The sequence below is a fragment of the Actinomadura sp. NPDC048021 genome (assembly GCF_040653135.1).
Lineage (GTDB): Bacteria > Actinomycetota > Actinomycetes > Streptosporangiales > Streptosporangiaceae > Spirillospora > Spirillospora verrucosospora.
Genome location: NZ_JBEZJQ010000003.1, coordinates 200,437 through 255,080 on the forward strand (window position 1 = coordinate 200,437; position 54,644 = coordinate 255,080).

The 54,644-nt window shown below is 73.9% G+C and carries 57 protein-coding genes, 1 pseudogene and 1 riboswitch (2 of these 59 only partly in view); of the genes and pseudogenes, 27 read left to right on the plus strand and 31 right to left on the minus strand.

The features are described 5' to 3' along the window. Nucleotides 1-380: the final stretch of an enoyl-CoA hydratase-related protein gene (locus AB0C87_RS06780; protein WP_345180377.1), read on the plus strand. It extends 394 nt beyond the left edge of the window; 380 of the gene's 774 nt are visible here — the last part of the coding sequence; the start codon falls outside the window, past its left edge; its stop codon occupies nt 378-380. 17 nt (nt 381-397) lie between these two features. On the opposite strand, the gene AB0C87_RS06785 is transcribed toward AB0C87_RS06780, so the two are convergent. From AB0C87_RS06785 to AB0C87_RS06800, 4 genes are all read right to left on the minus strand, one after another. Then, nucleotides 398-1,180 carry a hypothetical protein gene (locus AB0C87_RS06785; RefSeq protein WP_360576762.1) on the minus strand — a complete coding sequence of 261 codons (783 nt, stop codon included), beginning with the start codon at nt 1,178-1,180 and terminating at the stop codon, nt 398-400. A 64-nt stretch (nt 1,181-1,244) separates the two neighbouring features. Beyond that, entirely contained in the window at nt 1,245-1,889 is a 645-nt protein-coding gene (locus AB0C87_RS06790) for a response regulator transcription factor (protein WP_345180374.1), read from the minus strand. Then, nucleotides 1,853-3,151, minus strand: coding sequence for a histidine kinase (locus AB0C87_RS06795; RefSeq protein ID WP_360576763.1), 1,299 nt, complete (start codon nt 3,149-3,151; stop codon nt 1,853-1,855). The genes AB0C87_RS06790 and AB0C87_RS06795 overlap by 37 nt, the downstream gene beginning before the upstream one ends. Nucleotides 3,152-3,283: 132 nt before the next feature. Beyond that, nucleotides 3,284-4,126, minus strand: a complete 843-nt coding sequence (locus AB0C87_RS06800; protein ID WP_353832537.1) for a polysaccharide deacetylase family protein — start codon at nt 4,124-4,126, stop codon at nt 3,284-3,286. A 441-nt stretch (nt 4,127-4,567) separates the two neighbouring features. Here AB0C87_RS06800 and AB0C87_RS06805 point away from each other — a divergent pair, with 441 nt between their 5' ends. After that, the gene (locus tag AB0C87_RS06805) at nt 4,568-6,034 is read left to right on the plus strand and encodes an MFS transporter (RefSeq protein WP_360576764.1); all 1,467 of its coding nucleotides are present in this window, start codon (nt 4,568-4,570) and stop codon (nt 6,032-6,034) included. On the opposite strand, the gene AB0C87_RS06810 is transcribed toward AB0C87_RS06805, so the two are convergent. From AB0C87_RS06810 to AB0C87_RS06825, 4 genes are all read right to left on the minus strand, one after another. Continuing rightward, on the minus strand, nt 5,980-6,801 hold the full coding sequence (locus AB0C87_RS06810) for a LuxR C-terminal-related transcriptional regulator (protein WP_360576765.1): 822 nt from the start codon (nt 6,799-6,801) through the stop codon (nt 5,980-5,982). The two genes, AB0C87_RS06805 and AB0C87_RS06810, sit on opposite strands and share 55 nt — an antisense overlap. 79 nt (nt 6,802-6,880) lie before the next feature. Then, nucleotides 6,881-8,521, minus strand: coding sequence for an AMP-binding protein (locus AB0C87_RS06815; RefSeq protein ID WP_345180361.1), 1,641 nt, complete (start codon nt 8,519-8,521; stop codon nt 6,881-6,883). Next, on the minus strand, nt 8,518-10,200 hold the full coding sequence (locus AB0C87_RS06820) for an AMP-binding protein (protein WP_360576766.1): 1,683 nt from the start codon (nt 10,198-10,200) through the stop codon (nt 8,518-8,520). Before AB0C87_RS06820 ends, AB0C87_RS06815 begins: the two co-directional genes overlap by 4 nt. A gap of 98 nt (nt 10,201-10,298) precedes the next feature. Continuing rightward, nucleotides 10,299-10,913 (minus strand): TetR family transcriptional regulator, encoded by a 615-nt coding sequence (locus AB0C87_RS06825; RefSeq protein WP_353832533.1) that lies wholly within the window; start codon nt 10,911-10,913, stop codon nt 10,299-10,301. Between the two features lie 138 nt (nt 10,914-11,051). On the opposite strand from AB0C87_RS06825, the gene AB0C87_RS06830 reads away from it, so the two are divergent. Beyond that, nucleotides 11,052-11,522: a carboxymuconolactone decarboxylase family protein gene (locus tag AB0C87_RS06830; protein ID WP_345180354.1), complete on the plus strand. Its 471-nt coding sequence runs from the start codon at nt 11,052-11,054 to the stop codon at nt 11,520-11,522. 62 nt (nt 11,523-11,584) lie between these two features. On the opposite strand, the gene AB0C87_RS06835 is transcribed toward AB0C87_RS06830, so the two are convergent. From AB0C87_RS06835 to AB0C87_RS06860, 6 genes are all read right to left on the minus strand, one after another. Continuing rightward, on the minus strand, nt 11,585-12,121 hold the full coding sequence (locus tag AB0C87_RS06835) for a GNAT family N-acetyltransferase (protein WP_360576767.1): 537 nt from the start codon (nt 12,119-12,121) through the stop codon (nt 11,585-11,587). Nucleotides 12,122-12,266: 145 nt separating this feature from the next. Continuing rightward, entirely contained in the window at nt 12,267-12,965 is a 699-nt protein-coding gene (locus AB0C87_RS06840) for a GNAT family N-acetyltransferase (protein ID WP_360576768.1), read from the minus strand. Nucleotides 12,966-13,012: 47 nt separating this feature from the next. Further along, nucleotides 13,013-13,780, minus strand: a complete 768-nt coding sequence (locus AB0C87_RS06845) for an antibiotic biosynthesis monooxygenase (RefSeq protein WP_360576769.1) — start codon at nt 13,778-13,780, stop codon at nt 13,013-13,015. 70 nt (nt 13,781-13,850) lie between these two features. Then, complete coding sequence (locus AB0C87_RS06850; RefSeq protein WP_360576770.1) at nt 13,851-14,402, minus strand: copper resistance CopC family protein; 552 nt, start codon at nt 14,400-14,402, stop codon at nt 13,851-13,853. After that, a complete protein-coding gene (locus AB0C87_RS06855; protein WP_353835983.1) occupies nt 14,399-15,106 on the minus strand; it encodes a DUF1775 domain-containing protein in 708 nt (235 codons plus the stop codon). Before AB0C87_RS06855 ends, AB0C87_RS06850 begins: the two co-directional genes overlap by 4 nt. A gap of 76 nt (nt 15,107-15,182) precedes the next feature. Then, nucleotides 15,183-15,812: an MFS transporter gene (locus AB0C87_RS06860; protein ID WP_360576771.1), complete on the minus strand. Its 630-nt coding sequence runs from the start codon at nt 15,810-15,812 to the stop codon at nt 15,183-15,185. A 159-nt stretch (nt 15,813-15,971) separates the two neighbouring features. Then, nucleotides 15,972-16,115: riboswitch (cobalamin riboswitch) on the plus strand. Nucleotides 16,116-16,274: 159 nt separating this feature from the next. Between AB0C87_RS06860 and AB0C87_RS06865 the strand changes: the two genes are divergently transcribed. From AB0C87_RS06865 to AB0C87_RS06890, 6 genes are all read left to right on the plus strand, one after another. Further along, on the plus strand, nt 16,275-18,599 hold the full coding sequence (locus AB0C87_RS06865) for a ribonucleoside-diphosphate reductase subunit alpha (protein WP_360576772.1): 2,325 nt from the start codon (nt 16,275-16,277) through the stop codon (nt 18,597-18,599). Between the two features lie 41 nt (nt 18,600-18,640). Next, complete coding sequence (locus AB0C87_RS06870; RefSeq protein WP_345180326.1) at nt 18,641-19,636, plus strand: ribonucleotide-diphosphate reductase subunit beta; 996 nt, start codon at nt 18,641-18,643, stop codon at nt 19,634-19,636. A 55-nt stretch (nt 19,637-19,691) separates the two neighbouring features. Further along, a complete protein-coding gene (locus AB0C87_RS06875) occupies nt 19,692-19,850 on the plus strand; it encodes a hypothetical protein (protein WP_345180322.1) in 159 nt (52 codons plus the stop codon). Nucleotides 19,851-19,982: 132 nt separating this feature from the next. Next, nucleotides 19,983-20,609, plus strand: a complete 627-nt coding sequence (locus tag AB0C87_RS06880; RefSeq protein ID WP_345180319.1) for a superoxide dismutase — start codon at nt 19,983-19,985, stop codon at nt 20,607-20,609. A 221-nt stretch (nt 20,610-20,830) separates the two neighbouring features. Next, a complete protein-coding gene (locus AB0C87_RS06885; RefSeq protein ID WP_345180317.1) occupies nt 20,831-21,247 on the plus strand; it encodes a thioesterase family protein in 417 nt (138 codons plus the stop codon). After that, entirely contained in the window at nt 21,244-22,368 is a 1,125-nt protein-coding gene (locus AB0C87_RS06890; protein ID WP_360576773.1) for a zinc-dependent alcohol dehydrogenase family protein, read from the plus strand. Before AB0C87_RS06885 ends, AB0C87_RS06890 begins: the two co-directional genes overlap by 4 nt. Before the next feature lie 10 nt (nt 22,369-22,378). Here the strand turns inward: AB0C87_RS06890 and AB0C87_RS06895 are convergent, their stop codons facing one another. Next, nucleotides 22,379-23,110 carry a PaaX family transcriptional regulator C-terminal domain-containing protein gene (locus AB0C87_RS06895; protein ID WP_345180311.1) on the minus strand — a complete coding sequence of 244 codons (732 nt, stop codon included), beginning with the start codon at nt 23,108-23,110 and terminating at the stop codon, nt 22,379-22,381. A 92-nt stretch (nt 23,111-23,202) separates the two neighbouring features. Between AB0C87_RS06895 and AB0C87_RS06900 the strand changes: the two genes are divergently transcribed. The 4 genes from AB0C87_RS06900 (at nt 23,203) to AB0C87_RS06915 (ending at nt 28,223) form a co-directional block, all read left to right on the plus strand. Next, complete coding sequence (locus tag AB0C87_RS06900) at nt 23,203-24,963, plus strand: acyl-CoA dehydrogenase family protein (protein ID WP_360576774.1); 1,761 nt, start codon at nt 23,203-23,205, stop codon at nt 24,961-24,963. 10 nt (nt 24,964-24,973) lie between these two features. Further along, nucleotides 24,974-25,741 carry a crotonase/enoyl-CoA hydratase family protein gene (locus tag AB0C87_RS06905; protein ID WP_360576775.1) on the plus strand — a complete coding sequence of 256 codons (768 nt, stop codon included), beginning with the start codon at nt 24,974-24,976 and terminating at the stop codon, nt 25,739-25,741. 129 nt (nt 25,742-25,870) lie between these two features. After that, complete coding sequence (locus AB0C87_RS06910; RefSeq protein ID WP_345180303.1) at nt 25,871-27,118, plus strand: cytochrome P450; 1,248 nt, start codon at nt 25,871-25,873, stop codon at nt 27,116-27,118. A 10-nt stretch (nt 27,119-27,128) separates the two neighbouring features. Further along, a complete protein-coding gene (locus AB0C87_RS06915) occupies nt 27,129-28,223 on the plus strand; it encodes an NAD(P)-dependent alcohol dehydrogenase (RefSeq protein ID WP_360576776.1) in 1,095 nt (364 codons plus the stop codon). Here the strand turns inward: AB0C87_RS06915 and AB0C87_RS06920 are convergent. Then, nucleotides 28,201-28,986, minus strand: a complete 786-nt coding sequence (locus AB0C87_RS06920; protein WP_360576777.1) for a helix-turn-helix transcriptional regulator — start codon at nt 28,984-28,986, stop codon at nt 28,201-28,203. The genes AB0C87_RS06915 and AB0C87_RS06920 overlap by 23 nt on opposite strands. 87 nt (nt 28,987-29,073) lie before the next feature. Here AB0C87_RS06920 and AB0C87_RS06925 point away from each other — a divergent pair, with 87 nt between their 5' ends. Further along, entirely contained in the window at nt 29,074-29,451 is a 378-nt protein-coding gene (locus AB0C87_RS06925; protein WP_345180294.1) for a nuclear transport factor 2 family protein, read from the plus strand. Nucleotides 29,452-29,893: 442 nt separating this feature from the next. Here AB0C87_RS06925 and AB0C87_RS06930 read toward each other — a convergent pair whose 3' ends face one another. Further along, nucleotides 29,894-30,802, minus strand: coding sequence for an NAD(P)-dependent oxidoreductase (locus tag AB0C87_RS06930; protein WP_360576778.1), 909 nt, complete (start codon nt 30,800-30,802; stop codon nt 29,894-29,896). A 66-nt stretch (nt 30,803-30,868) separates the two neighbouring features. Between AB0C87_RS06930 and AB0C87_RS06935 the strand changes: the two genes are divergently transcribed. Beyond that, a complete protein-coding gene (locus tag AB0C87_RS06935) occupies nt 30,869-31,897 on the plus strand; it encodes a nitronate monooxygenase (protein WP_345180287.1) in 1,029 nt (342 codons plus the stop codon). 81 nt (nt 31,898-31,978) lie between these two features. On the opposite strand, the gene AB0C87_RS06940 is transcribed toward AB0C87_RS06935, so the two are convergent. Then, the gene (locus tag AB0C87_RS06940) at nt 31,979-32,338 is read right to left on the minus strand and encodes a helix-turn-helix domain-containing protein (protein WP_360576779.1); all 360 of its coding nucleotides are present in this window, start codon (nt 32,336-32,338) and stop codon (nt 31,979-31,981) included. 54 nt (nt 32,339-32,392) lie between these two features. On the opposite strand from AB0C87_RS06940, the gene AB0C87_RS06945 reads away from it, so the two are divergent. From AB0C87_RS06945 to AB0C87_RS06960, 4 genes are all read left to right on the plus strand, one after another. Further along, nucleotides 32,393-32,779, plus strand: coding sequence for a DUF4440 domain-containing protein (locus AB0C87_RS06945; protein WP_345180281.1), 387 nt, complete (start codon nt 32,393-32,395; stop codon nt 32,777-32,779). A gap of 84 nt (nt 32,780-32,863) precedes the next feature. Next, a complete protein-coding gene (locus AB0C87_RS06950) occupies nt 32,864-33,352 on the plus strand; it encodes a GNAT family N-acetyltransferase (protein ID WP_360576780.1) in 489 nt (162 codons plus the stop codon). A 143-nt stretch (nt 33,353-33,495) separates the two neighbouring features. Next, nucleotides 33,496-33,912 (plus strand): YciI family protein, encoded by a 417-nt coding sequence (locus AB0C87_RS06955; protein ID WP_360576781.1) that lies wholly within the window; start codon nt 33,496-33,498, stop codon nt 33,910-33,912. After that, nucleotides 33,909-35,186 (plus strand): RNA polymerase sigma factor, encoded by a 1,278-nt coding sequence (locus tag AB0C87_RS06960; protein ID WP_360576782.1) that lies wholly within the window; start codon nt 33,909-33,911, stop codon nt 35,184-35,186. The genes AB0C87_RS06955 and AB0C87_RS06960 overlap by 4 nt, the downstream gene beginning before the upstream one ends. Nucleotides 35,187-35,197: 11 nt before the next feature. Here the strand turns inward: AB0C87_RS06960 and AB0C87_RS06965 are convergent, their stop codons facing one another. From AB0C87_RS06965 to AB0C87_RS06985, 5 genes are all read right to left on the minus strand, one after another. Further along, on the minus strand, nt 35,198-35,962 hold the full coding sequence (locus AB0C87_RS06965) for a tetratricopeptide repeat protein (RefSeq protein WP_345180271.1): 765 nt from the start codon (nt 35,960-35,962) through the stop codon (nt 35,198-35,200). A gap of 127 nt (nt 35,963-36,089) precedes the next feature. After that, nucleotides 36,090-37,052: a CU044_5270 family protein gene (locus AB0C87_RS06970; RefSeq protein WP_345180269.1), complete on the minus strand. Its 963-nt coding sequence runs from the start codon at nt 37,050-37,052 to the stop codon at nt 36,090-36,092. After that, the gene (locus AB0C87_RS06975; RefSeq protein WP_345180267.1) at nt 37,049-37,594 is read right to left on the minus strand and encodes a sigma-70 family RNA polymerase sigma factor; all 546 of its coding nucleotides are present in this window, start codon (nt 37,592-37,594) and stop codon (nt 37,049-37,051) included. The genes AB0C87_RS06970 and AB0C87_RS06975 overlap by 4 nt, the downstream gene beginning before the upstream one ends. Nucleotides 37,595-37,652: 58 nt before the next feature. Continuing rightward, nucleotides 37,653-38,654, minus strand: a complete 1,002-nt coding sequence (locus AB0C87_RS06980; protein ID WP_360576783.1) for a HEAT repeat domain-containing protein — start codon at nt 38,652-38,654, stop codon at nt 37,653-37,655. A 6-nt stretch (nt 38,655-38,660) separates the two neighbouring features. Continuing rightward, nucleotides 38,661-39,317: a HEAT repeat domain-containing protein gene (locus AB0C87_RS06985; RefSeq protein ID WP_360576784.1), complete on the minus strand. Its 657-nt coding sequence runs from the start codon at nt 39,315-39,317 to the stop codon at nt 38,661-38,663. A gap of 162 nt (nt 39,318-39,479) precedes the next feature. On the opposite strand from AB0C87_RS06985, the gene AB0C87_RS06990 reads away from it, so the two are divergent. The 3 genes from AB0C87_RS06990 to AB0C87_RS07000 all read left to right on the plus strand — a co-directional run bounded on the left by AB0C87_RS06990 (nt 39,480) and on the right by AB0C87_RS07000 (nt 41,928). Beyond that, the gene (locus tag AB0C87_RS06990; protein ID WP_345180262.1) at nt 39,480-39,869 is read left to right on the plus strand and encodes a YccF domain-containing protein; all 390 of its coding nucleotides are present in this window, start codon (nt 39,480-39,482) and stop codon (nt 39,867-39,869) included. A gap of 164 nt (nt 39,870-40,033) precedes the next feature. Beyond that, nucleotides 40,034-41,383 carry a glycosyl hydrolase family 18 protein gene (locus AB0C87_RS06995; protein WP_360576785.1) on the plus strand — a complete coding sequence of 450 codons (1,350 nt, stop codon included), beginning with the start codon at nt 40,034-40,036 and terminating at the stop codon, nt 41,381-41,383. Nucleotides 41,384-41,502: 119 nt separating this feature from the next. Next, nucleotides 41,503-41,928 (plus strand): MerR family transcriptional regulator, encoded by a 426-nt coding sequence (locus AB0C87_RS07000; RefSeq protein ID WP_345180259.1) that lies wholly within the window; start codon nt 41,503-41,505, stop codon nt 41,926-41,928. Here the strand turns inward: AB0C87_RS07000 and AB0C87_RS07005 are convergent. The 3 genes and pseudogenes from AB0C87_RS07005 to AB0C87_RS07015 form a co-directional block, all read right to left on the minus strand. Beyond that, entirely contained in the window at nt 41,892-42,725 is an 834-nt protein-coding gene (locus AB0C87_RS07005; RefSeq protein ID WP_345180257.1) for a phosphoribosylaminoimidazolesuccinocarboxamide synthase, read from the minus strand. The two genes, AB0C87_RS07000 and AB0C87_RS07005, sit on opposite strands and share 37 nt — an antisense overlap. 91 nt (nt 42,726-42,816) lie before the next feature. Further along, complete coding sequence (locus tag AB0C87_RS07010; RefSeq protein ID WP_360576898.1) at nt 42,817-43,056, minus strand: hypothetical protein; 240 nt, start codon at nt 43,054-43,056, stop codon at nt 42,817-42,819. A 376-nt stretch (nt 43,057-43,432) separates the two neighbouring features. Then, a pseudogene (locus AB0C87_RS07015) lies at nt 43,433-44,284 on the minus strand (ornithine decarboxylase); the annotation flags it as partial. Nucleotides 44,285-44,433: 149 nt separating this feature from the next. On the opposite strand from AB0C87_RS07015, the gene AB0C87_RS07020 reads away from it, so the two are divergent. From AB0C87_RS07020 to AB0C87_RS07030, 3 genes are all read left to right on the plus strand, one after another. Beyond that, a complete protein-coding gene (locus AB0C87_RS07020; protein ID WP_345180254.1) occupies nt 44,434-44,793 on the plus strand; it encodes a DUF3140 domain-containing protein in 360 nt (119 codons plus the stop codon). An 11-nt stretch (nt 44,794-44,804) separates the two neighbouring features. Further along, nucleotides 44,805-44,996 (plus strand): hypothetical protein, encoded by a 192-nt coding sequence (locus tag AB0C87_RS07025; RefSeq protein WP_345180253.1) that lies wholly within the window; start codon nt 44,805-44,807, stop codon nt 44,994-44,996. A 127-nt stretch (nt 44,997-45,123) separates the two neighbouring features. Further along, complete coding sequence (locus tag AB0C87_RS07030; RefSeq protein WP_345180251.1) at nt 45,124-45,897, plus strand: MgtC/SapB family protein; 774 nt, start codon at nt 45,124-45,126, stop codon at nt 45,895-45,897. A 22-nt stretch (nt 45,898-45,919) separates the two neighbouring features. Here AB0C87_RS07030 and AB0C87_RS07035 read toward each other — a convergent pair whose 3' ends face one another. Both AB0C87_RS07035 and AB0C87_RS07040 read right to left on the minus strand, forming a co-directional pair. Beyond that, a complete protein-coding gene (locus tag AB0C87_RS07035) occupies nt 45,920-46,108 on the minus strand; it encodes a hypothetical protein (protein ID WP_345180249.1) in 189 nt (62 codons plus the stop codon). A gap of 49 nt (nt 46,109-46,157) precedes the next feature. Continuing rightward, nucleotides 46,158-46,709, minus strand: a complete 552-nt coding sequence (locus AB0C87_RS07040; RefSeq protein ID WP_360576786.1) for a hemerythrin domain-containing protein — start codon at nt 46,707-46,709, stop codon at nt 46,158-46,160. Between the two features lie 108 nt (nt 46,710-46,817). On the opposite strand from AB0C87_RS07040, the gene AB0C87_RS07045 reads away from it, so the two are divergent. Next, nucleotides 46,818-49,529, plus strand: a complete 2,712-nt coding sequence (locus AB0C87_RS07045) for an AAA family ATPase (protein ID WP_360576787.1) — start codon at nt 46,818-46,820, stop codon at nt 49,527-49,529. On the opposite strand, the gene AB0C87_RS07050 is transcribed toward AB0C87_RS07045, so the two are convergent. Further along, nucleotides 49,526-50,401, minus strand: a complete 876-nt coding sequence (locus tag AB0C87_RS07050; protein ID WP_360576788.1) for an arylamine N-acetyltransferase — start codon at nt 50,399-50,401, stop codon at nt 49,526-49,528. The two genes, AB0C87_RS07045 and AB0C87_RS07050, sit on opposite strands and share 4 nt — an antisense overlap. A 28-nt stretch (nt 50,402-50,429) precedes the next feature. Continuing rightward, nucleotides 50,430-53,492: a BTAD domain-containing putative transcriptional regulator gene (locus AB0C87_RS07055; RefSeq protein ID WP_360576789.1), complete on the minus strand. Its 3,063-nt coding sequence runs from the start codon at nt 53,490-53,492 to the stop codon at nt 50,430-50,432. Between the two features lie 91 nt (nt 53,493-53,583). Between AB0C87_RS07055 and AB0C87_RS07060 the strand changes: the two genes are divergently transcribed. Next, the gene (locus AB0C87_RS07060; protein WP_360361068.1) at nt 53,584-54,456 is read left to right on the plus strand and encodes an NAD(P)-binding domain-containing protein; all 873 of its coding nucleotides are present in this window, start codon (nt 53,584-53,586) and stop codon (nt 54,454-54,456) included. Here AB0C87_RS07060 and AB0C87_RS07065 read toward each other — a convergent pair. Beyond that, nucleotides 54,431-54,644: the final stretch of a HAMP domain-containing sensor histidine kinase gene (locus AB0C87_RS07065; protein ID WP_360576790.1), read on the minus strand. The gene runs 1,181 nt beyond the window's last position; only the last 214 of its 1,395 coding nucleotides appear in the window; its start codon lies off the right edge, out of view — the gene reads right to left on this strand; its stop codon occupies nt 54,431-54,433. The genes AB0C87_RS07060 and AB0C87_RS07065 overlap by 26 nt on opposite strands.

The following is a 54,644-nucleotide window of genomic DNA, read 5'->3' on the forward strand; positions in this document are numbered from 1 at the left end:
TCGGCATCGTCTACCCGGCCGCCGCGACGGCGCGGCTGGTCGGGCTGGTGGGGCCGTCGGCGGCGAAGTACCTGCTCTTCTCCGCCGACCTGGTCGGCGCCGCGCACGCGCTGCGCATCGGGCTGCTGGACGAGGTGGTCCCCGCGGGCGGCCTGCACGACCGCGTCGCCGCGTTCACCGAGACGCTCGCGTCCCGTTCCCTGCTCACGCAGCGGGCGACCAAGGACATCGTGGACGCCATCGTCGCCGCGGGCCCGGTCGAGGAGAAGGCGCGGCGGTGGCTCGCCGAGGTCGCCGCGAGCGGGGAGGTCGAGGAGGGCATCGCCGCGTTCCTCGAACGCCGGGCGCCCGAATTCCCCTGGAAGGCTCCCCTGCGGTAGCGGCCGCGCGGCGGCGGTCAGGCGTTGAGCGCGGGCCAGGCGGACACGTCGCAGAACCGGCCTTCGGGGAGGCGGTGGAGGCGCCGGGCGGCGGCGTCCGGGTCGTCGAGCAGGTCGGCGGCGTCGGGGCGGCGCAGCTCGGCGAGCGGCAGCACCCCGCACACCAGCGACTCCGGCGTCCGGGCCATGAGGAGCGGCCCGATCCGCGCGCCGCCCCGGTCGGCGTCGCGCAGCGCGCCCAGCAGGGCCCGAGCCGGGTCGGCGGAGTCCACGCGGTGCTCGCGCAGCGCCGCCACGAGATCGATGAAGTCGCGTTCCAGGCCGCGCGGGCTGCGTCCGGACAGGTAGTAGCGGTCCCCGTCGGTCAGCTCGACGCGCAGCCCGTGGTGCTCGGCGAACCGCTCGAAGGGACCGGACGACGCCGGGCGCGCCTCGGCCGGCGCGACGGCGAGGGACCCGGTGACCAGGTCGGCGGGGTCGGCGCCGAGGGACGCGGCGGCGGCCTGGTCGAGGCGCCGGGCGAGGTGCCCGCGCAGCTCGGCCATCTCGGCGGCCAGCCGCTCCACGGCCGCGCGCTGCTCCTCGGCGGCCTCCCGCTGCTCCTTCAGCCGGCCGCTCACGTCCGGCACCAGCCGGTCGTTGATCTGGGCGACCAGCGACCTGATCCGGGCGTCGGCGTCGCGCAGCTGCGTGCGGATGTCGGCGATCTCGGGCGCGCCCGGCGTCCGCCCGCGCTCGAACGCCAGCCACAGCTCCCGCCCGGCGATCGCCAGGCACAGCAGAACGAGAATCACGGTCATCGCGCCCTCCCCGGGCCTGCTCGCGGGGCAGACTACGCCACCGCCGCGCCCGGCGGCGGGCGGCTCAGCGGTTGAGGTAGGCCAGGACGGCGAGCACGCGGCGGTTGTCGTCGCCGGTCACGGGCAGGTCGAGCTTGGCGAAGATGTTCGCGGTGTGCTTGGTCACCGCGCGCTCGGTGACGACGAGCCGCTCCGCGATCGCCGCGTTGGAGCGTCCCTGCGCCATCAGCTCCAGGACCTCGGTCTCGCGCGGGGTGAGGCGGCCGAGCGGGGTGTCGCGGGTCCCCCGGGCCACGAGCCGGGAGATGACCTCGGGGTCCATGGCGGTGCCGCCCGCGGCGACCCGGCGGACCGCGTCGACGAACTGCGCCGCGTCGAACACCCGGTCCTTGAGCAGGTAGCCGATCGCGCCGGTGCCGTCGGCGAGCAGCTCGCGGGCGTAGAGCTGCTCGACGTACTGCGACAGCACGAGGACGGGCAGCCCCGGGATCTGCCGCCGCGCCTCCAGCGCCGCCTGGAGGCCCTCGTCGGTGAAGGACGGGGGCAGGCGCACGTCGACCACCGCCACGTCCGGGCGGTGGTCGAGCAGTGCCTTCAGCAGGGACGGGCCGTTGTCGACGGCCGCCGCGATCTCGAAGTCGTGCGACTCCAGGAGGCTGACGAGGCCCTCCCTCAGGAGGGCGAGATCTTCGGCGAGGACAACGCGCACGGCAGCTCCATGGTCACGATCGTCGGGCCGCCCACGGGCGAGCTGAGGGCGAGGACGCCGTCGAATGTACCGATCCGCCGCTCGATCCCGCGCAGCCCGGAGCCGCCCTCCAGGGTCGCGCCGCCGCGGCCGTCGTCGGTGACGGTGATCCGCAGCATGCCGTTCTCGTGCCGCATGTCGATCCAGACGCGGGAGGCGCCGGAGTGCTTGGCCGCGTTGGTGAGGATCTCCGACACCGCGAAGTAGGCGGCGGACTCGACCGGCGGCTCGGGCCGCGCCGGCAGGTCGGCGGACACCTCGACGTCCAGCGGGTGGTCGAGCGCGAGGGCCCGTACCGCGTCGGCGACGCCGCGGTCGGCGAGCACCGGCGGGTGGATGCCGCGGACGAGGTCGCGCAGCTCGTGCAGCGCCTTGGCCGAGGACGCGCGGGTCTCGGCGAGCAGGATGCGGGCCTTCTCCGGGTCCCGGTCGAGCAGGTGCTCGATCGCGCCGAGGCTCATCCCCATCGCCACGAGCCGGGCCTGCGCGCCGTCGTGCAGGTCGCGCTCGATGCGGCGCAGCTCGGCGGCGGAGGCGTCCACGGCCTCCGACCGGGTCTCGGTGAGGTGCTGGACGCGCAGCGCCAGCTCCGACTTGCGCGTCGGGCCGAGGATGGCGCGGCCCCAGTGCCCGTAGGCGGTCAGCATCTTCGGGCCGATGGCGTAGCCGAGGGCGATGCACGCGGTGGCGACGGCCACCGTGGACAGGACCCGGCCGGTGTCGCGGCCGTACCCCTCGGTGACGTGGACGTAGGCGTACCAGTCGCTGCCGCCGTAGTGCCCGATCATCTCGCCGGCGAAGGCGGCGAGCACGTACCCCCACACCCCGTACAGGATCAGCAGGCCGGGCAGCGCCGCGGTGAACACCGAGACGATCGGGTCGGTGAGGGTCCACAGGTAGTCGCGCCAGGTGGCCGGGTCGCTGACCAGCGCGACGAACCGCTTGAACATGCCGTGGACTCCGGGCTCGCGCTCCGGCTCGGGCAGGTACGGCCGCGCGATCCGGACCTCGGTCCACCGGTTGACGCGGACCCGGTAGGCGTCGAGCCGCTCGCGGAGCAGCATCGTCGAGGACGGGAAGAGCAGCACCCCGACGAAACTCGTGATCATCGAGACCACCGTGATGAACCACAGGCCGGCGAGCGTCGCGGGGATGCCGAGCAGCCAGAGGGCCAGCCCCCGCCAGGGCGCCCTCACATGCCGTTGCAGCCGTGTCTCTTCCACCAGTCCACCGTTCACCGGATCCTCCGCAGGTCGCTTGCCGTCTGGAGTCCAGTCTTCTGGCGGCGCCCTCGCAGCACAGTGTGCCCGCACCCCGAGCGTGGGGTGTACCTGAGTACACCCGGAGACCGAAGGTCAGAGCGCCACGAAGGTCAGGCCGCGCTTCTTCATCTTCGGGATGACGGTCTCCAGGGCCTTGAGGGTCTGGGAGCGGTCGCCGCCCCCGTCATGGCACAGCATGATGTTGCCGGCCTTGCCCTTCATGAGGGTGCGGCGGATGTGGCCCACTCCGGGACGGGCCCAGTCGCGCGGGTCGACGGCCCAGTCGATCGGCAGCATGTCGTGCTCGGCGACCGTCTCCAGGATCGTCTTCGTCCACGCGCCGCCGGGGGAGCGGAAGAACTGGGGCACGACGCCGGTCACGTCGGCGATCCGGTCGTGCGCCTCGACGATCTCCTTGCGGACCCGCTTCTTCGACATGTTCGCGATGTAGATCGGGTGCGTCTCGGTGTGGTTGCAGATCTGGTGGCCGGCGTCGGCGATGCGGCGGGTGAGCTTGGCGAACTCCTTCACCTGCTCGCCGATGACGAAGAACGTCGCGTGGATCCGGTGCTCGGCCAGCAGGTCGAGCACGCGGGGCGTCCACAGGGGGCTCGGGCCGTCGTCGATGGTGAGGGCGATCGACTGGGCGGGCGGCGGTGGCGACAGCTGTGACAGCTCGCGGACGGGGGTCTCCAGCGCGGTGAGCTTCGCGGGCGTCCACGGTGCGGGCCGGGGGGTCGGGGTCGGCGTCGGGGTGGGCGTCGGGGTCGGATGGATGACTGGTCTCGCGCGGGGGGCGGGCACGGCCCATCCGGGCTCCCCCGACCCGTGCGGAGGACCCGCGCCGTCCGCGCCGAGCGCGGCGAGACCCGCGGCCGCCCCCATCAGCCAGAGTGCTTTGCGGCGGGATGTCCAACCTGAGTCCTCAACCTCCACAAGTCCCACGCTATCGGGGTTTTGGGCGGGTAGGAGGCCGCTATGGGATCACAATCGACTCACCTGAGTGGTCCGATTTCGGGCGTGAGCGCTGCGCCGCAGGTCGGGCCACTGACGGCCGCCCGGCGGCCGGCGGCGACGATCGTGTCGGCGGAGGTGTTACGGTCGTCAGTGCGAATCGGGGGCCGGACGTCCCCGCCCGGAAACGAGGCGGGACGGCCGAGCGATCACGGCCCGGCGCAGCCGGCGTGCGGTGACCGTTTTACCAGGCAGTGCGCCGCGGGGGCCGATCTGTACTGGACGACGCCCACGCCGCTGACCCCGTCGCCGGGCCCGATCCGACGAAGACCGCGCGGCCCCGCGGTGTTCACCGGACCCCCGTGAAGGCCCCGCCGGCCCGCCGCACCGCAACCCGGTGGCGGCGGCCGGGGTTGTGCTCGCATGCCCTCGACACCCCTGTCCTCGACATCCCCGCCCACGACGGGCGAGACCTCCCGCACCGGTCCCCGGCGGCCCGCGCTCATGCTCGCGGTGCTGCTCGCCGGGCAGTTCATGGTCAACGTCGACACCGCGGTCGTGAACGTCGCGGGCCCGTCCATCAGGGCGGATCTGCGGCCCTCCGGCGGCGCCCTCGGACTGGTCGTCTCCGGCTACACGCTCGCCTACGCCGTCCTGCTGGTGACCGGCGCGCGGCTCGGGCAGGCGCGCGGCCACCGGCGGATGTTCCTGCTCGGGCTCGGCGCGTTCACGGCGGCCTCGCTCGCGTGCGGGCTGGCCCCCTCCACCGGCGTGCTGGTCGCGGCGCGGCTGGCGCAGGGGGCGGCCGGGGCGCTGATGGTCCCGCAGGTCCTCTCGGGGATCCAGCTCCACTTCACCGGCCCGGCGCGGGCGCGGGCGCAGGGGCTGCTCGCGGTGGCGCTGTCCGGCGGCGCGGTCGCGGGCCAGGTGCTCGGCGGCGTGCTGGTCTCGGCCGACGTGGGCGGGCTCGGCTGGCGCCCGGTCTTCCTGGTCAACGTGCCGGCCGGGGTCGTGCTGCTCGCGGTCGGCGCGCGGCTGCTGCCGGCGGACGCGGGCGGACGCGGCGCGCGCCTCGACCTGGCCGGGGCCGCCCTGCTGTCCGCGGCGGCCCTGCTGGCGGTCGTCCCGCTGCTGTTCGGGCGCGAGGCGGGCTGGCCGCCGTGGACGTGGGCGTCGCTCGCGGCCTGCGTGCCGGTGGCCGCCCTGTTCGTCAGGCGGCAGCGGCGCGCCGCGTCCCCGCTGCTCGCCCTCGGCGTGCTCGGCCGCCCGGTGGTGGCGTGGACGCTCGGCGCCCTCGGCCTGGCCACCGGCACCTTCTACGCGATGATGTTCGTCCTCGCCCTGTACCTGCAGGACGGTCTGGGCCGCAGCGCCCTGTTCTCCGGCCTGGCGCTCGTGCCCTGGGTCGCCGCGTTCGGGATCGCCGGGGCGCTCGTGCCGCGCCTCCCCGCCCGCGTGGCCGCCCGCGCGCCAGTCGCCGGGTACCTGCTGCTCGCGTCGGCGTACGCGGTGGCGGGGCTGACCCGCCCGGACGGGGCGGCGCTGGCCGTTCTTCTCGGGTTCGGTGGGCTCGGCCTCGGCCTCGGGTTCGCGCCGCAGCTCGGGCGGCTGACGGCGCACGTCCCGGACCGGTACGCGGCCGACCTCAGCGGCCTGGCCAACATGAACTTCCAGCTCGCGGGCGTCGCGGGCGTCGCCGTCTTCGGGACCCTGTACCTCGGCTTGCCCGGCGGCCACGGCCCGGCGTTCACCGCCGTGATGCTCGGCTTCGGCGGGACGGCGCTCGCCGCGGCCGCCGCCTCGTTCGCGGGGCGCCGGGCGGCGAGGCGCGAGGATCAGGGGAGCAGCCCGGCGCGGCGGGCGGCGGTCACGGCCTCCAGCCGGGTGTGACTGTCGAGCTTGCGCATCGCCGACCGCAGGTAGCTCTTCACCGTCTCCGGCAGCAGCCCGAGGCGCTCGGCGGCCTCGGCGTTGGTGCAGCCGATCGCGACGTACGACAGGACGTCCAGCTCGCGGGGGGACAGGATGGGGCGCGCCGGGCCGGCCGGCTCGTCCAGCCCGGCCGCCGCCAGGCGCAGCGACGCCTCCCGCAGCCGGTCGCGGGTGGGCAGGTCGCGGACCTGCTCGGCCAGGGCGCGCAGCTCCGCGTGCACGGCCCGGACCTCCTCCCAGCGCGCCGCCGACGTGCCGGGCGGCGTGCGCGCCAGCGCCTCGTCCGCGCGGTCCTGGACGGCGAGGTCCTGTTCGAGGTCGCGGGCCGCCTCCACGGCCGCGCCCACGACGCGGTCGGCCAGCGAGAGCGGCTCCCTCAGCGCGCCGTAGAGGACGCCGCGGACGCGCCGCCGCACGACGATCGGGACCGCGACGATCGACAGCAGCCCCTCGCGCCCGACGGGCCTGTCGTAGTCGTGGCTGATCGACGCCGAGCACGGGTAGTTGCTGACCCACGCGGGACGTCCCATGGCCATCGCCTTGCCGCCGAGCCCGTTGCCCTGCCGCACGACGAGGCCGTTCAGCGACTCGGTCCTGTTGCCGACCAGCTCGGTGATCACCAGCCGGTCCTGGCCGCCGAGTGCGCCCCCGAACACCATGGGCAGGCCGGTCGTGCGCTGCAGCGTCAGCACCGCCGACCGGACGGCCCCCACGTCATCGCCCATGCCTTGAGAATGCCCTGCGCGACCCCCGCGACGAAAGTGGCGGAACGGGCGAACCTGGTCGTGCGGCGAGGCGAGACGCCTAGGCGTGCCGGGAGGCGGTGTCCTCAAGGCCGAGGATGTCCACGGCTTCCGCGCGCATCTGCACCTTGCGGATCTTGCCGGTGACCGTCATCGGGAACTCCTCCACCACGTGCACGTAGCGGGGGATCTTGTAGTGGGCGAGCCTGCCCTCGCAGAACGCGCGCAGCTCCCCGGCGGTCAGGCCCGGCACGCCCTCGCGCAGCCGCACCCAGGCCATCAGCTCCTCGCCGTACTTCTCGTCCGGGACGCCGATGACCTGCGCGTCGACGATGTCGGGGTGGGTGTAGAGGAACTCCTCGATCTCGCGCGGGTAGATGTTCTCCCCGCCCCGGATCACCATGTCCTTGATCCGGCCGGTGATGGTGACGTAGCCCTCCTCGTCCATCACCGCGAGGTCGCCGGTGTGCATCCAGCGGGCCGTGTCGACGGCCTCGGCCGTCTTGTCCGGCTCGTCCCAGTAGCCGAGCATCACCGAGTAGCCGCGCGTGCAGAACTCGCCGGGGACGCCGCGCGGGACGGTCACACCCGTCTCCGGGTCGACCACCTTGATCTCCAGGTGCGGCAGGACGGTGCCGACCGTGGACACGCGGCGCTCCAGCGAGTCGCCCGCGCGGGTCTGCGTGGACACCGGCGACGTCTCGGTCATGCCGTAGCAGATCGCGACCTCGCTCATCCCGAGCCGCTCGATGACCTGCTTCATCACCTCGACCGGGCACGGCGACCCGGCCATGATCCCGGTGCGCAGGCCGGACAGGTCGAGCCCGGCGAGCGACGGTTCGTTCAGGACGGCGATGAACATCGTCGGCACCCCGTACAGCGACGTGCAGCGCTCCGCCGCGACCGCCTCCAGCGTCGCCTTCGGGTCGAACGCCGGCGCGGGGATCACGACGCACGCGCCGTGGCTCGTCGCCGCCAGGTTCCCCATGACCATGCCGAAGCAGTGGTAGAAGGGCACCGGCACGCAGACGCGGTCCTCCTCGTCGTAGCCGCACAGCTCGCCGACGAAGTAGCCGTTGTTCAGGATGTTGTGGTGCGACAGCGTCGCGCCCTTGGGGAACCCCGTCGTCCCGGACGTGTACTGGATGTTGATCGGGTCGTCGGCGGTGAGCATCCGCCCGATCTCGTCGAGGACGCCCGGTTCGCCGGTGCGGCCGGCCTCCATCAGCGCGTCCCACCCGGGCGTGCCGATGAGCACGACGTCGCGCAGGGCCGCGCACCCGGGCCTGACCTGTTCGATCATCGCCGCGTAGTCGGACGTCCTGAACACCGGCACCGCGATCAGCGTCCGGACGCCGGCCTGGTTGAGGACGAACTCCAGCTCGTGCACCCGGTAGGCGGGGTTGATGTTGACGAGGATGGCGCCGAGCTTGGCCGTCGCGTACTGGACGAGCATCCACTCGGCGCAGTTCGGCGCCCAGATGCCGACCCGGTCGCCCTTGACGACGCCGAGGTCGCGGAGGCCGAGCGCGACCGCCTCCACGTCGTCGGAGAACTGCTCGTAGGTCCATCGGCGGCCGGACGCCCGCTCGACGAGCGCGTCGCGCTCCGCGTGCGCCGCGACCGTCCTGTCCAGGTTCGCGCCGATCGTGTCGCCGAGCAGCGGCGTGGCCGAGACGCCCGACGCGTAGGAGAGGCTCATCGCAGGTCCTCCTCCCTGAACTCGCCCGCCGGCCGGTCGTCCCGGCCGGGATGCTTGTCGATCTCGCTGGCCCGCAGCTCGACCCGGCGGATCTTCCCGGAGATCGTCTTCGGCAGCTCGGCGAACTCCAGCAGCCGGATCCGCTTGTAGGGCGACAGCTGCTCCCGGCAGTGCGCGAAGATCGCCTTGGCGGTCTCAGCGTCCGGCGCCCAGCCGCTCACGAGCGTGACGTAGGCCTTCGGGACGGCCAGCCGCACCGGGTCGGGCGACGGCACGACCGCGGCCTCCGCCACCGCCTCGTGCTCGATCAGCACGCTCTCCAGCTCGAACGGCGAGATCTTGTAGTCGGACGCCTTGAACACGTCGTCGGCGCGCCCGACGTAGGTGATGTACCCGTCCTCGTCGCGGGAGCCGATGTCGCCGGTGTGGTAGTAGCCGCCGGCCATCGCCTCCTCGGTGCGCTCCTCGTCGCCGTGGTAGCCGGTCATCAGCCCGAGCGGGCGGTCCTCCAGGTCGAGGCAGATCTCGCCCTCGTCGCCCGGCTCCCCGGTCAGCGGGTCGATCAGCACCACCTCGTAGCCGGGCACGGGACGCCCCATCGAGCCGGGCTTGACCGGCTGGCCGGGCGTGTTGGCGATCTGGACGGTCGTCTCGGTCTGCCCGAAGCCGTCCCGGATCGTCCGGCCCCACGCCTGCTTCACCCGCTCGATGACCTCGGGGTTCAGCGGCTCCCCGGCCGCGACGACCTCGCGCGGCGGCCGGCCGAGCCGTCCAAGGTCGGACTGGATCAGCATCCGCCACACGGTCGGCGGCGCGCAGAAGCTCGTCACGCCGCAGCGTTCGAGGGTGTCGAGGAGCCGGTCGGGGTCGAACCGGGTGTAGTTGAAGATGAACACGCACGCCTCGGCGTTCCACGGCGCGAAGATGTTGCTCCACGCGTGCTTCGCCCACCCCGGCGACGAGATGTTCAGGTGGACGTCCCCCGGCCGCAGCCCGATCCAGTACATCGTCGACAGGTGCCCGGCCGGGTAGGACGCGTGGGTGTGCTCGACCAGCTTCGGCTTCGCCGTCGTCCCCGACGTGAAGTACAGCAGCAGCGTGTCCCGCGACATCGTCAGCCCGTAGGGGGTGAAGGACTCGCCCTCCTCGTAGGCGTCGGCGTACCGCAGCCAGCCCTCCACCGGCTCGCCCACGGCGATCCGCGTGTACTCGCCCTCGACGCCGTCGAACTTCCCGGTCTCGGACGAGGCGGTCACCACGTGCCGGGCCTTCCCGCGCGTCAGCCGGTCCTGGAGGTCGGCCGTGCCGAGCAGCGGCGTGCACGGGATCATGATCGCGCCGAGCTTCATCGCCGCGAGCACGGTCTCCCACAGCTCCACCTGGTTGCCGAGCATCAGGATGATCCGGTCGCCGCGCCGCACCCCCGCCCGCCGCAGCATGTTCGCGACCTGGTTCGACCGCCGCGCCATCTGCGAGAAGGAGTACCGGGCCTCGGCGCCGTCCTCCTCGACGATCCACAGCGCGGGCGAGTCGTTCCCTTCGGCGATCTTGTCGAACCAGTCCAGCGCCCAGTTGAAACCGGTCAGCACCGGCCAGCGGAACTTCTCGTACGCCGTCGCGTAGTCGTCGCGATGCGCGAGCAGGAAGTCGCGCGCCGCGCGGAACTCGACTGCGGGCATGGTCTTCTCCCTCGTAGCCGCACGGACACCCCGGTCAGAAGGATGGTTGGCCATCCGGGTGACCCACGCCACCCCCGAACGGGGGTAGTGGGGTGGTCTTACCCGCCCGTTACGAAGGTTGAGCGCAGCAACAGCGCCATGTGGTCGCCGATTTGGCCGGGGCTCCAGCCGCGGTCGTCGAGCAGCGTCCCGACCACCCCGTTGGCGATCAGCGCGAGGAGCATGTCGGTGGCGGTGTCCACCGTCCAGCCGGGGGCGAGCACGCCCTCCTCGTCGAGCCGCAGGATCAGCGCGCGGTTCCTGTCGTACCGCCGGCGCATGGCGGCCTCCCAGTGCCGGGCCGCGTCCGGGTCGCTGCCCGCCTCGCGCTCCACCGCCCGCGCCACGGCGAGGACGCGCGCCATGAACTCGGCGTGCCGGCGCGCGAACATCTCCAGCGCGGTCACCGCGTCGGGCGCCTCGCCGACGGCGGCGAACCGCCCCCGCAGGTCCTCGACCTCGTTGACGTGGTCGAACAGCTCGCTGATCAGGTCGGCGCGCGACGCGAAGTGCAGGTAGACGGCCCGCCGCGAGACACCGGCGCGCTCGGCGACGGCCGCCATCGTCGTGGCCGCCATCCCGTGGTCCTCGACGAGCTCGCGCGCCGCCCGCAGCAGCGCCGTCCGGGAACGCCGGCTGCGCGCGTTCCGCGGCTCCTCGATCGCCCTCGTCATGGCCCCCATGTTCCCAGCCGCGCGCCCGATTCCGGCCCGGACCGCCAAGGTGAGCGGAGTCACTCCCGGGAGGCCGTCACAACCCGGGGGACCGCCCCGTCAACCTGACGTCACCCTCCACACGGCAAGGAGATCACTATGAACCCTCGTTTCGACTACTACGGCACCGCCTCCGGCGGAAAGTTCATGAAGCACCTGCTGTCCGCGGCCAAGGTCGTCTCGGGCTCGACGGTGCCCTCCACGACGCTGCACCTGGTGGAGCTGCGCGCCAGTCAGATCAACGGCTGCGGGTTCTGCGTCGACATGCACAGCAAGGACCTCGTCCACGAGGGCGAGTCCTCGGTGCGCCTCAACCTGGTCGCGGCCTGGCGTGAGGCCACCGTCTTCACCGACGCAGAGCGCGCCGCCCTGGAGCTGGCCGAGCAGGGCACCCGCCTCGCGGACGGCGCCGGCGTCTCCGACGAGGTCTGGGAGAACGCGGCCAAGCATTACGACGAGGAGGAGCTCGCCACCCTGGTGTCGCTCATCGCCCTCATCAACACCTGGAACCGGTTGAACGTCATCACCCGGCAGCCCGCCGGCTCCTACGAGCCCGGCCAGTTCGGCTGACCGCCCCGGGCGCGGACGTGCCGCCCGTCCCGCGAGGGAGGGGCGGCACGCGCGGTCCGCCGTCAGGCGGTGCTGTAGGTGGCGAGGGTCTCGCCGGTGCCGGCAAGGCGGAGGCCCGCCTTCTCCAGGACGCGGACCGACGCCGGGTTGGACGGCTCCACGGTCGCGACGACCCTGTCCACGCCGGGCGCGGTCAGGGCGAACGCCACGATGGCGCGGGTGGCCTCGGTGGCGTACCCGCGGCCCCGCCGGGACGGGACGACGCCGTAACCGAACTCGACGGCCCCGTCCGCGGGCGGCCAGAACAGGCCGACGGCGCCGACCACCAGGCCGGTGGAGCGTTCGATGATCAGGCGCTGACCGTGCTCGCCCAGCGCGGACGGGTTTCCGGCGACGAAGCCGGCGATGGCCCGGTCGCCTTCGGCGGGGAAGTCGTCCGCCCAGTGGGCGAGCCTGTCGCCGGACAGGACGGCGGCGATCTCGCCGGACGTCCACGGCCGCAGGACGAGACGGCCGGTGGTGAGATCCGCGCCGGCCGGGCCCGGCCGGGCCGGGTCGGAGTCGGGCAGGCCTGAAGCGGTCAGGTCGGAAGAGGACACGTGTGGCTCCTGGTCGTTCTGGACGACCGGGCCGCGCTCAGTCGCGGGCGGCCCGGACAAGGGCATGCTGAAGAAGCGCCACGCGGGCCATATTCATCAACCTCCCCTGTCGCAGGAACGCCGCAAAGCGTACTACCCGCGGCGGTCAGGGGACCCGGAAGCCGCGGAAGGTCACGTGCCTCCGTGTCTCGAAGCCGAGTCGTTCGTACAGGGCGATCGCCCGGGTGTTCGCCTCGGCCACGTGCAGGAACGGGTGGTCGTTCCGGGCCATGACGCGCGTCGCGAGCGCGCGTATCAGGCGGGCGGCGTGGCCGCGCCCGCGCGCCTCGGGGGCGGTGCAGACGGTGCTGATCTCCGTCCATCCCCGGGGCCGGAGCCGTTCGCCCGCCATGGCCACCAGCACGCCGTCGTCGCGGACGCCGAGATAGGAGCCGAGTTCGCGGGTGCGCGGCCAGAACGGTCCGGGCCGGGTCCGCGCGACGAGGTCGAGCATCTCGGGCACGCTGTCCGCGCCGAGTTCGACGATGCCGGGGTCCGCCGCGCCGGGGCCTGTCTCACCGCTCCCGGACCAGACCATCTGGAGGCCTTCCAGGACGAAGACCGGCTCCCAGTCCGGCGGCGGGGTCGCGGGGCTGCTGAACATGTCGGCGAGTTCGCCCCGCCCGAGAAGCCGGGCGAGGTCGGCCCACTCCGCGGCGTCCGGGTCGGCGGACACCGTGGAGAAGGTCGAGACCTCCGGCGGGTAGGTGGCGGTCCGGCCGAGCCGGCGGGCGAGGTGCGCGTGGTGACCGCGGAGCGACTCGCGCACGGGATCGTCGAGCGCGGCGTCGTCGCGGTCCGCCATGGTGCAGCACCTCTCCAGGCCGTACGGGGGATTCGGCGCCCTGGATGCTAGTCGGCGGGGACGTAGGGCGGTGCGACGCCCCAGCCCCAGTGCGGCATGGGGGCTTCGAGGGGCGGCTTCGCGTCCGGCTGGGAGTTGGCGAGGGCGATGCGCGTGCCCCACTCGATGTAGGACGCGAACGCGGCGCGGAACTCCGGGTCGTCCGGGAGACCGACCTCGTCCGCCGCGTCCATGAGGAGCGAGACCCAGCGGCGCCGCTGCGCCTCGGTGATGGACTTGCCGAGGTGATGGCGCACCATGGCGGCGTAGCCGCCGCGCTCGCGGCTGTAGCGCTCCGGCCCGCGGAAGACCTCGCCGAGCCACGCCGCGACCCACTTCGGGTGGTCGGGCGCCATGTGCTCGAAGAGCGGGCGCAGCAGGTCGTCCTTGAGGACGTTCGTGTAGAAGTGCTCGGTGAGCCGCTCCAGCGCCGCGCTCCCGCCCGCCCAGTCGTACATGGTCGGGACGGACGAGCCGGCGCCGCGCACCGCCGTCCGCTCGTAGTGCCGCATCTCCTCGATCCGCTGGACGTACGGCTTGATCTCGGCGAAGAACGCGGGGAAGTGCTCGCCGCCCCGGAAGCCTCGCATGTGGCCGTCGGCCGACGTCCACCCGATGCGCAGGATGTAGGACGACGGCTCGTCGACGCACCTGGACAGCTCGTAGTCCACGCACTCGGGGGCTGCGGCGAGGGGGACGGAGGCCCGCGCGTAGGCGGCCTCGAAGTCCTCCGCGTCCTGCGGCTCGATGCGGTAGCGGATGTACTCGACGATCATGGTGCCCCCAGGCTGCTTCCGGTCGGATTATCACTGTAATCCTGTAATCATCCGACCGGAAGCTCAACGATCAATCCTGGCGGGGCGAGCGGCGGAACCAGGCGACGGCGCCCGCCGCCGCCACGAGGACCAGGGCGACCAGACCGATCCAGAGCCAGCCCGACGAGCCCCCCGAATCGTTCGTGGAGATGACGGTCGTCCGGGTCGGCGAGGGGGCGGGCTGGGCGGCCCCGGAGGAGCCCCGCACGGTGAACGTGTAGGCGCCCTCGACCGGATGGCCGTCCGAGGCGACGACGCGCCAGCCCACGGTGTACTTCCCGTCGGGCGGCGTGCCGCCGACGGCCTGGGTGACCTTGTTGTCGACCGCCCGCGCGGGCCCGGTCTGGTACTGCCTGCCCGACCCGTCGGTCACGACCACGCGCGGCAGCCGTACCGGGTCGCCGTACGTCAGGACGATCTGGGACGGGGCCGCGACCGTCGCGTCCTTCTCGGGACTCGCCGACGTCAGCGCGGTGTGCGCTGACGCCGGGACCGCGGTCGCCGCCAGGATCGCCGTGAGCGCCGTCAGGATCGCCGCGAGCGCCGCCGCCCCGGCGGCCCCGCGCAGCGCCGCCCGGGTCATGCCCGGCTCCGCGCCCGGGTCACGCCGTAGGCGCCGACCGCGACGCCGGCCACGCCGACGGCGATGCCGATGCCGCCGAGCAGCCGGGCCGTCCCGTCGCCGGACGACGCGGACGAGGCGGCGGCGGGCTTCACCTGCGCGGTCAGGCCGGCCGTGGCCGCCGAGCCCTTGGGGAGGAGCTTCAGCACCGGCGAGGGGTGCTCCGGCTCGTTCGCCCCCTCGGCGGGGGGCTCCTCCCACTTGACGACCTCGCCGCCGGAGTAGGTCTGGTCGGCCTTGAACACGAGCTGGTCGGTGTCGGTGGGCAGCGGCCCCATCGAGACGTCGAACTCCTCGAACCGGCCGGGCTCGATCCTGCCGCCGCTCCAGGTGATCTTCGTGACGGCCTCGGTCAGCTCGCCGCCCTCGGTCTTCACCGGCGCCGGCAGCTTGGACTTCTCGACCTTCACCGTCCAGCCGGGCAGCGGCCGGACCGACACCGACGACAGCGGGTGGTCGGCCGGCAGGCTCACCACGAGCTTGGTGGTCGAGGCGTCGTCGCGCTCGTTCGGCACCCGGAACGAGACCTTGGTGTACGAGCCCTGCTCGGCGGTCCTGGGGTTGACGCTGACGTGCGCGGACGCCGCCGCGGCCAGGCCGATCACGGACAGGGCGGCGAGGGACGCGACGGCGCCGGCGCGCCGGGCATGCGGAAGGAAGGGCATTGCGGAACTCCGTTCGAGACGTACGGGAATGTCCGGGCGCCGCGAGCCGGCGTCCGGTGACGTACGGCGCTCCGGCTCAGGAGTGAGCGAGCGCCCTCGAACGCGGAGGGGGACCCCGCCGGACGACCTGGTGCCGCAGGACGCGCCCGGTGGCCGTGACGGCGGCCGCCGCGGGCGCCGTCCGGAGGGGGCGGGCCGGGGGCTCGGCCGGCTCCACGGCGAGCAGGGCCAGCAGCAGCCGGATCGGGCGGTCGGCGAGGGCGGCGACCCGCCGGGCGAGCGACCACGCGGCCCGCTCGCCGCGCCGCAGCCACCACGCGGCCACCAGCGCGGCCGTGCAGTGCGCGAGCGTCATCGCCAGGCCGTTCCCGCCGTGGGCGGCGGGGACCGCGACGGGTTCCGCGGCGCCCGTCATGGCGGCGTGCGCCGCGGGTGCGTGGTGGGGCGCGGTGGCGGCCGTGAACAGCGTGTGCAGGGCGAACTGGCCGCCGAGGAGCCCGCCCAGGATCGTCGCGAGCGAGCGCTCGTGGCCCGCCAGCACCAGCGTCACGCCGAGGACGGCGCCGAAGCCCGTGAGCGCGGCCCAAGCCGGCACCGCCGCGCCGCCCGCCAGGGCGTGCCCGAGGGTCGCCAGCGTCGCGCACACGGTGGCGAACACCACCGCGCGTGCGGGCCGGAACAGCGGCTGCGGCGCATGGGGGCTCATGACGGCCCCCATCGTCCCATCCCCCGCGCGCTCTGCCCAGCCGCCCCCGGACATCCGCCGCCACGCCCAACATCTTGGGGTTGTGCGTTGATCGTCGACTAGATGTAGGGTTCAGTCCCGTGCTGGTCCGCCCCCGCCGTTCGCGGCGGGGGCGGCGTGAGAGGGAACCCGGTGGGAATCCGGGACTGCCCCGCAGCGGTGAGCGGGAACGACCGCCGTCATCGAGCACTGGGCCCGGCGGCCCGGGAAGCGACGGCCAGTAGGACGCCTCGGCAGAGGCGGCGCCCGCGAGTCCGAAGACCTGCCCGCACGCGAGGCCGGGAGACCGGCCTCATCGGGGGTCCGGGCCCGTCCCGGATCGACACACGTCCAGGCCTCGCGGGTGGGCCGGGGACGGAGCGCGGCCTGCCGCCGCGCGCCGTTCGCATGCCTCCGCGAGGCGGCATGCGAGGGGAGATGCACGTGACACAGGTTCTGGCCGCGCCGCCCGCGGAGATCGCCGTCGAGGTCGAGGCGGCCTGCGAGGGGGTGCCGGGCGCCGAGGCCGGGCGGGTGCTGGCCGCGGTCCGGTCCGCGGACGGGCTGGACGCGGCGGCTCTGCGGGACCTCGCGATCGGGGAGGCCGCCGCGCTCATCCCCGCCGAGCCCGGGTACTCCAGGGTGGCCGCGCGGCTGCTCGGCGTCCGGATCCGGGAGGAGGCCGCGGCCGCCGGCGTCCGGACGTTCGCCGAGTCGGTCGCCGCCGCGCACCGCGAGGGACTCCTGGCGGACGACCTGGCCGCCTTCGTCGCCGCCGGGTCCGCCGCGCTGGACGCCCTCGTCGACGACGGCGCCGACGACCGCTTCGAGTACTTCGGGCTCCGGACGGTCTACGACCGGTACCTGCTCAGGCACCCGAGGTCGCGGCTCGTCCTGGAGCGCCCGCAGCACTTCCTCCTCAGGGTCGCGTGCGGGCTCGTAGTTCCCGACGAAGTCGGGCCGGGGGGTGTGGGGGGTCGGCCCCCCACCGGTGACATGGCGGCGGTCGAGGAGGCCGCCGAGCTGTACGCGCTGCTCAGCACCCTGTCGTACCTGCCCAGCTCGCCCACGCTGTTCAACTCCGGGGCCCGCCGCCCGCAGCTCTCGTCGTGCTTCCTGCTCGACTCGCCGCGCGACGAGCTGGAGTCCATCTACGACCGGTACGGGCAGGTCGCGCGGCTCAGCAAGTACGCGGGCGGCATCGGCGTCTCCTGGACGCGGGTGCGGTCGCGGGGCTCGCTGATCCGGGGCACCAACGGGCACTCCAACGGGATTGTCCCGTGGCTGCGCACGCTCGACTCGTCCGTCGCCGCCGTCAACCAGGGCGGCCGCCGCAAGGGCGCGGCGTGCGTCTACCTGGAGCCGTGGCACGCCGACGTCGAGGAGTTCCTGGAGCTGCGCGACAACACCGGCGAGGACGCCCGCCGCACCCACAACCTCAACCTGGCCAACTGGATCCCGGACGAGTTCATGCGCCGCGTCGAGGCCGACGCGACGTGGTCGCTGTTCGACCCGAAGGAGGTCCCCGAACTGGTCGACCTGTGGGGCGACGAGTTCGACGCGGCCTACCGGGCGGCGGAGCGGGAGGGGCGGTTCGTCCGGCAGGTCCCGGCCCGCAAGCTGTACGGGCGCATGATGCGGACGCTCGCGGAGACGGGCAACGGCTGGATGACGTTCAAGGACGCCGCCAACCGCGCCTGCAACCAGACCGCCGAGCCCGGCAAGGTCGTCCACCTGTCGAACCTCTGCACGGAGATCCTGGAGGTGACGGGCGACCGCGAGGCCGCCGTCTGCAACCTCGGGTCGGTGAACCTGGCCGCGCACGTCGGGCCGTCCGGCGTCGACTGGGAGCGGCTCCGGTCGACGGTCCGCACCGCCGTCCGGTTCCTGGACCGCACCATCGACCGGGGCTTCTACCCGACTCCCGAGGCGGAGAAGGCCAACCGCAAGTGGCGGCCGGTCGGGCTGGGCGTGATGGGCCTCGCGGACGTGTTCTTCACGCTGCGCCTGCCGTTCGACTCGCCCGAGGCGCGCGAGCTGTCGACGCGCATCGCCGAGGAGATCGCCCTCGCCGCCTACAACGCGTCCGCCGACCTCGCCGCCGCCCACGGGCCGCTGCCCGCCTACGGCGCGACCCGCACCGCGCGCGGCGAGCTCCACCTGGACCACTTCCCGGACGCGGCGCCGTCCCGTCCCGCCGACTGGGACGCCCTGCGCGCCCGGGTCGCGGAGGTGGGCCTGCGCAACTCGCTGCTCGTCGCGATCGCGCCGACCGCGACGATCGCGTCCATCGCGGGCTGCTACGAGTGCATCGAGCCGCAGGTGTCCAACCTGTTCAAGCGCGAGACGCTGTCGGGCGAGTTCCTGCAGATCAACCGCTACCTGGTGGAGGACCTGAAGTCGCTCGGGCTGTGGACGCCGGCCGTCCGCGAGGCGGTCAAGAAGGCGAACGGGTCCGTGCAGGGGCTGGTCGACCTGCCGGAGGAGATGCTGTCGCTCTACCGGACGGCCTGGGAGCTGCCGCAGAAGGCGCTCATCGACCTCGCCGCCGCCCGCACCCCGTACATCGACCAGTCGCAGTCGCTGAACCTCTTCATGGAGACGCCGACGATCGGCAAGCTCTCCTCGATGTACGCCTACGCCTGGCGGGCGGGGCTCAAGACGACGTACTACCTGCGGTCCCGCCCGGCGACGCGGATCGCGCAGACGACGGTCGCCGCGGCCGTCTGCTCCCTGGAGAACCCCGAGACCTGCGAGGCGTGCCAGTGACCGAGCGAGCGGAAGAACAGCGGCGAGCGGAGGGGCGGGGCATGCTCCTCGACCCGGGCATGGACCTGACGCTGCGGCCCATGCGCTACCCGGACTTCTACGAGCGGTACCGGGCCGCGATCCGCAACACCTGGACGGTCGAGGAGGTGGACCTCGCCTCCGACCTGGCGGACCTCGCGCGGCTCACGCCCGACGAGCTGCACCTCGTCAACCGGCTGGTCGCGTTCTTCGCCACCGGCGACTCGATCGTGGCGAACAACCTCGTCCTCAACCTCTACAAGCACGTGAACGCGCCGGAGGCCCGGCTCTACCTCTCGCGGCAGCTGTACGAGGAGGCCGTGCACGTCCAGTTCTACCTGACCCTCCTGGACACCTACCTGCCCGATCAGGACGAGCGCGTCAAGGCGTTCGCGGCGATCGAGCACATCCCGTCCATCCGGGCCAAGGCGGAGTTCTGCTTCCGCTGGATCGACTCGCTCGGCTGCCTGGACGAGCTCCGCACCGCCGCCGACCGCAGGGCGTTCCTGCTGAACCTCATCTGCTTCGCGGCCTGCATCGAGGGGCTGTTCTTCTACGGCGCGTTCGCCTACGTGTACTGGCTCCGGTCGCGCGGCCTGCTCAACGGCCTCGCGTCCGGGACGAACTGGGTCTTCCGGGACGAGTCAATGCACATGGAGTTCGCGTTCTCCGTGGTCGACACCGTCCGGGCGGAGGAGCCCGCGCTGTTCGACGCGGAGCTGACGGCCGAGGTCGCCGCGATGATGGAGGAGGCCGTCCAGGCGGAGCTGGCGTTCGCCCGCGACCTGTGCGGGGACGGCCTGCCCGGCATGAGCGCGGACGACATGCGCGCCTACCTCGAATACGTCGCGGACCAGCGGCTCGTCCGGCTCGGCCTGCCCGCCCGCTACGGCACCGCGAACCCGTTCGCGTTCATGGAGTTGCAGGACGTCCAGGAGCTGTCCAACTTCTTCGAGCGGCGCGTTTCGGCCTACCAGATCGGGGTGGAGGGGACGGTCGCGCTCGACGAGGCGTTCTGAACCTTTCGGAACGGGCAGTCGTTGAACCGTGAGGACAAGGCCGAGGAGGAAGAACATGCCTTCCGTCATCGACCGCATCAAGCGGTTCGCCCGGAGCCCGCAGGGCCGCAAGGCGCGCGCCCGCGCGGAACGGCTCGCCCGGGACCCGCGCACCCAGGCGAAGATCCGAGGACTGCTGTCGCGCGGGCGCGGCGGCGGACGCCGCCGCTACTGACCCCACCGAGCGAAACAGGAACAGAAACCGGACCCGCCCTCACCCCGAGGGCGGGTCCGTTCCGTGTCGCGCTCCGGACGCGCCGGTGTTGCGCATTGGACGTAACTGCAACTCGTTTGCAATAGTGGCCGTATGGCCGACTACACGCTTCCCGACCTGCCCTACGACTACGCCGCCCTGGAGCCGGCGATCACCGGCGAGATCCTGGAGCTGCACCACTCCCGGCACCACGCCGCCTACGTCAAGGGCGCCAACGACACGCTGGAGAGGCTCGCCGAGGCGCGCGAGAAGGAGCAGTACGGCGGGCTGGTCGGCCTGGAGAAGACGTTCGCGTTCAACCTCTCCGGCCACGTCCTGCACTCGATCTTCTGGGACAACCTGTCGCCGGACGGCGGCGACCGCCCGGACGGGGAACTGGCGGCGGCCCTCGACGAGCACTTCGGCACGTTCGAGGCGTTCCAGAAGCAGCTCACGGCGGCGACCTCCACCGTCCAGGGCTCCGGCTGGGGCGTCCTCGCATGGGAGCCCCTCGGCAGGCGCCTCGTCGTCGAGCAGGTCTACGACCACCACGGCAACGTCGGCATGAACACGACGCCGCTGCTGGTGTTCGACGCCTGGGAGCACGCCTACTACCTGCAGTACCGCAACGTCCGGCCGGACTACGTGGAGAAGCTCTGGTCGCTCGTGAACTGGACGGACGTCCAGGCCCGCTTCGACGCGGCCCGCGCCCGACCGGAGAGCGCGGCGTCCTCCCGATAGACGGCGGCGTCGGCGCGGCGCCGCTGAGGGGCGGCGTTCACCAGGCCGGGATCGTGCTCAGAACCTTTCCTCGCGGCCCGGTGAACGCCGCTTCCGCCTTGCCGGACGCGGACGCCGAGGGTTGTGCGCGCGCCCTCGCGCAGCCGGGCGACACGGTGCGCGGTCACCGTTGTGCCCGGCCGGTGCGGCGCCGCCGCGGCCCCGCCCCTAGTCTGCTCCTTATGACCGGCGAGTACCTGTACTGGGAGAACGTCCCCACGCGGTGGAAGGACAACGACGTCTACGGGCACGTCAACAACGTCGTCCACTACTCGATGATGGACACCGTCATCAACGAGTGGATGATCCGGACCGCCGGCTTCGACCCCGCGACCTCCGGCTCGATCGCGCTGTGCGTCGAGTCCCACTGCGAGTACAAGGCCGAGGCGTCGTTCCCCGACACGATCCGTGTCGGGCTGCGCGTCGGCAAGCTCGGCCGCTCCAGCGTCCGCTGGGAGGTCGGCATGCTGCGCGGCTCGGACGGCGCGCTCGTCGCCGAGGGCCACTTCGTCCACGTGTTCGTCGACCGCGGCACCCGCCGCCCGGTCGAGATCACCGGAGCCGTCCGCACCGAGATGCAGAAGCTGGTGGCCGCATGACCGCCACCCGCGCGGCCGTCCTCGTCGAGTCGGGACGCCCCGCCCCCTACGCCGCGTCCCGCCCCCTGGAGATCGCCGAGCTCCGCCTCGACCCGCCCGGCCACGGCGAGCTCCTGGTCCGGATCGGCGCCGCCGGCCTCTGCCACTCCGACCTGTCCGTCATCAACGGGTCCCGGCCGCGCCCCCTGCCGATGGCGCTCGGGCACGAGGCCGCGGGCGAGGTGGTGGAGACCGGGCCGGGCACCGAGTTCGCGCCCGGCGACCACGTCGTGCTCGCGTTCGTCCCGGCGTGCGGGCACTGCGAGCGCTGCGTCGCCGGACGTCCCGCCCTCTGCGGGCCGGGCGCCCAGGCCAACGGCGCCGGGACCCTGCTCGGCGGCGGCAGGCGCTTCCGCGCCCCGGACGGCACGCGCCCCCACCACCACCTCGGCGTCTCGGCGTTCTCCGAGTTCACCGTCGTCTCGTCCCGCTCCGCCGTGAGGATCGACCCTGACCTGCCCTTCGACGTCGCCGCGCTGTTCGGCTGCGCCGTCCTCACCGGCGCCGGCGCCGCCCTCCACAGCGCGGCCGTGTCGCCGGGCGACACCGTCGCCGTCTTCGGCCTCGGGGGCGTCGGGCTGTCCGCCGTCCTCGCCGCGAAGGCCGCCGGAGCCTCCACCGTCCTCGCCGTGGACGTCGTCGCGTCCAAGCGGGACCTCGCCGGGCGCCTCGGCGCCCGGCCCGTCGCGGGCGGTCCGGACGCCGTCGAGGCGATCCGCGACCTGACGTCCGGCGGCGCGGAGAAGGTGATCGACACGACGGGCGTCGTCGCCGTCCTCGAACAGGCCTACGCGGCCACCCGTCCCGGCGGAACGACCGTCACCGTCGGCCTCCCGGCCCCCGGCGCGCCCCTCACCCTGCCCGCCCTCAGCCTCGTCGCCGAGGAGCGGACCCTGCGCGGCAGCTACCTCGGCTCCTGCGTTCCCCGGCGGGACGTCCCCCGCTTCATCGCCCTGTACCGCGACGGCGCCCTTCCCGTGGACGCCCTCCTCAGCGGCCGCCTGCCCCTCGACGAGATCAACGCGGGCTTCGACCGCCTCCACACCGGCGAGGCCGTCCGCCAGCTCGTCACCTTCCCCTGAGAGGACGGCCTCAGGCGAGGACGTGGGTGGTGAGGAGCTGCTCGAAGTCGGCCTCGAAGGCCTCGTAGCGGGCGCGCAGATCGGGGCCCGGCCAGTCGGCGGGCAGCAGTGACGGCGGCAGGAGCGGGTCGTTGAGGAGGTGCCGCAGGACGGCCGCCGCGTAGGTGAAGCGCTCGGCGATCGCGGTCGCCCCGGCCAGGGCGGCGCGCAGGGCGTCGGCCTTGGCCGTCCAGGCGTCCAGGTCCCAGAGGGAGGCGGCCAGGGCCGCGGGGTCCTCCTCGGGGCGGCCCGTGAGGAAGGTGCACTGGCGGACGACGGGTTCGGGCCGCGGCCGGGTCAGGTTCGCCGGGCGCAGCCAGGTGCCCTCCCGCAGCTCGGCGAGCCGCAGCGTCGACATGGCCTGGCGCAGCGCGGCGCGGTCGGCGGCGGGGCGGCGCTCGGCGGTGATGACGGCGATCTCCCAGGCGCCGTCCCACGGGCGGGTCGGGGGGAGGCGCGCCTCGTCCTGCCGGGCCTGGCGGGCGAGGAGGCGCTCGGTGAGGGCGTACGTCCCGCCGGACTGGACGAGGTCGCCGGCGGCGACCATGCGCGACAGCGCCACCCGGATCGTCCCCTCCGCGATGCCGAACAGGTCGCCGACGCGGACGAGGTAGCGGGCCGGGAGGCGGGGCGGGTGGACGCCCAGCAGCGTGCTCAGGACGACGGACCGAGCGGTGAGCGGGCGAATCTCCAGGCTGTCCATGGCTGGTGGTGACCCTACCGGGGAGGGAGGGTGGCCCCGTCCTCAGATTACAGTCTTTTCGCCGCGTGAGCTGTAAGTGTAATGTTCGGGGCATGGCGTCTTACCTCATCGAGTCGTTCGACCGGCTCCCGTTCGGGGGCGCGGAGAAGGCGCGCCGCTACGCCACCGAGCGCTACCGGGGCGCGGCCGGCCGCAACTGGTACGACTGCGACCCCACGCTGCGGTTCCTCATGCGGCGGCACCTGGGCGACGGTTTCGGCTGGGCCGAGCCCCGGCTCAGGGAGATGGGCGCGCTGATGGGCGGCCCGATCGCCGAGCGGGCCGAGGAGACGGACCGCAACCCGCCGCGCCTGGAGAAGTACGACCGGTGGGGACGCGACATCAGCGAGGTCGTCATGCCGCCCTCGTTCGAGGCGGCGCGCCGGGACATCGTGGCGACGTCCTTCACCCGGCCCGACTTCGTGGCCGAGGCGAAGCGCGCCGGGACCGACCCCGGGCCGATGGGCGTCGCCTGGAGCTACCTGCTCGACCAGGCCGACATCGGCATGGCGTGCGCGCTCGGCACCGGCGGCGACATGGTCGTGGGGCTGACGGAGATGTTCGCGCCGGACGACGTCAGGGCGCGGGTGCGGGAGCTGTTCGCGGCCGGGGAGATGTCCGGCGAGGCCGCGCAGATGCTCACCGAGCGGTCGGGCGGCTCGGACCTCGGCGCGCTGGAGTCGACCGCCTCCCGGGAGGGCGACGCCTGGCGCCTCAACGGCTTCAAGTGGTTCGCCTCCAACGCCAACGGCTCGGCCTTCGTCGTGCTGGCCAAGCCGGAAGGGGCCGTGGACGGCGTCCGGGGCATCGCGCCGTTCCTCGTCCTGCGGGAGCGGCGGGACGGCTCGCGCAACGGCGTCCGGATCCGGCGGCTCAAGGACAAGCTCGGCACGCGGTCGGTGGCGTCGGCCGAGATCGAGTTCACCGACGCGGAGGCGTTCCTGCTGGCCCCGGCGTCGAGCGCGGGCGAGGGCGGGGACGGCAGGGGCCTGGCCCGCATGATGGAGCTGACCAACGGCGCCCGGCTCGGCATCTCGATGATGGGCCTCGGCTGCGCGCGGCGGGCCCTCGTCGAGTCGCTCTGCTACACGCGGGCGCGCGAGGCGTTCGGCGCGCCGCTGGGCGCGCAGCCGCTCATGCGCCGCAAGCTCGCCGAGCTGATCGTGGAGACCGAGGCCGTGCAGGCGCTCGTCTTCGACGGCTACCTGGGACGTCCCCGGCTGCGGCTCGGGGCCGCGCTCATCAAGCTGCGGGCCGCGCGGCTGGGCGTGACGGCCGCGAGCGACGCCATCGAGATCCACGGCGGGAACGGCTACATCGAGCAGTGGCCGGTCGCGCGGATCCTGCGGGACGCGCAGGTCAACCCCATCTGGGAGGGCGGCGACAACATCCTGTGCCTGGACGTCCGCCGCGCCGTCGAGCGGCAGGACGCGCACGAGCCGTTCCTCGAACGGCTCGGCCAGGCCGTCCGGCGGGCGCCCGGCGGGGACGACGAGACGGCCGCGCTGGTCGGGCAGAGCATCGGGCACCTCCGCGAGGCCATAGAGAAGTGGCGCGGGCTCGACAGGAACGTGGCCGAAGCGCGCCTCTACCCGCTCGCCCAGTACATGGCCGACGTGTACGCGGCGGCGCTGCTGCTGGAGCAGGCCGGGTGGGAGCGCGCCGATTCCGGCGAGGACCGCAAGGCGCTGGTCGCGCGGCTCTACGCTCGGAGCCACCTCGCCGACCCCGGTCCGCTGCGGGGGATCGACGACCCGGCGGACGAGCTCGAACGCTTCGACGAGCTGGCGGACGGCGCGTTCACCGACGACTAGGAGGCCGCGCGTGGCGGTACGGATCGAGTGGGACGGCCCGGTGACCACGGTGGTGATGTCCCGTCCGGCGACGCGCAACGCCGTCGACGGGCCGACGGCGCGCGAGCTGGCCGCCGCGTTCCGCGAGTTCGACGCGGACGACGGCGCGAGCGTCGCCGTCCTGTGGGGCGAGGGCGGGACGTTCTGCTCCGGCGCCGACCTCACCTCGGTCGGCACCGTCCGCGGCCCGCGCCTCGACCCGCCCCCGGCCGACGGGCCGCTCGGCTGCACGCGGATGCGGCTGTCCAAGCCGGTCATTGCGGCGGTCGCGGGCCACGCCGTCGCCGGGGGCCTGGAGCTGGCGCTGTGGTGCGATCTGCGTGTCGCGGAGGAGACGTCCACCTTCGGCGTCTACTGCCGGCGCTGGGGCGTCCCGCTCGTCGACGGGGGGACGGTCCGGCTCCCGCGGCTGATCGGCGCGAGCCGCGCCATGGACATGATCCTCACCGGGCGGCCGGTGGACGGGCGGGAGGCGTTCGAGATCGGCCTCGCCAACCGGCTCGTCCCGCTGGGCAAGGCGCGGGAGGCGGCCGAGGAGCTGGCGGCCGGGCTGGCGCGGTTCCCGCAGACCTGCCTGCGGGGCGACCGGCTGTCGGCGCTGGAGGCGGAGGGCCTCCCCGAGGACGAGGCGATCGCCGCCGAGTACCGCCACGGCCTCCGCTCCATGGAGGATGCCGTCGAGGGCGCCGGGCGGTTCGCGAGCGGACGCGGACGGCACGGCGACTTCGGCGACATCTGAGCCCCCGCGGCGCGCCCGGCGTCCTGGCGTCCGCGCCCGCCGACATGGCTCCGAAGGTCGTTGACCGAACGCAATTCGGGACCGTAGGTTCCTGTGGGGCGGCCGCCGTGAGCGAGGAGAGCGAAAGCGATGACGCTGACCGTGGAGGAGGCGGGCCTGGCGCTCGCCGACCCGAAGGCCTACGCCGACGACCGGCGGTTCCATGAGTCCCTCGCGCTGCTCCGCCGCGAGTCCCCGGTGCACCGGGTGGAGGCCCCCGGCTACACGCCCTTCTGGGGGATCACCAAGCACGAGGACGTCCTGGAGATCGAGCGCAACCACCGGCTGTTCCTCAACGCCCCGCGCCCGGTGCTCGGCACCGCCGAGTTCGACGCGCTGAACCGGCAGCGCGCGGAGCAGGGCATCGCGCTGCGCACGCTCGTCCACATGGACGACCCCGACCACCGGGTGATCCGGGCGATCGGCGCGGACTGGTTCCGGCCGCGCGCGATGCGGGCCCTGGAGCCGCGCGTCCGCGAGCTGGCCAGGCGGTACGTCGACCGGATGGTGGAGCTCGGCGGCGAGTGCGACTTCGCGCGCGAGGTCGCCGTCCACTTCCCGCTGTACGTGATCCTCTCGCTGCTCGGCCTGCCGGAGAGCGACTTCGACCGCATGCTGAAGCTCACGCAGGAGCTGTTCGGCGGCGACGACGCCGAGTTCCAGCGGGGCACGACGAACGAGGAGAAGCTCCAGGTCCTGCTGGACTTCTTCGCCTACTTCCAGGGCCTGACGGAGGAGCGCCGCAAGCACCCCACCGACGACCTCGCCTCCGCCATCGCGAACGCGCGCGTCGACGGCGAGCCGCTCAACGACTTCGACACCGCGTCCTACTACGTGATCGTCGCGACGGCCGGGCACGACACCACCAGCGCGACGATCGCCGGCGGCCTGCACGCGCTCATCGAGCACCCCGACCAGATCGAGCGGCTCCGCGAGAAGCCGGAGCTGATGCCGCTCGCCGTGGACGAGATGATCCGCTGGGTCACGCCGGTCAAGGAGTTCATGCGCACCGCCACCGAGGACTACGACCTGCGCGGCGTCACGATCCGCAAGGGCGAGGCGGTGCTGCTGTCCTACCCGTCCGCGAACCGGGACGAGGAGGTCTTCGACGACCCGTTCCGCTTCGACGTCGGCCGCGACCCGAACCGGCACCTGGCGTTCGGGTTCGGCGTCCACTACTGCCTGGGCGCGGCGCTGGCCCGCATCGAGGTCCGCGCCTTCTTCGAGGAGCTGCTGCCCCGCCTCGGCTCGATCGAGCTCGCCGGGCCGCCGGAGGGCATCGCCACGACCTTCGTCGGCGGCCTCAAGCGCCTCCCCGTCCGCTACTCCCTCGCCTAAGGAACCCCCGGTGCAGATCGAAGCCGCGGTGCTGCGCGCCGCAGACGCCCCCTACACGATCGAGTCGCTCGACCTCGCCGACCCCGGGCCCGGCGAGGTCCTCGTCAAGATCGCGGGCGCGGGGATGTGCCACACCGACCTGCTCGGGCGCGTCCCCGGCGACCTCGTCGCGAAGCCGGTCGTCCTCGGGCACGAGGGCTCCGGCGTGGTCGAGGCGGTCGGCCCCGGCGTCACCGGCCTCACCGTCGGCGACCACGTGGTCATGTCGTTCGACTCGTGCGGGGAGTGCGCCAACTGCCGCGCCGCCAAGCCCGGCGCCTGCCCGCAGATGACCGCGCTCAACATGCTCGCGATGCCGCTGGACGGGGCGCCCCGCGCCACCGGCCCCGGCGGCGAGCCCGTCCACACGCGCTGGTTCGGGCAGTCGTCGTTCGCGAGCCACGCCCTCGGGACCGCCCGCAACGTCGTCCCGGTCACCAAGGACGTCCCCCTCGACATGCTCGGGCCGCTCGGCTGCGGCGTGCAGACCGGCGCCGCCTCCGTGCTGGTGTCGCTCGGCGTCCGCGCGGGCGACAGCATCGCGGTCTTCGGCGCGGGCGCGGTCGGGCTGGCCGCCGTGATGGCCGCGCGGATCGCGGGCGCCTCCACGATCGTCGCCGTCGACCTGCACGAGTCCCGGCTCGACCTCGCCCGCGAGCTCGGCGCCACCCACGTCCTCCACGGGGCGGACGACGACATCGCCGGCCAGATCCGGGCGATCTCCGGCGGTGAGGGCGTGCAGTACTCGTTCGACTCCACGGCCGTCCCGGAGGTCGTCTCGACGGCGGTCGCCTCGCTGCGCACCACCGGCGTCTGCGGCCTGGTCGGCGTCGGCGCCGCCGAGTACCGGCTGGACGCCAACCTCCTGCTCATGGGACGGACGGTCAAGGGCATCATCGAGGGCGACGCCGTCCCGCACACGTTCATCCCGCGGATGATCGAGATGTGGCGGCAGGGCCGCTTCCCGTTCGACCGGCTGGTCACCGCCTACCCGCTCGCCCAGATCAACGAGGCGGAGGCCGACACGACGTCCGGCAAGGTCGTCAAGCCGGTACTGGTCCCGTGAGCCCTGGGCCAGGGTTCTCGAACCAGGAGGCGCTCTCGGCGTCCGCCGGGTAGTACGACTCGACGGCGACCTCGTCCAGGGTGATGTCCAGGGGAGTGCCGAACGTGGTGATGGTGGAGAACAGCCGCAGCTCCCGCCCCCCGAACCGGACGATCATCTGGATCATGACGTCGGCGTCCGAGGGCGCGTCCTCGGGCCCGGGTTCCAGCAGTTCCCGGTAGAGGGCCGCGAGGCCGGGGTCGGGCGCGGCGGCGAGCTGGCGCCTGACCCGCGACCGGAACACCGCGCGCACGTCGGCCAGGTTGACGACCAGGCGGGCGAGCCCGCGCGGGTCCAGGCCGAGCCGCAGCAGGTTGACCGGCGGCCGGAGCAGCTCGGGGTCGACCTCCGCGAGGAACGGCCCGACGGCGCGGTTGGTCATGACGATGTTCCAGCGGCGGTCGAACGCCAGCGCCGGATACGGCTCGTGCGCGCGGAGCACCCGCTCGACCGCGCCCCGGGCGGCGGACAGCGCGTCGTCGTCGAGGGGCCGTTCGGCGTACCGGGGGGCGAAGCCGGCCGCGAGCAGCAGCCGGTTGCGGTCGCGCAGCGGCACGTCGAGCTGGTCCGCGAGCCGCAGCACCATCGCGGCGCTCGGGTTGGACTTGCCCGTCTCGACGAGGCTGACGTGCCGGGCCGAGACGTCGGCCGCGATCGCGAGGTCGAGCTGGCTGAGCCGCCGATGGTGCCGCCACTGCCGCAGGAGCTCCCCGATCGTGTCCACGGTCGTCGAGATTACTCATCGTGGAACGGAACGCCATGAAATGGGAGTTCATCGACAGTCCGCGGCCACCGCCGGAACACTGCGGCCATGACCAACAAGGAAATCGTTCAGCGGGCCCTTTCCGAGCTGCTCGCCACGGGCAGCACCGAGGGGCTCCGGCCGCTGCTCAGCGAGGACTTCGTGCACCACCGGCCGGACGCCTCCTCGACCAGGGACGAATGGCTCGCCGCCGTCGAGGCGGCGCTCACCCCGCTCGCCGGCATGCAGGTCGAGATCGGCCACCTGCTGGCCGACGGCGAGCACGTCGTGCTGCACACGCGGCGGCGGATCCCGGACGGCCCGGAGATCGCGGTCGTCGACGTCTGGCGCATCGACGACGGGCTGCTCGCCGAAGCCTGGGAGATCATCGAGCCGGTGGCCCAGGCGCCCGCCAACCTCACCTGGTGGGCCCCCGCCGCGGTCTGACCCGGTAGACCTCGCGGCCGAAGCCGTCCCCGGATCCACCCGGGGGCGGCTTCAGGCGGGACAACTTCGATCCGGAGAAGTACCGGGAGACCAACTACAAGCAGCTCCGCGGCGACGACGCCCAGATCCTCGGGCGCGGGGCCAACTGGTTCAGCCAGATCGCTCTGTGGCGCTACTCCGAGGGAAAGGGACAGTTCTCCCACGGAATCGACGTCGGGCCCGGGTCGAACCTGTACCCCACCCTCAGCATGCTGGGGTACTGCCGGAAGATCACGCTCTTCGAGTACGGGGCGGCCAACGTCGAGTACCTGAGGGGCGAGGTCAAGCACCTCAGCGACTCGTGGAAGCCGTTCTGGGAGATCGTCGCGCCGTTCGTCGGCAACCGCGACTTCGAGTGGGCGTCGTGCGGGCCCACTTGGTTCTGCTCGTGTCGGGCCTGCGTTCAGACGACGCGGTGGAGGAGGTCGTCGCCGCGCGCGAGGCGGCGGCAGTTCTCCGCGGCGACCGCGAAGTAGCGGTCCCACGTCTCGCGGGTCAGCCACGCCACGTGCGGCATGACGACCACAGTGTCGAGAGCCAGCAGCGGGTTCCCCGCGTCCACGGGCTCCTTCTCGAAGACGTCCAGCCCCGCGCCGCCGAGACGTCCCGACGTGAGCGCCGCCACCAGCGCCGCCTCGTCGATCACCGCGCCGCGCGCGGTGTTCACCACGACCGCTCCCTCCGGCAGCAGCGCGAGCCTTCCGGCGTCGAGCAGGTGACGGGTCTCGTTCGTCAGCGGGACGTGCACCGAGACGACGTCGCTGGCGCCCAGCAGATCGTCCAGCTCGCGCCAGGCCGGGTCGTCGCGCCGGGGCCGCCGGGTCGTGTACAGGACGGTCGCCCCGATCGCCTCCAGCATCCCGCGCAGCAGGGTCGCGATCTCGCCGCCGCCGAGGAGCCCGACCGTCCGTCCGGCCAGCTCGCCGCCCACCAGGGACCGGCCGGCGGGCCACCCCTCCCCGCGCCGCGTCCGCGCGTCGAACGGCACGACCCGCCGCAGCGCCGCCAGCATCAGCAGCAGCGACGTCTCCGCGACGGCCTGCGCGTTGCGGCCCGGCATGTTCGCGACCGCGATCCCGCGCTCCGCCGCGGCGTCCAGATCGATGGTGTTCACGCCGGTGCCGAGCTTCTGGATCAGCCGCAGCTTCGGCGCCCGGTCCATGTCGGCGGCCGTCACCGGGCGCAGTACGTGCCAGAGCACCTCGGTGTCCGGCAGCAGCCCCGCGAACCGCGCGTCGTCCTGCTCCGAGCAGCTCACGATGTCGAGACCGGGCTCCTCATGATCCATGTCGTAGTGCAGCAGCACCCGCACGCCGTCCCCCTTCCCTCGCCGCGACCCCGGCGTCACCGCCCGGCGTCCCCCGCGATTATCGTGCGGATGGTGAGCAGGAATGGGACAGAAGCGAGCGCCTTGCCGGTGGACCTGCCGATCGTGCAGGCCCCCATGGCGGGCGGGCCGTCGACGCCGGAGCTGGCCGCCGCCGTCTCGAACGCGGGCGGCCTCGGCTTCCTCGCCGCCGGCTACAAGACGACCGAGGCCATGCGCGCCGACATCGCCGCCACGCGCGAGCTGACGTCCCGCCCGTTCGGGATGAACGTCTTCATGCCGTCCCTGGACGAGATCGACCCGGCCGAGGTCGCCGCCTACCGCGACCTCCTCGCCCCCGAGGCCGCCCGCCTCGGCGTGGAGCCGGGCACCCCGGGCGCCCGCGACGACGACTACGACGCGAAGATCGCCGACCTGGTGTCCGACCCGCCCGCGGTCGTCAGCTTCACGTTCGGCTGCCCCGCCCCGGACGTCATCCGCGCCCTCAAGGACAGGGGCGCGACCGTCGTCGTCACCGTGACCTCCGTGGACGAGGTCCGCCACGCGTCCGCCGCCGACGCGCTCTGCCTCCAGGGCCCGGAGGCCGGGGGCCACCGCGGCTCGTTCACCAACACCCTCCAGGACTCGCTGCCGTTGCGCGCGCTGGTCCCGGCCGTCCGCGGGATGACCCGGCAGCCGCTCATCGCCGCCGGGGGCCTGGCCACGGCCGCCGACGTCGCCGAGGTCCTCTCCCTCGGCGCCGTCGCCGCCCAGCTCGGGACGGCGTTCCTGCGCTGTCCGGAGAGCGGTGCCAGCGACGTCCACAAGGCCGCCCTCACCGACCCCCGCTACACCTCGACCGCGATGACCAGGGCGTTCAGCGGACGTCCCGCGCGCGGGCTGGTCAACCGGTTCCTCACCGAGCACTCGGGAGACGCCCCCGCCGCCTACCCGGACGTCCACTACGTGACGGCGCCCTTGCGCCGCGCGGCGGCGGCCCAAGGCGACCCCGAGGGCGTCAACCTCTGGGCAGGGGAGTCGTTCCGGGAGACGACCGAAACCCCCGCCGCCGCCCTGGTGGAGTCCCTCGCCCCCGCCTGATGCCCGACCTCGCGATCCTCCGCCGGAGGGTTCGTCGTCACCCGGCGCGAGGAGCCCCCGATTGAGGGGCCGACCGCCTGACTACGCTTCGGCGCCCCAGTCCCACATGGCCTGGAGCACCGGCCCCAGGCGGCGGCCCCGCGCGGTGAGCGCGTACCGCGTGCGCGGAGGCCAGCCCGCCTGCCTCTCCCGTTCGAGCACGCCCGCCTCGGCGAGCTGCGCCAGCCGGTCGGCCAGCACCTTGTCGGACAGGGTCGGGAGGGCCCGCCGCAGCTCGCTGTACGAGCGGTCGCCCCGCAGGAGCTCGCGGACCACCAGCGTCGTCCAGCGCCCGCGCAGCGCGTGCAGGGTGATCTCCACCGGGCAGGACGGCGTGGGCTCCGCCGCGCCCGCGCGCGGATCGTCGGGCAGCCCCGGATGGCTGACCGTTTGGTGAGTCACGAGAGCGCCTCCTAGCGTTTCGCGTCCTGGACCTGTCTACCCGGAAGGACGACGATGCGCCCATTGGCCGAACGCCCCGAGGACGTCGCGCCCGTCTTCGCCGACCGTTTCAACAGCGGCGACCCGGCGGCGGTCGCCGAGCTGTACGAGGAGGGGGCGGTGTTCGTCCCCGCACCGGGCACGCCGCTGACCGGCGCCGACGCCCACGCCGCCAACGCCCGCTTCATGGCCCTCGGCCTGCCGATCAGGGTCGCCCCGCGCCACGTCTACTCCGCCGGCGACCTCGCCCTGCTGATCGTCGACTGGGTGATCGAAGGCGAGGGGGCCGAGGGCCCGGTCCGCATCGAGGGCACCGCCACCGACGTCGCCCGCCGGGGCCCGGACGGCCGCTGGCGCTACGTCCTCGACAACCCCTTCGGCACGGCCGCCTCCGGCGCGTAGGGCGGCCGTGGTCAGCCGCGTCGCGGTTCACGGCGTCCGCTGTAAGGGTTGAGGTGCGTGAAGTGATTACGTCACTCTTGTCCCATGGACCAGGACGGACGCCGCACCGGGGTGCGGCAGGCGGTGGAAGGCGACGTCGCGGAGCTCGTGCGGCTGCGGGCGCTGCTCTTCGAGGATCTCGGCGGGGAGTTCTTCGCCCCGCCGGCCGGGGACGACGGGTGGCGGCACACCCTCGCCACGGTGCTGAAGGAGCAGCTGACGGCGGACACGGTGCGGATCCTCGTCGTGGACGGCGACGGCGGCCTGGCCGCGTGCGGGATCGGGACCATCGAGCAGCGGCTGCCCGGTCCGCACCTGCCCAGCGGCCGCCTCGGCCAGGTGATCGGCGTGGTCACCGATCCGGCGCACCGGCGCCGCGGCCACAGCCGCGCGATCATGCACGGCCTGCTCGACTGGTTCCGGGAGCGCGACGTCGCGCGCGTGGACCTGCACGCCTCCCGCGACGGCGAGCGCCTCTACCGCGACCTCGGCTTCGTCGACCACCCTGACCCGGCGCTGTACTGGCGCCCTTGAGGCAGCGCCCTGACCAGGTGTTCCGTGCGCGGCGACGTCTCTGGGAAGAAATACGGGGGGACGTGTCGATCCAAGCCGTCCTCCGTTCGACCTAGGGATGAGAGGGCCCGCGGAGGGGCCCGGACGCACACGGAGACAGAGCGATGAAGTACATGCTGATCATGCGGGCGACGGACGAGGCGTACGCGGGCATGGCGGACACGGACCCCGCCGAGATGATCGAGACCGTGGGCCGGTTCAACCAGGAGCTGATCCAGGCCGGGGTGCTGCTCGCCGCCGAGGGGCTCGACGACCCGTCCGAGAGCGTGGTCGTCGACCACTCCTCCGAGCCGCCCGCCGTCACCGACGGCCCGTACGGCGAGACGAAGGAGCTGTTCGGCGGGTTCTACATCCTCGACGTGGCCTCGAAGGAGGAGGCCGTCGAGTGGGCCCGGCGGGCGCCGGCCGGTCCCGGCTTCAAGACCGAGATCCGCCGCGTCCCCACCATCGACGAGTTCCCGCAGGACAACGAGTGGATCCGGAAGGAGCGGGCCTGGCGCGAGGCCACCGGCCAGCTGTGACGGGCGACCCCACCGGCCGCGAGGCCGTCGCCGCCGTCTGGCGGATCGAGTCGGCGCGGATCGTCGGCGCCCTCGCCCGCTACACCGGCGACTTCGCGCTGGCCGAGGACCTCGCGCAGGAGGCGCTGGCCGAGGCGCTCGTGACCTGGCCGCGCGACGGCGTCCCCCGCAACCCGTCGGGGTGGCTGCTCACCGTGGGGCGGCGGCGCGCGATCGACGCGTTCCGCCGCCGCTCCGCCCTCGACGAGCGGTACGCCGCCCTCGCCCACGACCTGGACGAGGGCGGCGCCGCCACCGGACGCCCGCCCGAGAAGGACGACGACGTGCTCTGGGACCCCGACCGGATCGACGACGACGTGCTCGCGCTCATGTTCGTCTCGTGCCACCCCGTCCTGTCGCGGGAGGCGCGGATCGCGCTGACGCTGCGCGTGGTCGGCGGCCTGACCAGCGACGAGATCGCCCGTGCCTTCCTCGTCCCGACCGCGACCGTCCAGGCCCGGATCACCCGCGCGAAGAAGACGCTCGGCGCGGCCCGGGTGCCGTTCGAGGCGCCGGCGGCCGGGCAGCGGGCCGAGCGCCTCCCCTCCGTCCTCAACGTCGTCTACCTGATCTTCACCGAGGGCTCGACGGCGAGTTCGGGCGGTGAGCTCATCCGGTTCGACCTCGCGGGCGAGGCGCGGCGGCTGGCCCGCGTCCTGGCCCGGCTGATGCCGGACGAGCCGGAGGCGCACGGCCTGCTGGCGCTGCTGGAGCTGACCGCCGCGCGCTTCCCCGCCCGCACCGCCCCGGACGGCGAGCCGGTCCTGCTGGAGCACCAGGACCGCACCCGCTGGGACGGCGCCGCGATCCGCCGGGGGCGCGCCGCCCTGTCCCGCGCCGAGAAGGCGGGCCGCGGCCTGGGCCCCTACGGCCTCCAGGCGGCGATCGCCGAGTGCCACGCCCTCGCCCCCTCGGTCGCCGAGACCGACTGGGACCGCATCGTCCTCCTCTACGAGGCGCTGGGCCGCCTGGCCCCGTCTCCCGTGGTCGACCTCAACAGGGCCGTGGCGGTTTCGATGGCGAACGGCCCTGCCGCCGCGCTCGCGATCGTCGACGACCTGGCGGCCTCAGGCGCCCTGGCGAACTCCCACCTGCTCCCCAGCGTCCGCGGCGAACTCCTCACCCGCCTGGGCCGCCCCGACGAAGCCCGCACGGAACTGGAACGAGCCGTCGAACTCGCGGCCAACGACCGCGAGCGCGCCCTCCTCCGGCACAAACTCGCCGCCCTCTCCTGAAGGGAGACCGGTCAGAAGAGGCCGGGCATGTAGGGGGCGCCGTTCGCGCGGACTCCGCGCGCCACGGCCGTCGCCCTCGCCTCACCCCGCGGATGCCCGGCCTGCCCGGCCCTGCGGAAGTACTGCTCGGCCCCGGCCATGTCGTCCTTGTGCTCGCAACGGACCCCGAGGTTGAACAGGGAGTCCGGGTCACCCGCAGCCGCGCCCTTCTCCCACCACTCGTCGGCCTCCTCCCGTCGGCCCTGGGAGTACAGGTGATTGGCGAGGGCACTGAGCGCACGGCCGTCGCCCTCCTCGGCGGCGCGCCGCAGCCATTCCTCGGACTCCTCCGCCTGCCCCATCTCCCCGAGCGCCAGACCGAGGTTGGTCATCGAACCGGCGCGCCCTGCCTCGGCCGCGATGCGGAACTGCTCGGCGGCTCCCTGCACGTCACGACGGCGGATGAGCAGCAGCCCGAGATTGTGCCGAGCGTCGACCTCCCCCGCCTCGGCCGACGTGCGGTACCAGCTTTCCGCCTCCTCGTCCCGTCCCTGGCCCGAGCAGAGGATGCCGAGATTGAGCTGCCCGACCCGGTCGCCCGCGTCGGCCGCCGCCCGCCACCACCGCTCGGCCTCGGCCTCGTCCCGCTCCACGACCAGGATGCCGAGCTTCAGCATGGCGTCGACATGCCCCGCCTCAGCAGCCACCCTGAACAGCCGCTCGGCCTCCCGCACCTGCCCCTGCTCCTGGAGCGACTTCGCCTCCAGGAACTCGGCCTCTCCACGTCCTGACTCCATACCGTCCCCTTTCACGATCACCCAGATCCGATCATCCCGGCTCCAGAACGGTTCCCTCCGTCCGCCGGACGGGACGAGGCGAGGGCCGCCCGTTGGTCGGGCGGCCCTCGTTTCTACGAGCGGGAGGTCAGGGGCGTTGGCCGGGCTCGTCCACGACGCCTGCGGTCAGGCGGACGGACTGGCTTTCGACGGCGCCCTTCAGGAAGCGTCCCCCGTCCGGCATGGTGTGGTCCCGGGCGACGGTGGTGCGGTGGCCCCGGTAGGCGTAGGTGGACGGGTCCAGGAGGATCTCGTCCTTCGCCCAGCCCTCGATGAGGAACGAGACCGAGACCGCCGTGTGCCCCGCCCCGTCCTTGGCCGCCCGGTCCACGGTGACGCCGGGGATCTTCGCCATCGCGCGGTAGGCGGCGGCGGTCTGCGCCGGCGGCAGCACGCCGTTGTTCAGCAGCAGTGACCCGAGCAGCTGGAACGCGCCCCCGTTCGGGTCGGCCGGTGTCTTCTGCTTGCGGGCCCAGGCCAGCATCCCGTCCGGGTCGGTGGGCAGCTTGGCGACGGTGGCGTAGTCGATCGGCGGCGTCCCCCCGCCCGTGGCGGAGGTGACGAGCTTGCCGTGGTCGTACAGCGCCATGCGCTTGCCGTCCGCCCGGACCCAATTCCGATCGACCTGCGTCTTCAGCGGCGAACCGGGCTTGACGATCTGGCCGCGGCCAGGGACGCCGCTGCGCCGGTAACGGGTCTCGGTGTAGACCCACTGGCCGGGACGCGGCGCGGTGAACGGCTGCTTCAGCGCGAACGTCGCGGCGACGTTCAGCACCTGCTGCGCCTCCGTCGCCGCCACGGGCGCCGGGCGGTGCGTGCCGCCGCCGCTCGTGGCGACGGCGGTGCCGGCGATGAGCGCTCCGGCGACGCCTCCCGCGGCGACGAGGCGGAACGTCGTCCGGCGGGACGGGCCGGTGCGGCGGGCCGTGGACGCGGTGATCCGCTCGAAGGCGGCGCGTCCGGCCGGGTCGTGGGCGGCGCCCTCGAAGGCGCCGGGCGGGCAGGGGTCGGCCGGGGCCATGATGCGGCGGACTTCGTGGAGGTCGTTCATACCTGGGGGCTCCTTTGCAGCGGGGCGGCGGGCGCGGGACGGTCGGCGGCGTCGATCTCGGCGAGGGCGGCGGTCAGGCGGCGCCGGGCGCGGTGCAGGCGCACGGAGAACGCCTTGACCGAGCAGCCCGCCGCGGTCGCCGCCGCCTTCGCGTCGAGGCCCTCCCAGCCGACGAGCTGGAGGACCTCCCGGTCGCGGTCGGACAGGCGGCCGAGCGCGGCGGCCATGCGGCCGCCCTCGGCCAGGCCGGACGCCACGTCGGCGGCGGGCGCGCGCGGAGCGTCGCCGCGCAGCCGGTCCCACAGCCGGGTGCGGCGCCGGCGGCCCCGCATCTCGTTGGCGAGGACGTTGCGGGCGACGTTCAGCAGCCACGGGAACGTGCGGTCCGGCGGGATGTCGCCGCGCCGCCGCCAGGCGACCAGGAACGTCTCCGCGGCGATGTCCCGGGCCGTCTCGTGGTCGATCCGCCGCGCCGCGTACCTGAGCACATCGTCGTAGTGCGCGTCCCACAACCGGGTGAATCCCCCGTCTGGATCGGGCACGCCGGCTCCCTTCTCTCGGGTCGGTGTCGCCCAGAGATGTCCGGCAGGGCCGCTTCGCTTACACCTGTGCGTCGCGGAGGCTCAGGATGTAGGTCGCGGTGAGGGCGACGGCGCGGTCTTCGTCCTGGGACAGGTCCGCGAGGGCGCGGGATGCCGTGGGGCCCGGGATGTCGGCCAGCGCCTGGGTCAGCCGTCGGCGGGCGGACGAGTCGGCGGTGCCCTGGGCGAGGTGGTCGACGAGGCCGGCGGCGATCTGTTCCGCCAGCGCGGGACGGCTCGCCAGGGCGCTCAGGGCGTCGGCCGCGTCGACGTCGTTCGCCTCCTCGACGATCATGTCGATCAGCGTCGGGACGGCGTCCTCCCCTCCCCGGGTCCCGAGCGCGAGGGCCGCGTGCCTGCGGACCACGACGTCCGCGCTCGCGAGGGCGTCCCGCAGGAGTGCGGCCGCCCCGTCGCCCTGTAGCTCGGCGATCGCCAGGACGGCCCGTCTCCGCACCTCGGCGGCCGGTGAGGCGAGGCCCTCCGCCAGCGGCGCCAACGCGCTGTCGCCCGATCGCGCCAGAGCCCATCGGAGGGCTCCGGCGACGTTCGTGTCCGTCTCGCTCAGGGCCGCCTCGACCAGTGCCTCCACCGGCACCTCTTCGACCGAGGACAGGGCCGCGCGCTGGCGCTTCCCGGCGCTTTCCGACCCCAGCGCCTGGAGGAGCGCGACGATCTGGAGGACGTCCTCCCAGCCGGCGGGTTCCGCGGCGTCGATCCGGCGGAGCCGCGTGAGCAGCTCCGTCTCGCGGGCGATGCGTTCCCGCGTCCGGTGGACGAGGCCGGCGACGAGCTCCGCGGGCGCGAAACCGGGGTCGTCGAGCGCGCGCCCGACCTCACGCAGCGACAGCCCCAGCGACCGCAGGCTCTCGATGTGGAAGATCCGCCGGATGTCGTCAGCGGAGTACTCGCGGTAGCCCGCGCCGGTGCGGCCCGTCGGGCGCAGCAGGCCGAGCGACTCGTAGTGCCTGAGCATGCGGGCGCTGACCCCGGACCGCCGCGCCACGTCACCGATCAACACCGCCCGTCACTCCTCCTGCCCGTTCGCGCCGAGGACCATGATGCGCTTCGCCTCCTCGATCGCGAACTCGAACCCCGCGTCGGGGTCGCGGAGCAGCCTTTCCGTGGCGATCGCGTGCACGCGCACGCCCGGGTCGGGCTTCGCCTGAGCGGCGCGCAGCACCGGCAGGATCACCTCGCCGAGGGCGATCAGCGCGCGGCTGAGGCTCTGCCGCATCGCGCGGTCACCGCGCCCGAGCTGGGACGCCAGCACCGCCGCCAGCTCGGGCCGCTCGTCCTCGGGCGCGAGCACGACCGCCGCTCGCCAGGCGCTCCGCGCCACCTCGTCGTCGGCGCCGGTCAGGAGCTCCCGCGTGATCGCCGGCCACGCCCGCGGGTCCCCGACCTTGGACAGGGTGTGCAGGGCCTGGCTGCGGGCCTGCGCGTGCTCCGAGCCGAGTTCCTCGACGAGCCTCGGAACCGTCGTCGACGACGGGTGGCGGGTCAGCGCCCAGGTGAGCATGTCGCGCACGAAGAACTCCGGTTCGACCGCGCACCGTTCGAGGAGCTTCTCGACGAACGCCGGGTCCGGGGCCGTGCCGACCGCCATCGCCGCGCGCAGCCGCACCGACGCGTCGCCGTTCTCCAGCGCCCGGAAAGCCCGGTCCGTATCCGGCATGGTCATCGTGACCACCTCCCTGGTCGCAGTGAAGAGCCTGTCACCGTGTCAAGGTCAAGCGCGTCCACGACCGGGCGGGGTGCCCTACGGTCTTCTTCACACGGCCCGCCGGTTTGAGTCGGGGGACGGTGTGAAATAACAGCATTTGATTACTCTCGGGGGGAACTCGTGCGCACGCTGTTGAACGTCCTCTGGCTGGTCCTGGCGGGCTTCTGGATGGCGATGGGCTACGTGGTCGCCGGGTTGATCTGCTGCATCCTCATCATCACCATCCCGTTCGGCATCGCCTCGTTCCGCATCGCGGGCTTCGCCCTGTGGCCGTTCGGCCGGACGACCGTCCCCCGGCGGGACGCGGGCGCGGGCTCGCTCATCGGGAACATCATCTGGATCGTCTTCGCCGGGTGGTGGCTGGCCCTCGGGCATCTCGTCACCGGCGTCCTGCTCTGCATCACGATCATCGGGATCCCGTTCGGCATCGCCAACTTCAAGCTGATCCCGATCTCGCTCACCCCGCTGGGCCAGGAGATCGTCCCGTCGGACCGCACCGCGACCTTCTGAACGACCCCCCTTCCGAGGGCTTCACGGGCCCGGGCGGGACGGTTACCCTCTAACTGGCGTCCACGCCGGTCGTACGTGCCTTGCTCTGGGAGAGTCCCCACGGGACTTGTTCGGCTCTTGCACCGGCTCCTCTGTGTCCCGCTCAGCTGAGGAGTCGTCCCCCCGTGAAGCCCAAGCACGCGCGCTTCGAGCGCAGACCCTCCAGACGCGCGGCCGGAGCCGCGCTGGCCTCCGCCGCCGCGGCGGCCGTCCTGTCGTTCGGCACGCTGGTCGCGGTCTCCGCGCCCTCGTCGGCCCAGCCCGCGTCCGCGATCGCCTGCACGTATCCGGCCTGGGCGGAGGGCACCTCCTACAAGGTCGGCGACAAGGTCGTCTACACCGGCCGCGGCTACGAGGCGATCGTCGCCCACACCGCCTACCCGGGCGCGAACTGGAACCCCGCCTCCACCCCCACGCTGTGGCGCGAGCTGGGCACCTGCGACACGACGGGACCGCCCACGGACCCGCCCACCACGCCGCCCACGGACCCGCCGACCACCCCGCCGCCCGGCGGGAACGAGACCTGCGCGGTGAAGTCCAAGCCCGCCGGCAAGATCCTCCAGGGCTACTGGGAGAACTGGGACGGCGCGTCCAACGGCGTCCACCCGCCGTTCGGCTGGACGCCGATCGACAACCCGGTGATCAGGCAGCACGGCTACAACGTGATCAACGCGGCGTTCCCCGTCATCCGCTCGGACGGCACCGTCCTGTGGGAGGACGGCATGGACTCGACGGTCAAGGTCTCCACCCCCGCCCAGATGTGCGCGGCGAAGGCCGCGGGCGCGACGATCCTGATGTCGATCGGCGGCGCCGCCGCGGGCATCGACCTCAGCTCCAGCGCCGTCGCCGACCGGTTCGTCCAGACGGTCGTGCCGATCCTGAAGAAGTACAACTTCGACGGGATCGACATCGACATCGAGACGGGCCTGTCGGGCAGCGGGAACATCAACCAGCTGTCGGCGTCGCAGTCCAACCTGATCCGCATCATCGACGGCGTGCTCGGCCAGATGCCGTCCAACTTCGGGCTCACGATGGCACCGGAGACCGCCTACGTGACCGGCGGAAGCGTCACCTACGGCTCGATCTGGGGCGCCTACCTGCCGATCGTCAAGAAGTACGCGGACAACGGCCGGCTGTGGTGGCTGAACATGCAGTACTACAACGGCAGCATGTACGGCTGCTCGGGCGACTCCTACTCCGCCGGGACGGTCGAGGGCTTCGTGAAGCAGACCGAGTGCCTGAACAACGGCCTCACCGTCCAGGGCACCACCATCAAGGTCCCTTACGACAAGCAGGCCCCGGGCCTTCCGGCGCAGCCGGGCGCGGGCGGCGGGTACATGTCACCGGCCCTCGTCGGCCAGGCGTGGAACCACTTCAACGGCCAGCTGAAAGGCCTGATGACCTGGTCGATCAACTGGGACGGGTCGAGGAGCTGGACGTTCGGCGACAACGTCCGCGGCCTCCAGGGACGCTGACGGCGTGACCGCGGGGCGGGCCCGGCGGCGTCCGCCGGGCCCGTCCCACCGGGCCCGCCGGCCTTGACATTGACGGCGGTGTCAAGGAGTACCGTCGCCCGTGAAGGCGAGGAGGGCCGATGCGGATCGGGGAACTGGCCGCCCGCGCGGGCGTGAGCACCCGCATGCTGCGCTACTACGAGCAGCAGGGGCTGCTGCCGGCGCGGCGCGCGGCCAACGGCTACCGCGAGTACGAGGAGTCCGACCTGCGGCTCGTCGCGCAGATCCGCGCGCTGCTGGAGACGGGCTTCACGCTGGACGACACGCGCCCGTTCGTCGACTGCCTGCGCGCGGGCCACGCCGACGGCGCGGCCTGCCCGGAGTCGGTCGCCGTCTACCGGCGCGGGCTCGCCGCGATCGACGCGGAGATCCGCGCGCTCCTCCGGCGCCGCGCCGAGGTGGCGGAGCGGCTCGCCCGAGCCTGCCCCGGCTGCGCGCCGGGCCCGGCCGACGCGCGCCCGGCGCCGGGTCAGGAGGTCCAGGCGGTGCCGGTCAGGCGCTCGTAGACCTCGACGTAGCGGGCGCGGGTGGCCTCCACGACCTCGTCGGGGATGGCGGGGCCGGGCGGGGTGCGGTCCCAGTCGAGCGTGCTGCTCCAGTCGCGCACGAACTGCTTGTCGAGGGAGTGCTGCGGACGGCCGGGCACCCACTGGTCGGCGGGCCAGAAGCGGGACGAGTCGGGCGTGAGCACCTCGTCGCCGAGGACGAGGGAGCCGTCGGCGGCGCGGCCGAACTCCAGCTTGGTGTCGGCGATGATGATGCCGCGCTCGGCGGCGAGGGCCGCGCCGCGCCGGTAGATCTCCAGGGTGACGTCCTTGAGGCGGGCGGCGGTGTCGTCGCCGATCTCGCGGACCACGTCGTCGTAGGTGATGAACTCGTCGTGGCCCTCGGCGGCCTTGGTGGTCGGCGTGAAGATCGGCTCAGGCAGCCGGTCCGCCTCGACCAGGCCGTCGGGCAGGGAGACGCCCGACACCGTGCCCGACTTCTGGTACTCCTTCAGGCCGAGCCCGGCGAGGTGCCCGCGCGCGATCCACTCGACGGGGAGCATGTCGAGGCGGCGGCAGCGGATGGCGCGCCCGGCCCACTCCTCGGGGACGTCGGTGGCCGAGACGACGTGGTTCGGGATGATGTCGGCGAGCCGCTCGAACCACCAGAGGGACAGCTGCGTGAGGATCTTCCCCTTGTCCGGGACCGGGGTCGGAAGGACGACGTCGTAGACGCTCACCCGGTCCGACGCGACGAGGATCAGCTCGTCGCCGTCCGCGTAGACGTCCCTGACCTTGCCCGAGTGGACCAACTCCATGACGCTCCCCATCTAGCCGCCGTGCCGGTAGGAGTCTTCCACAGCGCCGCCCCGCCACCTGCGGCGGCTCCGCCTCGCCGGGGCCGTCCCGTCAGTCCTCGACGAACACCCGCACGCTGTCGAGGGTGCTGTCGGCCGCGTCCGGGACGACCATCCCGGCGGCGACGCCGGAACGCAGGTACTCCATGACCGGGGCGTTGATCCGCTCGCCGGGCAGCACGGCCGGGATGCCGGGCGGGTACGGGGTCAGCATCTCCGCGCTGACGCGGCCGACGGCGTCGGCGGCGGGCACCTGCTCGGCCGGGCCGAAGAACGCGTCCCGGGGCAGCACGACGAGTTCGAGCCGCAGGTCCCCGGGGGGACGGCACCTCGACCGCCGGCGCCCCGCGCAGGTCGTCGAGGTGGTCGTGGAGGTCGCGCAGCGCGCCGAGCAGCATCCCCGCCGTCTCCTTGTCGTCGGCGAAGGTGAACTGCGCGCTGATCCGCCGGTGGTCGGACAGGTGCATGTTGACGCGGTGGTGCTCCCGCAGCCAGTCGGCGGCCCGGTAGCCGGTGACGCCGAGGCCGGCGATGTCGATGACGAGGGGCAGCGGGTCGAAGTCGTGGGCGAGCCCGGGGCCGGTGAACTCCTCCCGGCCCTGGACCTCGAAGCCGTCGAGGGCCGCGATCTGCGAGCGCGCGTCGGCCGCCAGGTCCAGCGCGTCCTGCAGCAGGGCGCGCCCGTGCTCCACCATCTGCCGCCGCCACGCGTCCAGGCCCGCGTAGATCAGGACGGACGGGCTGGTCGTCCCGAGCAGGTCCTCCCGGGCCCTGAGGACGGCCGGGTCGACCAGGTCGCCCTGCTGGTGGAAGACCGACCCCTGCTCCAGCCCGGCGCCCATCTTGTGGACGCTCGTCACGCACACGTCGGCGCCGGCGTCCATGGCCCAGGTCGGCAGGTCCTCGTGGAACGGCAGGTGCGCGCCCCACGCCTCGTCCACGATGAGGGGCTTGCCGTGCTCGTGGCAGACGGCGGCGATCGCGGACAGGTCGGCGCACGTCCCTTAGGGCGTCGGGCTGGTGACGAGGGCGCCGCGCGCGTCGGGGTGCTCCCGGAACCGCGCCGCGAACGCCGAGGGCGAGGGCGGGTGGGCCAGGTGCCGGTCCGCGTCCCACTGCGGCTCGACCCAGATCGGGCGGACTCCGGAGAGGATGAGTCCTGAGACGACCGACTTGTGGGCGTCCCGCCCGACCAGGAGTTTCTCGCCCGGGCCCGCGACCGACAGCATGGCGCTCTTCACCGACAGGGAGCTGCCGCAGGTCGAGAAGAACGCCTGCTCGGCGTGGACGGCGTCGGCCATCAGCTCCTGTGCGCGCTCCAGCACCTTGTGGTTCGACTCCCGGTCGTCGAGGCCGGAGATGGCGAGGACGTCGGAGCGGAAGACCGCGTCGCCCAGCACCTCGCGGGCGCGCGGGTCGGCGCCGCGGCCCTGCTTGTGGCCGGGCGGGGTGTAGGGGAGCTGCTGCTCGCGGTGGTAGGCGGCGAGGGCGTCCAGGACGGGGGCTTCCGAGTGGTCCATGCGGGTCGTGTCCCCGTGCGTCTCCGGCTGTAACGCGGAGCGTTCCCGGTGCCCCGGGGATAGTTCCGGCCGTAGTAATACAAGTTTGGACGAATGGGGCAGCGGTCTCCGGGTACGGCGGGCGTGAACGCGTACAGGGAGTTTTGCTTATGAACAACCGCGTATCGCCCGAGGTGGAGCTGGCGTGGGAGGACTTCCACCGGCTCGTGAACATGACCTCCGACGAACTGCGCACCTGGTTGCTCACGGACGCGTCCGGCGAGGAGGCGTTCCCGGCCGACGGCCCCGGCCCCGGGGTGTCGGAGCTGGGCGCCCGCGTGGTGGACGTGCTGCGCAAGCGGAAGGTCGACCTGACCGAAAGCGACGGGGAGGTGATGCAGGAGGTCGTCGACTACGTGGAGGACCGCCTGGAGCACCGACCGCCGAACGCGGAACGGGACGAGCAGTGGCGCCACGCGCTGATGAGCGTGGGGCACGACCCGCTGCGTCCCGAACCGTCCAGCGCTTAGGAGTCGAGCACATGCCGAACCCGCAGCAGCCCGAGATCCGGCGGTCCGGGAGGACCGCGGTGACGGACGAACCGGCGCCCGAGGCCACCGACCCGAAGTCGACGAGGGCCAAGGGCCACGCGCACGGCACCGACAAGGGGGACAGGGGCGGCGGCAAGGGCGGCGGAACGCCGCCGGACCAGAAGCCGCCGCACCCCGCCTAGCAGCAGGCCGGAGGCCGCCCCGGAGAGAGTCCGGGGCGGCCTCCCGTCTGCTGCCGCCCGGCCGGCGCGCGCGCCGGCCGGGGCGGTCCGGCCGATGGACAACGGAAGAGGGAGGGGTGGTACGAGGGTGTTCGAATTGTCCCCCGGGCAGGGTTGGGTGGAGATCGGCGAGCTGCTGCTCGCCATGGTGCTGTCGGCCGCGATCGGGCTGGAACGAGGGCTGCGCAACAAGAGCGCGGGACTGCGCACGCACACCCTCGTCGGCGTCGGCGCGGCCCTGTTCATGCTGGTCAGCAAGTACGGCTTCGAGAACGTCCCCGGGAACGTCTCGCTGGACCCCTCCCGGGTGGCGGCGCAGATCGTGTCCGGCATCGGGTTCATCGGCGGCGGGCTGATCTTCGTCCGCCGGGACGCGGTGCGCGGGCTCACGACCGCCGCCGTCGTGTGGGTGACGGCGGCCGTCGGCATGGCGGCCGGCGGCGGGCTGCCGGTCCTCGCGGTGGCGGTCACCGCGATCCACTTCCTCGTCGTGTACGGGCTCAGCGGGTTGACGAAGAGGCTCCCGCTGGAGCGCTACCGCCGGGCCGGGGTCGCGCGGCTGCGGATCGTCTACGGGGACGGGCGGGGCGCGCTGCGGCAGGTCCTGATGGAGGCCACGCGGCGCGACTTCGTGATCCTGGAGGTCCACGTCGACCGCGACCACCTGCCGGACGACTCCGACCGCGGCCGCGACGAGCGCCGGGACCGGCGCGAACCCGACCGGCGGCGCCCCGGCAACGCCGTGGTGACGCTCACGCTGGAGGGGACGGGCTCGGTCCCGGAACTCGCCGCGGTCCTGAGCGAACTGCAGGACGTCGTCGGCGTCACGGTCGGGGCCGACCGCGACGACGACAGCGAGTGAGGGGCACGGCGCCCCGGGCGGATCAGGGGACCTCGGTCTGCGGGCTGTAGCCGTCGTCCTCCCCGCCCGGGGCGTCGGCCTCGGCGTTCGGCGGGTCGGTGGGGCCGGGCGTGTGCTCGCCCCCCACGTCGGCGTCGTCCTCCTGCGGCGCCCCCGCCTCGGCGCGCCGGTCGGCGAGCGGCTTGTCCTCGTCGTTCTTCCGGTGGGTCATCGCACCTCCTCAAGGGAGGGACGGCCCGGCGGGGCCGCCCCCGGGACGGTCAGCCGCGCGCCTTGCCGATGGCGTCGCGGACGCGGTCGACGACGGCCGCCACCGGCCCGACCGCGAGGTTCTTGGTCGGCGACTCCGTCCCCTGGTGGGGATGGGTCGGCGCGATCGCCTCCGCGGCCCTGACGGCCTTGGCCATGCCGCGCATCTGCTCGGGCGTGGCCTCGCGGGCGATGCGCGGGAACTCCTCTTTCTCCTCGTGCGAAGCGTGCGCCGCCAGGTCCCGGTGGAACCTGGCGAACGTCTCCTCGAAGTCGGCGGACTCCGGGTCCATCTTCTCCAGGTCCGACAGAACGCCCTTGGCCTTGTTCTCCTCCTCCAGCCGCGCGTCCACCACGCGGGAGCCGTCCCCGCGCCGGTCGAACGGGTGGACGACCTCCTCCTCGGCGGTCTCGTGCACGGCGAGAAGCCTGCGCAGCCGGTCGAACGCGTCCTTGCGCACCTTGCCGTGGTTCTTCTCCACGGTCGTGGCGAGGTGGCGGATCTCCTCGTGCTGCGCGAGCAGCAGATCGACGACGTTCTCCTTGGTGGCCTGGTCGGCCATGACAACCTCCTGTCGGTGTTCGGCGCCGGGGGCGTACGACTCGTGGCGATACCCGAGGTGAGGGCTTCAACCATCCGGGCGCCGCGGCGGGCTGAGTAGGGTGAGCGCATGCTGTACGGGCGGGACCGGGAACTGGCCGCGATCGACGGGCTCCTCGACCGGGCCCGCGCCGGGCGCAGCGGCGCCCTCGTCCTGCGCGGCGAGGCCGGGATCGGCAAGTCCGCCCTCCTCGACCACGCCGCCGGCGCCGCCGACGGCATGCGCGTCCTGCGCGGGACGGGCGTCGAGACCGAGAGCACCATGCCGTACGCGGGCCTGCACCTGCTGCTCGGCCGCCACCTCGACCGGATCGGCGGCCTCCCGGACGCGCAGGCCGAGGCCCTGCGCGCGGCCCTCAACATGGGCGGCCCGGAGGCCGAGAGCGACCGGTTCCTCGTGGGTCTCGCGGTGCTGACCCTGCTGTCCGACCTGGCGGAGGAGCGGCCGCTGCTCTGCCTGGTCGACGACGCGCACTGGATGGACGGCTCGTCCGCCGAGGCGCTGCTGTTCGCCGCCCGCCGCCTCGACGCCGAGCCCATCGCGGTCGTCTTCGCGGCCCGCGACGCCGTCGCGCCGGAGTGCGCCGCGCCGGAGTTCGTCGCGCAGGGGCTGCCCGAGCTGCGCCTGCGCGGCCTCGACGAGGACGCGGCAGCCGGGCTGCTGGCCGAGCGCGCCCCCGACCTGCCCGGCCACGTCCGGCGGGAGATCCTCGCGGGGGCGATGGGCAACCCCCTCGCGCTGCTCGAACTGCCGGGCCGGGGCGGCCACGGGTCGGCCTACGAGCGGATCCTGCGGTCGTTCGCCGAGCGGATCGCCGCGCTGCCCGAGCCGGCGCGCGGGCTCGTCCTGCTCGTGGGGGTGGACGATCTCGGCGACGCCGGGGTGGTGGTGAAGGCGGCGGGCCGGTTCGGCGCCCCCGCCTCCATCGGCGACCTGGAGCCCGCCGAGCGCGCGGGCCTGCTGCGCACCACGCCCGACGGGCGGCTGGAGGTGCGGCACCCGTTGATCCGCACCGCCGCCGTGCGGGAGGCGACGCTCGGACAGCGCCTCGCCGCCCACCGGGCGCTGGCGGAGGCCTACCTGGAGCGCGGCGACGTGTGCCACCACGCCTGGCATCTGGCCCGCTCGGTGACGGAACCGGACGAGCGCGTCGCGGCCGTCCTGGAGAGGACCGCCGAGACCGAGCGGAACGCGGGCGGCAACGCGGCCGTCGCCGCCATGTACGAGGCCGCCGCCGGTCTCACCCCGGACCCGGCCGAGCGCGGCCGGCGGCTGGCGGCGGCGGCGCGGGCGTCGGCCGACGCGGGGCTGCCCGAGCGCGCCGTCGAGCTGGCGGCGCGGGCGGAGCCCGACCTGCCGGACCCGCTGGCGCGGGCGGAGCTGACGCTGATCCGGGCGTCCCTCGCCGACGAGCAGGACCGGGCGGCGGACGCCCACCGCCTGTTCGCCGAGACGGCGGCGACGGTCGCGCGGGTCGATCCCCGCACGTCCGGCTACCTGTACTTCCAGGCCGCGGTGGCGGCCGCCAACGCGGGCGACTTCGCCGCGATGGACGGCATCGCCGCCGAGGGCGCGCGCCTCGGCGTCCCGAACGCGCCGCACCTGCGGGCCCTGAGCCGGGTGTTCGCCGGGCAGAACCCGCTCGCGGACGCGGATCCGGCCGACGGCGTGGCGGCGCTGCGCGAGCTGATGGACGCGATGAGCGCCTGCTACGCGCCGCGCGAGCGGATCCGCGCGGGCATGTGGCATCTCATGGTCGGTGACGTGCGGGGCGCGGCCGAGGTCGCGGCGGAGCTGGAGCGGCGCTTCCGCGACCGGGGCGCGATCGGGCTGCTCGCGCCCGTGCTGATGCTCCGGACCCGGACCGACCTGCTGCTCGGCAGGTACCGCGACGCGCTGACCGGCGCGACCGAGGGCGTGCGGATCGCCGCCGACACGGGCCAGCACCGCATCCGCGTCTACCTCGACACCGGCCTGGGGCAGCTCGCCGCGATCCAGGGGGACGAGGAACGCTGCCTGGAGCTGACAGAAGAGGCGCTGTCACGCGGACTCCCGCCGAGCAACGTGCACGCCGCCGCCGCGCGCAGCCTGCTCGACCTCGGGCTCGGCCGGTACGACGCGGCTCTGGAACGTCTTGCCGACGTCGTCGCCGGGCCCTCCCGGCAGGGCGCCATCGCCGCCCTGCCCGACCTTGTCGAGGCGGCCGTCCGCGCCGGTGCCCCTGAGCGCGCGCGGGACGCCGCCGACTGGTACGGCGATTGGGCCGCGCAGACCCAGCAGCCCTGGGTGCAGGCCATCGCGGCACGCTGCGCGGCCCTCCTGACCCCGGACGACCCAGACCCGCTGTACTCCAAGGCCCTCGCCCTGCACCGCGAGGGCGGCACCCCCTTCGAGCAGGCGCGCACCGAGCTGCTGTACGGAGAGTGGCTCCGCAGGTCACGCCGCCGGAACGACGCCCGGGCGCGGCTGCACGCGGCGCTGGAGGCGTTCGCGCGGCTCGGCGCGGCGCCGTGGGCCGACCGCGCCCGGGCCGAACTGCGCGCCGCCGGGGAGAGCCTCACGGGCGGTCGGGACGACCAGGCCTCCCCGGACGACCACGCCGCCCGGCTCACCCCGCAGGAACTCCAGGTCGCCCGCCTGGCGGCGACGGGCCTCAGCAACCGGGAGATCGGCGCGCAGCTGTTCCTGAGCCCCAGGACCGTCGGCTACCACCTCTACAAGGCCTATCCCAAGCTCGGCGTCACCACGAGAGCGGCCCTGGCCCGCCTCGACCTGGGCTAGCTCCTGGCACGGACGAAAGCGACGAGGCGATCCGCGTCCTCCTTCTCCAGGACGATCCCGAAGTCCTCGGCCAGCGTCGCCGGCAGCTCCTCGGGGGCGAGCGCGCGGGCCTCGACGCTCCCGCCCGGACGGGTGGTGGTCAGCTTCGTGCCGTCCAGCACGCGGAGGGAGTCGGACGAGAACCTCTGCACGAAGGGACGGGTCGTGAACGGGGAACGCGGGCTCGTCGAGACGTAGTGGCTGCCCACCTCGAAGTCGATGCGGAACACCTCGTTCAGCACGAACGTGTGGCGCCGGACCCAGCCGTCCGGGCCGCGCTGGTGCAGCTCCCATTCCGCCGTCTCCGGCGTCCAGGCGGTGACGGTGCGGCCTCGGCGGAGCCGGAAGCCCCAGCCGTCCTGGACGGCCTCCTCGCCGTCCACGAGCCGCAGCGGCTCCAGCGGACCGGCGCCGAACCCCACGTCGCACAGCCACGCCGGCTCGTCCCGCGACGCGTCCGGCGGGCGGACGTGCAGGAGCGCGTGCGTGGCCGGAAGGACCTTCGCCGCCCCCATCGTGACCCGCCCCGCCACCGCCGCGACCTCGTACCCGAGCCTCTCCAGCACCGCCGCGAACAGCCGGTTGTGCTCGAAGCAGTAGCCGCCGCGCGGACTCTCGACGAGCTTCGCCTGGACGGCGTCCAGCGACAGGTCGACCGGCCGCCCGAGCATGATCTCCAGGTTCTCGAACGGGATGGACGTGACGTGCGCGCGGTGCAGGGCCCGCAGCGTCGCGGCCGTGGGGGCCAGGCCGCCGTCGTGGCCGACCCGCTTCAGGTAGCCGGGCAGGTCGAGCAGCTCGCCCTGCCATCCGTAGCCGAGATCCTCGCTCATGTCTCCCTTTCCCCCGGGCCCGAACCGATCAGCCCGCCGGTGCCGATCGTCCCGGTGACGCCGGACCACCGGTCTTGGCGACAACACCGGAGGCGTCCCGGATCCTCCCGGCGATCCGGTCGACGTCGCGCCGCTCGCCGGGCGGCAGCGCGGCTCCCGCCGCCGCGCGGAGCCCGCCCGCCTCGGCGAGCAGCCCGGCCGCGGCCGCGTGGTCGCCCGCCAGGGACCGGGCACCGGCCAGCCCCTCCAGCGCGAGCGCGATCGCGCGCGGGTCGCCGACGGCGCGGGCGGCGGCGAGCCCCTCGGTGTGCAGGGCCAGCGCCCGGTCGGCGTCGCCGCGCTCCTCGGCGACGAAGCCGAGCTGGGCGTGCGCGAACGCCAGGCCCGCCGTCCCGCCGATGCCGCGCAGCCAGTCGAGCCGGGCGCGCAGGTGCCTCTCGGCGGCGTCGAGGTCGCCGCGGGCCCGCGCGACGAGCCCGAGCCCGACCTCGGCGAACTCCTCGGCCGACCGCGCCATGTGCCGCCGCGCCAGGTCCAGGGCGCGCTCGTGCAGGTCGCGGGCCTCGTCGAGGGCGCCGGTGAGGAGCGCGACGCGGCCGAGGCCGGCCAGCCGGAACGAGGCCTCCGGCCACATCCGCGACTCCTCGGCCAGCCGGAGCCCGTCGCGGAGCAGCCGGGCGGCCTCGGCGTAGTCACCGGTGATCTCGGCGCGCCGGACGAGCGCGTCGGACGCCTCCAGCCGCCCCCACGGGTCGCCGATCTCGGCGAACAGCGCGGCGCTCCGCACGGCGTCCCTCTCCATGGAGCCCAGATCGCCATGCCCGACGGCCAGCTTGGCCCGTGTCGCGAGCGCGGCGGCCGTGAACCAGCGGTCGTCCCGCTCCCGGAACACCGCCAGAGCGCGGTCGACGCGTCGCTCGTTCTCGGTCAGATCTCCGTACGCCCAATGGACGTGGCTCAGAAGCCACTCGGCCCTGGCCTTGGCGAACGGGTCGTCGTGTTCGGCCAGCGCGGCCTGTCGAAGCTCTTCCGAATCGGCGCCTTCGCCGACCAGCATGGTGAAGGCGGTCAGCCACGTCGCGGCCTCGGTTCTGGCCGGTGACGCCTGCCCGTCGGCGGACAGGGCCCCGGCGAACGCGCGGCGGGCCTCCCCGAAGCGGCCCCGCAGGTACCAGTACCAGGCGAGCGCGTTCACGAGCCGGAATCCCGTCCCGTCGCCCAGCGCGGCGCGCAGGTTCGCGGCCTCCTCGTCGAGCAGCTTCAGCCAGCGCCCCTGCTCGGGCCCGCGCAGCCGCTGCGCGGCCTGTTCGGCCAGGCCGGTGTAGTGGAGGACGTGGCGGCGGCGGAGCTCGTCCTCCTCGCCCGCCTCCCGCAGGCGTTCCAGCGCGTAGGCGGCGACCGACTCCAGCAGCCGGTACCGGCCCTCCTCCGTCCGGACGACGAGGGAGCGGTCGACCAGCCGGGCGAGCACGTCGACGCCGGTGTCGCCGACCGCCTCCGCCGCGTCCAGCGTGCAGCCGCCCGCGTGGACGGCGAGGCGCCGCAGCGCGACCCGCTCGGGCCCGGTGAGCAGCTCCCAGCTCCAGTCGATCACCGCGCGGAGCGTCCGCTGCCGGGTCGGGCCGCCGCGCCGGCCGCCCGCCAGCACGCGGAAGCGGTCGTCCAGCCGCGCCGCCAGCTCCCGCGCTCCGAGCGCGCGGACGCGGGTCGCCGCCAGCTCCAGCGCGAGCGGCACCCCGTCCAGGCGCCGGCAGATCGCCGCGACCCACGGTGCCGTGCCGTCGTCGAGAGCGAAGCCGGGGGAGGCCGCGGCGGCCCGCGCGACGAACAGCCGGACCGCGCTCGACTCCCGCAGCGCGTCCGGCGCGGTCTCGTGACCGGGCAGGTCGAGCGGCGGGACGGCCTCCAGCCGTTCACCGGCGATCCCCAGGGGCTCCCGCGACGTCGCGAGGACGCGCAGCCCCGGCGCGTCGGCGAGCAGCCGCCCGGCCAGCTCGGCGACGGGTTCGAGCACGTGCTCGCAGTTGTCGAGGACGAGCAGCGCCCGCCGCCCCCGCAGCGCCTCCGCGAGCGGGGCCCCGCCGGACTCCTCGCGCAGCCCCAGCGTGCGGGCGACCTGCCCGGCCACGTCGTCGGGCCCGGTCAGCTCGACCATCCACACCCCGTCGGGGTGGTCGGCGATCGACCGGGAGGCGATCTCCACGGCCAGCCGGGTCTTGCCGACGCCGCCCGGCCCGGTGAGCGTCACCAGCCGGTGCCCGGCCAGCAGGGCCCGGCCCCGCTCGACCGCGTCCTCGCGGCCGATCAGCTCGTCGAGCGCGGCGGGCAGCCGGGGAGCCGCCCGCGGCGGCGGGGCGGGGCCCTCCGCGAGCATCGACCGGTGCAGCTCCGCGAGCTCGGGGCCCGGGTCGGCGCCGAGCTCCTCGGCGAGCCGCTCGCGCAGCGCGTGGTAGCCCGCGAACGCCTCGTCCTGCCGCCCGGCCAGGTGGAGGGCGCGCAGGTGGAGGGCGTGGAGCGGCTCGCGGAGCGGATGGCTGGCCGCCGGCGCGGCCAGCTCGGCCGCCACCGCCGCGTGCTCGCCGAGGTCCAGCCGGGCGCGCGCGTGCCGCTCCAGCGCGACGAGCCGCCCCTCCTCCAGCTCGATGATCGCGGCGCGGGCGAACTCGGCGTCGGCGAAGTCGGCGAAGGCGGGGCCCCGCCACAGCGCGAGCGCGTCGCCGAGCAGCCGCCTGCGGGCGAGGGGGTCGGCGGCCTCGCGGCCGAGCGCCGCCGCGAACCGCGCGGCGTCGACCGCCTCCGGGGCGGCGTCGAGGGCGTAACCGGGCGGGCGGGCGGCGACGAGGCTCCGGCCGCCCGGCTCGCCCACCTCCAGCGCCTTCCGGAGCTGCGAGACCCGGGCCTGGAGCGTTCCGAGCGGGTTGCGGGGCGGCCGGTCGCCCCACAGCGCGTCGATCAGCCGGTCGACGGACACGGGCTCTCCCGGCCGGGTGAGCAGGACGGCGAGCAGCGTCCGGACCTTCGCCTCGGGCACGCGCACGGGCGCCCCGCCGTCCGTCCACACCGCGAGCGGCCCCAGCACCCCGAAACGCACGACGTCAGGGTAGTCGCCGCTACGGACAGACCCGCAGCACGTCCGTAGCGCCCCAGGCGAGGGTGGAGGAAACACACACCCAGGAGGACACGTGAAGTCTCCAGTGACCGTCATCGGTCTCGGACCCATGGGCGCGACGATGGCCAAGACGTTCCTTGCGAAGGGCCGCCCGACCACGGTCTGGAACCGGACGGCGTCCAAGGCGGCCCCTTTGGTGAAGGACGGCGCGACCCTCGCCCCCACCGCCGCCGACGCCCTCGCGGACGCCGAGCTGGTCGTCGTGAGCCAGACCGACTACAAGGCGATGTACGACTCGCTCGACGGCGCGGACCTCCAGGGACGCGTCATCGTCAACCTCAGCTCCGGCAGCCCCGGCGAACTGCGCCGTGCGAGCGAATGGGCGTCCGAGCGGGGCGGCGTCCTGGTCACCGGCGGCATCATGGTGCCTCCGCCGGGCATCGGCCAGCCAGGGGCGTACGTCTTCTACAGCGGTCCGGAGCAGGTACTGGACCGCCACCGCGAGGCCCTGGGCGAGCTGGGGGACGTCACCTTCGTCGGTGAGGACCCGGGCTTGTCGATGCTCTACTACCAGTCGCAGCTCTACCTCTTCTGGTCCACCCTGACCGCCTACATGCACGCCGTGGCCTTGCTGGGCTCCGCGGGAGCCTCCGCCCGGGAGTTCCGCCCGTTCGCCACGTCCCTGCTGCTCGACCTGGCCGGCGACGGGCCGATGGGCTTCGTGAAGCACGTCACGGGAGAGATCGAGGCCGGCGTCTACCCGGGCGAGGACAACACCCTGCGGATGCAGGCCGTCGGCGCCGACCACGTCGTGGAGGCCGCCCGCGAAGCCGGGATCGACGTCGCGGGCCCGACCGCCCTGCGGAACCTGTTCTGGCGTGCCGTCGACGCCGGTCACGGCGAGGACGGGCTGTCCAGCGTCATCGAGGCGGTTCGCCGCCCGTGACCAGCGGGAGGCGCAGGACGAACCGGGCGCCCCTGCGGGAGTCGGCGATGCGCAGGGAACCGCCGTAGATCTCGGCGATCTCGCGGGCGATGGGCAGCCCGAGACCGGTGCCCTGGGGGTCCCGGGCGCGCGACTCGCTGAGGCGGGCGAAGCGCTCGAAGACGCGTTCGCGGGCCTCCTCGGGAATC

Excerpts from the sequence above, each read along its gene's own strand:
- AB0C87_RS06910 (WP_345180303.1), top strand. The coding sequence starts at position 25,871 with ATGACGCTGACCGTGGAGGAGGCGGGCCTGGCGCTCGCCGACCCGAAG.
- AB0C87_RS07005 (WP_345180257.1), bottom strand. The coding sequence starts at position 42,725 with ATGGAGTTGGTCCACTCGGGCAAGGTCAGGGACGTCTACGCGGACGGC.
- AB0C87_RS06810 (WP_360576765.1), bottom strand. The coding sequence starts at position 6,801 with ATGGGCGATGACGTGGGGGCCGTCCGGTCGGCGGTGCTGACGCTGCAG.
- AB0C87_RS06820 (WP_360576766.1), bottom strand. The coding sequence starts at position 10,200 with ATGCCCGCAGTCGAGTTCCGCGCGGCGCGCGACTTCCTGCTCGCGCAT.
- AB0C87_RS06985 (WP_360576784.1), bottom strand. The coding sequence starts at position 39,317 with ATGACCATGCCGGATACGGACCGGGCTTTCCGGGCGCTGGAGAACGGC.
- AB0C87_RS06950 (WP_360576780.1), top strand. The coding sequence starts at position 32,864 with ATGGACCAGGACGGACGCCGCACCGGGGTGCGGCAGGCGGTGGAAGGC.
- AB0C87_RS07045 (WP_360576787.1), top strand. The coding sequence starts at position 46,818 with ATGCTGTACGGGCGGGACCGGGAACTGGCCGCGATCGACGGGCTCCTC.
- AB0C87_RS06805 (WP_360576764.1), top strand. The coding sequence starts at position 4,568 with ATGCCCTCGACACCCCTGTCCTCGACATCCCCGCCCACGACGGGCGAG.
- AB0C87_RS06815 (WP_345180361.1), bottom strand. The coding sequence starts at position 8,521 with ATGAGCCTCTCCTACGCGTCGGGCGTCTCGGCCACGCCGCTGCTCGGC.
- AB0C87_RS06840 (WP_360576768.1), bottom strand. The coding sequence starts at position 12,965 with ATGGCGGACCGCGACGACGCCGCGCTCGACGATCCCGTGCGCGAGTCG.
- AB0C87_RS07040 (WP_360576786.1), bottom strand. The coding sequence starts at position 46,709 with ATGGCCGACCAGGCCACCAAGGAGAACGTCGTCGATCTGCTGCTCGCG.
- AB0C87_RS06830 (WP_345180354.1), top strand. The coding sequence starts at position 11,052 with ATGAACCCTCGTTTCGACTACTACGGCACCGCCTCCGGCGGAAAGTTC.
- AB0C87_RS07025 (WP_345180253.1), top strand. The coding sequence starts at position 44,805 with ATGCCGAACCCGCAGCAGCCCGAGATCCGGCGGTCCGGGAGGACCGCG.
- AB0C87_RS06890 (WP_360576773.1), top strand. The coding sequence starts at position 21,244 with ATGACCGCCACCCGCGCGGCCGTCCTCGTCGAGTCGGGACGCCCCGCC.
- AB0C87_RS06850 (WP_360576770.1), bottom strand. The coding sequence starts at position 14,402 with ATGACCCGGGCGGCGCTGCGCGGGGCCGCCGGGGCGGCGGCGCTCGCG.
- AB0C87_RS06885 (WP_345180317.1), top strand. The coding sequence starts at position 20,831 with ATGACCGGCGAGTACCTGTACTGGGAGAACGTCCCCACGCGGTGGAAG.
- AB0C87_RS06900 (WP_360576774.1), top strand. The coding sequence starts at position 23,203 with ATGGCGTCTTACCTCATCGAGTCGTTCGACCGGCTCCCGTTCGGGGGC.
- AB0C87_RS06860 (WP_360576771.1), bottom strand. The coding sequence starts at position 15,812 with ATGAGCCCCCATGCGCCGCAGCCGCTGTTCCGGCCCGCACGCGCGGTG.
- AB0C87_RS07035 (WP_345180249.1), bottom strand. The coding sequence starts at position 46,108 with ATGACCCACCGGAAGAACGACGAGGACAAGCCGCTCGCCGACCGGCGC.
- AB0C87_RS06870 (WP_345180326.1), top strand. The coding sequence starts at position 18,641 with ATGCTCCTCGACCCGGGCATGGACCTGACGCTGCGGCCCATGCGCTAC.
- AB0C87_RS06855 (WP_353835983.1), bottom strand. The coding sequence starts at position 15,106 with ATGCCCTTCCTTCCGCATGCCCGGCGCGCCGGCGCCGTCGCGTCCCTC.
- AB0C87_RS06895 (WP_345180311.1), bottom strand. The coding sequence starts at position 23,110 with ATGGACAGCCTGGAGATTCGCCCGCTCACCGCTCGGTCCGTCGTCCTG.
- AB0C87_RS07050 (WP_360576788.1), bottom strand. The coding sequence starts at position 50,401 with ATGAGCGAGGATCTCGGCTACGGATGGCAGGGCGAGCTGCTCGACCTG.
- AB0C87_RS07000 (WP_345180259.1), top strand. The coding sequence starts at position 41,503 with ATGCGGATCGGGGAACTGGCCGCCCGCGCGGGCGTGAGCACCCGCATG.
- AB0C87_RS06845 (WP_360576769.1), bottom strand. The coding sequence starts at position 13,780 with ATGATCGTCGAGTACATCCGCTACCGCATCGAGCCGCAGGACGCGGAG.
- AB0C87_RS06880 (WP_345180319.1), top strand. The coding sequence starts at position 19,983 with ATGGCCGACTACACGCTTCCCGACCTGCCCTACGACTACGCCGCCCTG.
- AB0C87_RS06875 (WP_345180322.1), top strand. The coding sequence starts at position 19,692 with ATGCCTTCCGTCATCGACCGCATCAAGCGGTTCGCCCGGAGCCCGCAG.
- AB0C87_RS07020 (WP_345180254.1), top strand. The coding sequence starts at position 44,434 with ATGAACAACCGCGTATCGCCCGAGGTGGAGCTGGCGTGGGAGGACTTC.
- AB0C87_RS06785 (WP_360576762.1), bottom strand. The coding sequence starts at position 1,180 with ATGACCGTGATTCTCGTTCTGCTGTGCCTGGCGATCGCCGGGCGGGAG.
- AB0C87_RS06955 (WP_360576781.1), top strand. The coding sequence starts at position 33,496 with ATGAAGTACATGCTGATCATGCGGGCGACGGACGAGGCGTACGCGGGC.
- AB0C87_RS06825 (WP_353832533.1), bottom strand. The coding sequence starts at position 10,913 with ATGACGAGGGCGATCGAGGAGCCGCGGAACGCGCGCAGCCGGCGTTCC.
- AB0C87_RS06970 (WP_345180269.1), bottom strand. The coding sequence starts at position 37,052 with ATGAACGACCTCCACGAAGTCCGCCGCATCATGGCCCCGGCCGACCCC.
- AB0C87_RS06925 (WP_345180294.1), top strand. The coding sequence starts at position 29,074 with ATGACCAACAAGGAAATCGTTCAGCGGGCCCTTTCCGAGCTGCTCGCC.
- AB0C87_RS06965 (WP_345180271.1), bottom strand. The coding sequence starts at position 35,962 with ATGGAGTCAGGACGTGGAGAGGCCGAGTTCCTGGAGGCGAAGTCGCTC.
- AB0C87_RS06945 (WP_345180281.1), top strand. The coding sequence starts at position 32,393 with ATGCGCCCATTGGCCGAACGCCCCGAGGACGTCGCGCCCGTCTTCGCC.
- AB0C87_RS06935 (WP_345180287.1), top strand. The coding sequence starts at position 30,869 with ATGGTGAGCAGGAATGGGACAGAAGCGAGCGCCTTGCCGGTGGACCTG.